This is a genomic window from Niallia yueguangensis (assembly GCF_052663115.1).
In genome coordinates this window covers 1-57,671 of record NZ_JBQTCX010000001.1, presented here as the reverse complement: position 1 = coordinate 57,671, position 57,671 = coordinate 1, and the positions used below count along the sequence as shown (strand labels likewise).

The following is a 57,671-nucleotide window of genomic DNA, read 5'->3' as shown; positions in this document are numbered from 1 at the left end:
CAAGAGATCGATGAAAAATTAGAACAAAACAAAAATGCTATTTATACAAAGTCAAGCCAGCAACTAAAAGAAGGCTTAGAATATCAGCTATTTGATTTAACAAACGCTTCGAGAACAAATCACAAGCTGCCCATTTTAACGTGGGATGATCATGTGAGAGAAACAGCTCGAGAGCATAGCTTAGATATGGCGGAAAATCACTATTTCGACCATACAAATTTACAAGGTCAATCTCCGTTTGATCGTATGAAGGAAGACAATATTCATTTTATCACAGCTGGTGAAAACCTGGCATACGGTCAGTTCAGCAGCATCTTTGCCCACGAAGGGCTGATGAATTCCTTAGGTCATAGAGAAAACATCCTTCAAGAAAGTTATAAATATTTAGGAATCGGAGTTGCATTTAATAACGATTCACAGCCTTATTATACTGAAAATTTTTATAGTGATTCCCTTTCTCAATGAATACTCCCGCCACTTAATTTTCTAACGAAAATTTGAAGTGGGGGTTTCTAACGCATCGAACATGTCTGAACGCTTAACGTTAGTGGAGTTGACACATTGGTGTACTAAAAACACCCAACCCCTCTATCCCATTGGTCTTATTTTGATGCCTTTGGGACTTCTTTTCAGCTTATTGGTTTTCACACGATTGTGTGCCTCGGCTGACGTTTGGCTTGAACATTTTACGTGGCAAAACAACGATTCCTGCCACAACCTGCTATGTTCAGTTTTCAAGGAACAATTACAGGAATATTGTACCATGTCGGACACTTAATCTACCAACAATCTGCCTTACGGTATCTATTGTTGGCAGACCGTGTCCGAAGGCGATTCACCTCCCACCTACTCATTGGACTACGTCCTGCACATTCCTTAAGGTGGGAGTCCTCTCGCCTAAAATGATAGAAATTCTATAGACATTAAAAAGAAAAAGCCGATTTCCTAGCAATTCTGGAAACGACTTTTTTTCAACACTATCATAGATTTTTGTAAAAAAATCTATATTGAAAGCTCCAATACCCATAATGCTCTCGTCAAAATATGAATAGGCTACACTTAACTAGACAATAAAATTAAGGTCAAAGTAGACTAACAGACAAATTTGGGTATACTGCATATTAATCATAAGTGATCCGTTCTAGAAACTTTACGTGGAGTGGCGGGTATGCTAGCCTTTTCGGGCGCGCCAGGTATATAAATTAGCTGGCTTCCTGGTTGGGAAAGCATACCCGCCGAGGCTCCATGTCAAGTTTCGGTATTTCCCCACTGTCTTTGGTTGTCTACAAACATCTTATTAGTTAAGGAGAGACTTTACGAATGAAAAGAGAAAGAAGAGCCTTCACCCCTGAATTTAAAGCCCAAATGGTTAAATTATATGAAAACGGCAAGCCTAGAAAAGATATTATTAGTGAATATAATTTAACTCCTTCTGCATTGGATAAATGGATCAAACAAAGTCAAACATCTGGTTCTTTTAAGGAGAAAGATAATCGAACACTAGAAGAAAATGAACTGATCAAACTTCGTAAAGAGAACCAACGTCTACTAATGGAAAACGATATTTTAAAGCAAGCTGCGCTGATAATAGGACGAAAGTAAATGTGATTAAAAATAACTGTCACAAATACTCGATATCAGCAATGTGCGACGTCCTAAAACTCTCAAGAAGTACCTATTATTATGAAGCAAAAGAACAATCTAATACGGATGAGGAACTTACAGCTACCATTATAGAAATTTTTCATAATAGCCGTCAAAACTATGGTACACGTAAAATTAAACATGAGTTAAAAAAGCTTGGTATGGTTGTATCTAGACGGCGTATTGGTAGAATCATGAAAGAGAATGGATTAGTATCTAAATATACAGTAGCTCAGTTTAAGCCTCATGTTGATAAATGTAATGAATCAGAGGTTAAAAATGAGTTGAATAGAGAATTTAAACAAGAAAATGAACTAACTGTGGTAGTAAGTGATTTAACATATGTAAGAGTTGAAAATCGATGGAATTACATATGTTTATTTATTAATCTTTATAATCGAGAAATTATCGGCCACAGTGCAGGTCCACATAAGGATGCAGACCTTGTATATCAAGCCCTATCGACTATTAATGCTGATTTAAGACAAATTCAATTGTTTCATACAGATCGAGGAAACGAATTTAAAAACAAGACAATTGATGAAGCCCTAGATACATTCAAAATTAAACGGTCATTGAGCATGAAAGGATGCCCATATGATAATGCAGTCGCTGAAGCCACATTTAAAAGTATCAAGACGGAATTCATAAAAGGAATGTATTTTGATAGTTTGGAACAGTTGAAATTAGAATTAGATGATTACGTTCATTGGTTTAATCACATCAGAATTCATGGAACGCTCGGGTATTTAAGCCCAATTGAATACAAAAAAGAACACCTTAAAAAAATTGTCTAGTTTAGTGTTGACATACCAATAAAGCATTTTTACTATTTTATACATATTAATATACTCATAATACGCTAAAGTACACAATAAAATTTAGCGATAATTGTCAATTAACCTAAAAGCCTTAGTGAGATAAGTTCTTATTGGAGCTTTTTTTTTCTTCCTCATTCTTCTTTTCTAATTTATCGTAATACTCTATCTTCGAATCAATTTTTCTAAAAGCTATATCCAAGTCTCTTTGTTTCTCCATCATTTTCTCTTTATGTTTTTCAAATATCTGTTTGCGTAGGGCGATTGTACATTCACCTTCTTGTGTTAACTCGACAACCTTACGTAATTCCGATAGAGCGATATCTGTTTTACGTAAACATAAAATAAACTCTAACCACGTTACATCTTCCTCATCAAAAATACGATTTCCATTCTCATCTCTTTTTACAAAGGGGAGAAGCCCCTCTTGTTCATAATATCGAATTGTATGTGTAGGTAAACCTACCTTTGCAGCAACCTCTTTTATTGAAAATTTCATTCCATAATATCCTCCATCGTTATTTTTATTATGTTGTTCTTCACTCGTCCAAACTGAACATTTTACAGTCACTATAGAGCTCTCTTCTAGTTTCTAACACACTGCCTCTACTCATGCAATTATAGTAGAACAGATAGTATAGGTGTTTGCTTAACGTCTTAAACCAACTATATCTAGCTAATTGCTCCGGCTATGCCTGTTAACAAATTACAAATTAATTCATTTCAATCCCAAAAGCATCGATTATTAATATGAAAATTGAAGTTGATTATTTCCTCCTCATATTTCTTCCTTTCTTTACCGTGATGTAAATATATATGTTTCGCTTCCAACATTATTATAAGCTTTAAAGTAAACTTTAACGCAACCCATAATCCTGGAAGGAATAAAAAAAATTCCAAAATTCCCTTGCCTTAATGTCGACTTTAACGATTAAGCTATTATTAACCTGTCTAGAGAGGAGGATTAAGGTACCAGCAAAATATATTTTGTATAATCTTCAATTGTCAACAAAATAGTAATAGCATCAGAATAAACATTGGAGGTATTTAAAATGAAAAAAAAATCTATTATCAGGCGTGTACTTACAGTGATAGCATTCGTCTTGCTTTTATCCACGATCACCGTTACATCCGGGGTAGACAGCCTAGCAAAGACTGCTAATAAAGGCTCATCCCCAACCGCGACAGTAGCATGGGACAAGACCTTTCCTAAAAACAAAAAGGTAACTGTCCAAAAAGTCTCATATACTAACAGACTTGGCATTAAAATAGTTGCAGATATGTATACTCCTAAAAACATGAATAGAGCAAAGAAATCTCCCGCAATCATTGTCGGACCCCCGTTCACTGGCGTGAAGGAACAGACGGCCGGCTTGTATGCCCAGGAGATGGCAGCACGTGGCTTTGTAGCCCTGGCCTTTGACCCTTCCTACACTGGAGAAAGCGGCGGGAAACCGCGTAATATTGCTTCTCCAGAAGCGTTAGTTGAAGATTTCAGCGCCGCAGTGGACTTTTTAGGCACACGCACATTTGTGGATCGTAACAATATTGGCGTCATCGGCGTTTGTGGCAGTGGCGGATTTACGGTCAGCGCTGCGCAGAATGACCCTCGACTGAAGGCCATCGCGACAGTTAGTATGTACGACATGGGCCGTGCCTACCGTGAGGGATTGGGGTTAGCGCCAGTACCGAGCGAAGTAATGACCGAGAAAGAACGGAAAAAAGCGCTTGAAGAAGCCGCTAAACAGCGCTGGACTGAATTTGAGGGCGGACAGATAAAATACGGCGGAGGAACTGCAGTGAAACTTAAACCCTCACAAGAAGCAGCAGTCCGAGAGTTCTCTGAATACTACGGTACGCCTAGGGGATATCACCCCCGCTCAAAACCGATGAGCCTTACCAGCACCGGGGCGCTCATGAACTTTTTCCCGTTCGAGCAGATTAAGACGATTTCTCCGCGTCCAATTCTGTTCATCGCAGGTGAGAATGCCCACTCCAGATACTACAGTGAAGACGCCTACAAGCTGGCGGGCAAACAGAAGGAACTCTATATAGTTAAAGGCGCAGGACATGTGGATCTGTACGACAAAATGGAGTACATCCCGTTCAACAAGCTCGAATCCTTCTTCAAAAAAAATCTGAAGAAAAAATAAGGTTTATGATGAGTAGTGTATAGAAGCTACGTGCCAATGGTAATTTGAGTAAAACCACTGTGTGAATCCCACCTATATTGTCGGGATTCACACTTTAATTATGAAAAAAGTTAATTAGAATGGTTGATAAATTAACATCCCATTCTAAGGTATTATGAATAATCACAGCACCACCTTCCCTCGGTTGTTGGCACAGGTACGAACTCTTTTCCTTTTATAACAAAAGTAATTACCTTGAAGCTTTTACCTTTCCTAATATACAGATACGTTTATAAAGAAGCCTGTTATGAAAAAGAACAAGCTTCTTTTTTATTCATAAAAATGTAGAAACATTAGATTTTGTTCATCTCACACATGAAATTTTAATTTTTTTCTGTTTCTGTCCTAATTTAGCTTATCTACATAAATTGTTAGCCTGCTTCTTTATATTGTATCAATATATTGTTTCTATTACTGAATAGATTGTTTCTATAATACGTCTTATCAAAGAAAAATTATAATAGGTGTAAATAAATTACTTTTCCGATAGTTCATTTTGAAAAGTTAATTTGAAATACTTGAAAAAGTGGTGAAGTAAAATGCAAAAGGTAGTAGGAATTATTGGTGGAATGGGTCCCTTAGCGACTGTAGATTTAATGAATAAAATTATTTCTCGTACACCTGCAAGAAAGGATCAAGATCATATCCATATTATGGCCGACAATTATGCTCAAATTCCAGATCGAACAAAGGCTATTATGGGGAAAGGAATAGATCCAGCTCCATATATGATACAATCAGCACAGCGACTACAAAATGCCGGTGCAGATTTTTTAGTTATTGCCTGCAATACTGCACATTATTTTTTTGAACCAGTAAAAAAATTTGTTGTTATCCCTATCATGCATATGCCTTTAGAAACAACTAATTATTTACATAAAAAGCGTTTAAAAAAAGTAGGTTTATTAGCAACAGATGGGACAACTAATACAGAAATATATCAAAATAGTTGTCAAGAGTATGAAATTGAAGTTATTAACCCTGATACTGAAATGCAGAAAAAAGTAATGGAAGCAATATATGCTATTAAGGGAGGCAATTTAGAAGTCGGACAGACATGTCTTTTAACAGCAGCTAATAATTTGATAAACCAAGGGGCAGAGGCTATTATAGCAGGTTGTACTGAAATTCCTCTTGTTCTTAAACCATCCCAAGACATTTGTGTAATTGATCCAACCGAAATTTTGGCCAAAGCAGTGATAAAAAAAGTTAATGGCAAAGAACAAGAAATGCGAATGGTATAATTATTGTCTCTTTCATCTTTTACATGTTTAGTGTATATTGCTTTGATAATGATAAAAATAAGGGGAACTGTATAAGGAGCATAAGACATGAATATCGAAAATATTGAAGCCTTTATCTATGTTTGTCAACTTGGTAGTTTCAATAAAGCAGCAGAAGCTCTTTATTTAACTCAGCCTTCTGTAACAGCACGTATTCAATCTCTTGAACGTGATATGAATATAAAACTTTTTCATCGAAATGGGAATAAGATTTCTATAACAGAAAAAGGGGAATATTTTTTCCCGCATGCACAAAAGATTCTCCAATCTTACCAGGAAGCAAAACATGGACTACAACAAGTAATTATTCCCTATGAACTTGCAATAGGAAGTGCTTTGTCTATTTCTAATAATGTTCTTCCTAATATTTTGCCTGCATTTAAAGCTGAATTTCAGGATGTTCGAATAAAAATTTTAACGGGGCATTCAAAAGACGTTTTACGCAAGGTCATTAACAAAGAAGTAGATTTTGGCATCGTGCGTACGGAAACACATCCTCAAGTAGAATCAATTCGACTTTATAATGATCCAATTAGTCTTTTTGTTCCCCGAAATCACCCTATTTTAGAGGAAGAAATAATTACAATCGAACATGTAGTTAAGTATCCTCTTATCTTTTTTGATTATGGGTCTATTGATTGGCTTATGATCCATCGACTTTTTTTAAGCAATGGGGTGAATCCAAATATTTATTTGGAAGTAGATAATATGGAAACAGCTAAAAATTTTGTATTGCAAGGTCTAGGTATTAGTTTTCTGCCGGAGCATTGTGTAAAAAAAGAACTTGAAAATGAAGAAATATTTCGAGTAGAAATGACACCACCTGTTAAAATAAATATTAGTATTGATATTATTTATTTAAAAGGTAAGCCTAAGTCTATTTTCATCGATTTCTTTAAAAATAAAATGTTGGATCGATAGGATTTAGAGATGAATCAAAGAAAATTAGAAAACCTTTATATGCTTTTAAAAGAATAATGGGATACTAAGTATTAATCTTAATTAAGAGCAAAAAGAGTAGTTTTCTAAAAATAAGAAAAATTAAAGTGAATATAAAAAAGTAACGAGCTTAAGAAGTGATCAAAAGCTCGTTCTTTTTTACGTTTTTTTAAAGTATTTTTAAATAGATTTATTCAAAATATTATAGTTTTATTCTATAACAACAAATTACTTTAAAAAACTATACATTTCACATCTGTTGTGATTCACCTGCAACACCACTCAAGTTTAGGCGCATCATTGTTTCAATCTTTTCCAAATCTTGACCGGACACACTTTCATAGCTACCGAAACCTGCATTATTAATCTATGTTTCGATTTGATACGGATTTAACTCTTGCTAGAGTTGATGAGCGTTTTGACTGATGGATCAGGAATTTCCTGCAAGATTTCTCTTTTCAGTTCGTTCAGATTGTTTTCACGGCGAGCAACAAGTATGATATTTTTCTTACGTTTTGCGAAAGCCTTAGCTGCCGCGTAACCTATACCAGAGCTTGCTCCGGTAATAACTGTATATTTCCTCTATGTATCCATTTTAATCTTCCCCCTTAACTTGGCATACTGACCCCTAATATAAATTTGGGTACAAAATAAGTTCAAACGTGATCGTTCTAACGTACAAACGTTCGCAACGTTTCATTCATGGGTATGCTTGGACGAAACTCAAAATTTTTTGCCTGTTCTATTTACGTATTCTGCGAGATACTTGAAGACAGTTCTTAGATTATAGTTCTACTTTAATATTGAATTTATAGTTATCGGACACCAAAAGCCCTTTCTAAAGCATCTGTATCCTCATAAATCTGATAACTAAGAATACGACCATCGTTAATTCGGCAAACAACAGACCACTCGCTTTCGAACAAACTTCCAGTTTTTCTGACAATATGTTGAAAGCTACCCCAAGCAGTAGCCCATTCTCCCTCTCCCATAATATGATTAATTTGAAAATGTTGAGTGTCGAAAGAAGTTGCCAAAGTTGCAAGAAACTTTTTAACTCCCTCTTTCCCTTTAAAAGTTCCATACAAAGGAACCTGATCAGACGATTCCTTTCTCATAGCAATAAAGATTGCATTTTCATCCACTAATTGAAGAGCTTTTTCCGTATCTTTACTCCATAATGCTTCAAAAAAACTTTTTACTGTTGTGGCTGCTTCTGTCATTTCAACTCCACCTCTCCTAAGTAGATATCAAATCATAAATCTACTTTAGTCGTTAGAGCGCACTCGAAGTCAAGATATTTTTGATGTTTAGGATAATCCTGATTCGAGCTCTTTGTACAATTCGATTTTCTTATTCAGTACTTCGGAGTTTTCCTGTAAAGCTGCAATTTTCGCTCTGACTTGATGCTCCTCAAGCATTTTCCGTCGCTCTTAGAGGCTTCTTGAATCGTAGAAAAAAGTTCAGTATTGTTCAATGTAATCAGCTCCTAAAAAATTTCATTTCTAGTATCATTAAATGCTCCTGGTATAAGAGTTAATTTTCATTTGTATTGTAACAGAATAATGATCAGGTCACTTGGAAAGGCTTGAACGCTGAATAATTGCCTTGCTGGGATCTTAAAGGTAAACGGTGTCAGGGGCAACTGTGTACGCCTGTTTTATTACGGATTATGGAGTAATTCGACTTTTACGAATCAAACAAACCTTTTAATCCAAATTGCTGATACTGACTGATTCAATATTGTAGTGTTCGTATCGAGATACCTTCTTCCTCTGCAATAGCTTTCAAACTTTTCTCGTGGTTTAGATATTGATCAATTAACCTGTACTTATCTATAGCCTTTTGCTGAATAAGCTGTTAATGGAGGATGTTCATTCTGTATAGATTTCACCCCTTCCGATTTACTATCTTTCTAAATAGCGATACATCGTCGTGCGTGAAAAGCCCCACTTTTTTGCAACATCTTTAATAGTCGGTCCAATCGCCAAACGACAATTGTATGCCTTCACGTGCATACTGAAGTGCTTCCTCTAAACTGGGACGTAGTTTTTTCCCCAATCATTTTATCGTGAAAAATTTTCATACAACCATGTTGCGTTAAACGCATCTGTTTGTAAATCTAAATTTTGTAATCCTGTCGACACAGGTACATATCCAATAAACACCAATTATCACTATTTCTCAATTTTATACGCTAGGGCGCTTTTCCGTAATAACGAAAAAAGGCCAATTTCTCAATTTTAATGCTGAGAAATTGGCCTTTTTTATATTTATTTATAGTGCAAATAACTCCTAAAGTGACAATTTACAGGAAGATGACATCATTTATGATACAGTAGTACACAAGATTTGTTTGAATTAATCAATTATATACGAGGTAAGAAGGCAAGCTTAAAATCTTACATAAATAGATTATTGTTTCTTCCTCAACCGATAACGTTTCCTTCTTATTACCGACAACCCAACGGCTAATAGGTTAAACGAGGCACTGACAAAACAGATAGAATCGAACGAACCGTATATTTTTTGCGGTATGTTTCTACAATTTAAAGTACTTTTCAACTCCTTTACTAGCTCCAAATACTTTTTTAAGATCTCATTCTCCTGTTCCAAATGACTGTATTTCCGCTCTTTTTTTCCTTCTCATTAAGTGTTTCTGGACCATAACCATATGAATCATGAGAAGGAAAATCGGCTTTTTTTCTTTAATTCGATTTTAAACAATAACAATTGCAAAATTCGGTTTCATTGAACCATACTTAAACACCAAATAATTTGCTAATACTGTATTGTTACCAATCGATTGGTTTTTCATCTCTAAAGATTCTCCTGAAGGTCCTTCAGGTCCAATCGTCGCTAACCAAAGAATTGATTCAGCAGCTTGACGGATGCTTTCTAGATTGTCTACATCCATCGCCACAAACGAAACGTCCAGATTTGACTTCTTAAGTTTCTACGTAGCTTCATAACCCATTTCTGGATCCCGACTTGCCAAAATGACCTTAAAACCTTTCAAAGCTAATTGTTTGAACAGTTCATATCCAATTCCTCTATTTCCGCCGGTGACAAGTGCAACTTTTATATCCTTTGACATTTTAAATCCTCCTTTTTTCGGCTACTAATCTTGGGCTAAAGCAGATTTTTTCACACCCTAGAAATTTAATAAAAGGAAGTAAGACAGGGAGCATAAATCAATATTAAACAAAAAGCTCTTAGAGAAGTTGAATTTATTCCTTATCTAGTAAGTTGTTGCGTAGGAGTAAACAAGTAATTTCTAAGTATAATAGTTACCAAACTTAGTAGCAATGATAGGATTCCCACCAATACGACGTATTGTGTACCCATTTCTAATATAAATAACCCGCCTGCAGCTGCACCCAATGTTGTTCCTACGTTACAGGCTGAAATAAATAATCCATTGGCAAAATCAGGTGCTTCGGGAGCTGAAGACGTAACCAAATATTGATTAATATTTGCCATTATTCCTCCAGCCAATATTCCCCAAATTAAAGTTAAAATTGCCATAGGTACGGTAAACTGTCCTGTGAAGAATAAAATGATGTAAACAGCACCCAATACCAAAGGAAAAGATACTACAGTCTTAATGGCACTATGAGTAAGTAACTTTCCTGTGACAATGTTTCCAATAATACTGGCTCCACCAAAGATGGATAACGTTAAACTTATGGTATTCGGAGACATATTCGTTACTGTTTTCAGATATTCAGTAAGATAACTATAAACCCCAAAAATAGCTGAATTTAATAAAATGACAGTCACGATGGAAAGCCATAAACTAGTTTTTTTTTAATACGGAAAGTTGTGTACCATAAGAAAGTCGGTCTTCAACAGGCATAGATGGTAAAAAAATCAATGTAGCAATGAATACAATAGAATTAACAATAGCAAAGAATGCCATCGCCATTTCATACGAAACGGCACTATCAATAAAACTTGCGATCGGTACGCCGGCTACCATACCAGCAGATACTCCTATAAATACTTTAGAAACAGCTTTTGGAGCTTCTTCTTTACTTACTGAGGAAGCAGCTGCTGTAAATGCCAAAGAACAATAAATTGGATGAAAAAAGGCTGGAATTATACGAGCAATTAATAGAATGGTAAAGTTAGATGTAAATATGGATACAATGTTTCCCAAAACGAAAACTCCTAATACAAGTAACATGACCTTCTTACGATTTATCCCGGAAAACAATAACGGCATCGTTGGTCCAGATACAGCAATAGTAAGAGCAAAAAGACTCACCAGCAACCCTGCTTGTGATATGCTGACATTAAAGTGATCAGCAATGGAAGGCAATAACCCAATAACCCCCATTTCGGTATTTATGATGCCAAAAACTCCTATGGTCAATATAAAAATCAACAAATGGTTTCGTTTAGTCAAAAAAACAACTCCTATCTTTATTTTTGTGTAATCAGGCACCAGCATTTCTACACACTCTTTTTCAGGTGCGATATCGTATCAAAGCATAAACTTAAGACCTGAATTTCTGTTTTCCTCTGTACGATAATTTAATATAACCCCTCTATTTTAGTTGATTTTTATAATTGCAATTGTAAAATGCTTTTAATACTTGTAAGCTTTTCTACTCCATATTCAATCTTTCACATAATTGCTTGGAGAAATAACATAATTAAACATGGATTATCAGGATACAAACATTAGTAAAAAAATGCCCCCAAACGAGCTAGGAGCAATTTTTTATTATGAAATTTATAGCAGTTAGCCTGTAGGACAAATATTTATTTCCTAATCGCAACCCATTAGATAACTTGTTTAGTTGGCCGAATCATGATTTCGCTTATGGCAACTGTTTCAGGTGTGCTAATTGCATATGCTACAGCATCGGGCATTTCCACACCTTCTATTTTTACATTATTAATTTAACATCGACTTCTTCGGGTTGATCAATCGCAAAAGCTACCACTCCCCTAAGGCAAAACAGATTTATATTTTTAAATCTGTCTACTTTAGAGGGAGCATATCATCTCCTCGACTGCCTAAGCTTTAGAAAATGAATAGCTCTTAGTTTTATCTTTTCTTGTAATTATTACCTAGGTTGACTTGTTGGTCCAATGGTAAACTCGTTAACGTTCGTATCTTCTGGCTGATCAATCGCGAATGCCACAACATTGGCAACTCGATCAGGTGAAATACCATATTGTTTATAAAGTTCTGTTGCACCTTCTAAAGTATCTTTATCCGTAATCGTATCCAACAATTCCGTGTTGATCGCTGCTGGATAAATAGTTGCTGTGCGGATGTTAGTACCTTCTTGGGCAGATTCCATACGCAAAACTTCCATTAAATCACGAACAGCCCACTTTGTTGCGCCATAAACCGCAACGCCTGGGTAAGCTTTAAGCCCAGCTACTGATGAAGTAGTGATGATATGTCCAGACTTTTGCGATGTAAATGTTGGCAATACTGCGGCGATACCATTCAATACACCTTTAATATTAACGTCAACCATACTGTTCCACTCGTCAGTTTTTAAATGGGAAAGTGGTGAATTAGGCATTATTCCAGCGTTCAAGAAGATTACATCGACACCACCAAAAGTGTCTTTAGCTAGTTGAACAAGCTGCTGACTATCATCTGGATTAACAACATCTGTGACGCGATAAGCAGCTTGTCCACCAGCTTTTTGAATTTCTTCAGTCAATGCTTTTAATTTGTCTTCGCGACGAGCGCCCAAAACAATCTTAGCACCTTTACTGGCCAATAATTTTGCAGTTGCTTCACCAATTCCAGATGAAGCTCCAGTGATTATAACCACTTTGTTTTCAATTGTCATTTCGTTTTTTCATCCTTTCATATTAAATAAAACTACAATTGATGCTTTCTCGACATCTGTAAATAATTTATAATATAAAAAGAAACAAAACAAGGCATAGAAATCGTTAATTTAACCGGTTTTGTTGTTTACGCAACAAATCGATAAAAATTGTCGACTTTCTTAGAAAAGGTATGGTGTTAATAACATGGCAAAAGTGGATAGAAGAATTGTTAGAACTCAAGAAGCAATTAAAAAATCATTTCTTGAATTGATGTCAGAAAAAAATTTCGATAGCATTACCATTCAGGATATTTCTGACAGGGCAAATATTAACCGTGCAACTGTTTATCTTCATTACTTGGATAAATTTGATCTGTTGGATAAGATCATAGAAGAACATATCAATAACATGGTTAATCTTTTTGAGTCGGAAGCTGCAACTGAAATGGATTGGATTGAATCGACTGTACATTGCATGAAATATCTTGAAAGTAACTATTTGTTTTTTTCGACGATGTTGGCGAGTGAAGGAGCACGATATTTTCGCAGCCGGTTTGTTCAACATAACATCGAAGAGTTCAAAAAGGACGTGGATATAACAAAAGGCAAAAATCTTGGTCAAAGCGAAGATATCGTTGCCGAATTTGTTGCAAATGCTTACGTAGGTGTAGTGGAATGGTGGCTAAAAAATGGCATGCCTTATTCACCGCAGGAAATGGCAGAAAAAGTAGGGGTTTTATTAGAGAGGATCATATAGATTTATCGCATAAAAAATCTGTTTTATTTATTGGCTATGTTAAAGCTCGTTGTGGATTTTGGCACTATGTTGATTTTTGTTCCAGGAGTGAGACCCCTGCGGGAAAAGAGAGTCAGAGGGAGACCCCACAGGCGCATATGCGAGGCGACTGAAAAACTGATAATTTTAAAAAAAACTTGAATTATCATCTATATACAGATAACAAATGAGTTTATCATTCTATATGTTGTAGTAGGTTATTCGTATCTTTTTCCTTTCCTATGGACTTTTTCAGTAGCCTCCGCATAAGCGTCGAGGAGGCTACCGAACCGCCCGCGGAAAGCGAACGCCTCTCACTGCAATCAACAGCCAAGTTTAACAGAGCATATTTATTAAGTAATGAGGAGGGTAATGTGTCCTCCCTCTTATTGGCTTTTGGTTATTCTTCTATACGCTTTTGATATTGTTTGGTCACCAGAATTCCCTAAAGATAATCAACAATTTTTCTTGATTTGTTGAGTAAACAACGAAGTGCGTTAAATTAACGATTGAAAACATCTTATTTCTTTTTATTATTATAAACAGATGTTAATTAATCAATCAATAATGATTTTTTATAGGGATTTAACATTAACATCTTCGGAACAATTGAAGTGAATTAAATTCAAGCAGGAGGTTTAATTATGGATCGTATTGAAAAGAGCAAGGAAAAATACAAACAGCCATTGGAAAGACCATATATTATCTGCCACATGCTAACTTCATTGGATGGGAAAATCATTGGAGATTATTTGAAAGAGGAACGAGCAGCTTATTTTACAGATGAATACGAAAAAATTCATGGACGTTATGGATGTAAAGCATGGATTTGTGGCCGGATTACCATGGAGGAACACTTTACTTTCGGACATAAATTAGATTTAAAACAAGATAACATCCCGACTATCCCCAGAACTGATTACGTTGCAAATAAGGATGCTAAAAGTTATGTCGTAGCAGTAGACCCTACTGGAAAACTAGGATGGACAAAAAACTACATTTCAGAATGGAACGATAATAGAACGAAGGACCATATAGTAGAGGTGCTTACAGAGCAAGTATCTGATGCATATTTAGCTCATCTGAAAAAAATAGGTATTTCTTATATTTTCGGTGGAAAAGAACGATTAAAGTTTACTGTCGTAGTGGAGAAGCTAAAAAGTTTATTTTCAATCGATGAATTAATGCTAGAAGGTGGGGGGCTTTTTAAATGGATCCTTTTTGAATGAAGGATTAATTAATGAATTGAGCCTAGTCTTAGTTCCAATTGCAGATGGTGCATCTAACTCTGTGACACTATTTGAAACGAGCTCTTTTATAACAAATCAGCATCCAGTAAATTTCTTCTTAAAAGAAGTTGAAAAACTGAAAGATGGTGGGTTATGGATGAGGTATGTAACAAAACGTGATTAACCTTCATTTAACAAAAGAACGAATAAATTCTTGGATGTACATTGGAGTAGATGGAAGAAAATGAACAACACCTGGAAAATTTACATGCTCACCTTTATCACGTTCTTGCTTGGAACAGCACAATGATTGTTTTTTTATAAGGAGGTCTCGCCACTTGCCTATCAAGTTAAAAATCAGAATTACCCCAAAACAAAGATTTTGCACAAATGGCTCAATTTTATTGTTTTAGGGTAATTTATGTTTGTTAGTCATAATAAACGAAACGGCCCCAGTTCGCTTTAAAAAAGTTGTCTAGTTTTGTCTTGACATACCATTATAGATAATTACTCCGGTTGTACTATAAGTATGTACTTTCGCTTAAACATTATTAAAGACTTTAAAGTTAACTTTAATACAACTTAAATATTAAAAGAAAACCCGCATCCTCCTTAATCTGTCTGAAAAAGAAATAATTATAGAAATCATATCTTCTACCATTTCTTCATTTAAGGATCGTTTTTCTTGGTTTTCTATTAATTGAACAGTTGTTTTATGACTATAATATACTATTTATTATGTTTTTTTGGTAACTGTTGTATCACCACAGTTCTATATACTTTTTGACTAGTCATAATTGTTATGAAGGGAATGTTGGTACTTTTTATGATACACTATCTTTATGGGCAAATAATCACAATAGGAGGTGTAAAAAAATTATTCGACATTTATCGTAGAGAATCTAGGGGTAGCACTATGTTAGTTTGATTTATCAACGTTTTCAAATACTCGAAATATTTCTTGCTATTATCACTCCAAAATATTTATTCGTCCTCTTTTCTACAATAATATCAACTATATAAAAATAATTGACTATTTCGTATGTCCATTATGTCAACTAAAAAGAATATTTTTTTGTTATGGTGGAATGATAATTTAATCAATGAAGTAATACTTGATTAATGAATATTCCTTAAATTTAGTAAGGAAAGGTGTAAAAAATGGTAAAAGTACATAAAAAAGAATCAAAGACTCATTTAATAATGCGCTATATTTTGCTGATGATTGGTGCAAGCCTTGCTGCTGTTGCAATCGAGCTATTTTTAATTCCAAACAAAATCATTGATGGTGGAATTATTGGGATTTCGCTGATTATTAATTATATGACTGATTTTAGTTTTGGAATTTTAGTATTGCTTATTAATCTACCTTTTTTATTTGCAGGTTATAAATATATAGGAAAAAACTTTTGCATTTCTTCTCTTTTTGCTATTATCATGCTTGGAATTGTGGAATCCAATCTTCATCATATCCCAGCATTAACAACAGAGCCGCTGCTTGCCACTGTATTTGGAGGGTTGCTTTTAGGTGCTGGTGTCGGATTAGTTATCCGTAACTCAGGAGCGTTGGATGGGACAGAGATATTAGGAATTTTATTATCGAAAAAAATTCCTTTTTCAGTCGGTGAATTTGTTATGTTTGTCAATGTGTTTGTATTTGCATGGGCTGGTTTTGTTTTACAATGGGAACAAGCGATGTACTCGATTTTAACGTATTACATTGCTAGTAAAGCACTGGATGCTGTTATCCAAGGATTTGATGATACAAAAGCAGCGATGGTTATCTCTAATGAATACGAAGAAATCTCAGAAGCACTGTCCGATCGACTTGGAAGAGGTGTAACAAAATTAAAAGGTAAAGGAGGCTATTTAGATCAAGAAAAAGAAGTTCTTTATGTTGTTTTTACTCGTTTAGAAGTTGCTAAATTTAAAAGCATCGTACAAGAAATTGATCCAAATGCCTTTATTACGATAATGGATACACAAGAAGCACATGGTGGAAAATTTAAATCCGCGATTCATTAATAAGAAAAGCGCAGGCGCCTTGCTCAGCCCCGAAGAAAAATGTTCTCTTGACTCAAAAAGTGTTTTTTACTTTTAGAGGCAAGAGGTTATCTTTCACAGGGGCTAGGCGCCGGAGCTAGACACTTAACTAGTTTCGAAATTTTATACTTTCTTATCTTTGAACAAAAGCCAAGCGCCTTGAACAGCTCTGAAGAAAAATGTTCTCTTGACTCAAAAAGTGCTTTTTACTTTTAGAGGCATGGGGTTTTTTTCACAATTGCTAGCTGCTTGCGCTAGACAGTTATCTAACTTCAGAAAAAAATCTTATTTCCTAAAGAAAGTGCCGTCCGCCAGTACTGATTATTGTACGATGTTGGACGGCACTTTCTATTTATACAAGGGATAAAACGATTGGTAATGTTATTAAACTAGCTAATGTCGTAACTAATGTTGCAGATGATACAAAGTCGGGATCTGTTCCATATTGCAAGGCATACAACGTTGTATTCGCTGCAGACGGCGTTGCTGCAAGGACAATCATTAATTGTTTCACTAAATCATCGACTGGAAGAATAAGTGTCAAGGACCAAGCAATAAGCGGTGAAATAATTAAGCGCAGGCATAAAGCAAACGAAAGACGCTGAATCTGGATATTTTTTAACGATATTTTCGCAAGCTGCATGCCAAGAACGAGCATAACCGTTGGAATAGCTGCATTTCCAACTAGTTTAATGGCTTCTAACATAGTCTCGCTGATTGGTATATGTAAAAAATGAAAAAGAACGCCAAGTATAGCTCCATACATAATTGGAACTCTTATTACTTTTTTAAGCGTATCTTTACTTGACCCTCCTTCTGAAGAACCTTTTGCCGCAACATAAATGCCAACAGTTGCCATAATCATTTGTTGAATGACCATCAAAATTACAGCGTAGTGAAGAGCAGGCACACCAAATGCAAATAATACGAGAGGCGTCCCATAATTCCCATTATTCATAAAAGCCGCTGATAAAATCATTCCGCAAGTTTTTTTACTGCTATACCCTCTTATTCTCCCTACAATATATACAATCGCGATAATTCCAAATACTAATACAAGCGCGTATATCGTCATCATCAAATAATCGCTGTTAAATTCTGTTTCATAAAACACACTGAAAGCTAAAACAGGGCTCATTAAATATACACTCATCGTGGATATTGGCTTTGTATCAATTTTTAAGGTCTTTTCTCCAACATAACCTACTCCAAAAATAAAGAAAATAGGCAATAATACAGCAAAAAATTCCATCTTCATACTCCAATCTTTGGTGTAAGTAAGAAAGTACAACTATTATTCCACTATTAAGAAAGCACAAGCGCCTTGAACAGCCCCGAAGAAAAATGTTCTTTTGTCTCAAAAAGTGTCTTTTACTTTGGCTGTTTTCGTATAGATTGTTGCTTTTAAACACGCAGCCTGAATACACTTCGTCCGTTTAGCGAGCGTCGAGCGTCGAGCCTCCTCGTCGCATACGCTCCTGTTGGGTCTCGTCTTTCTCGCATTCCCACAGGAGTCTACGTGTATTCAGTCTGCTGAGTACTTCTTCTCCCATTTTTTTACGTAAAAAAACAACAAACTTTGAGAAAAAAGCCTTTACTTTTAGTTACAAGAGGTTATCTTTCACAGGGGCTAGGCGCTGGAGCTAAACAGCTACCTAACTCGAAGCATATAAATTCTAATATATGAACAGAGTGAAAGAACCCTCACTGATGGAAGGTTCGCTTATAGAAATGGCAGGGGATGTTATTGTCTCACTTGCCCATTTCCGAAAATAATATATTTACTTGATGTTAAGGCCTTTAATCCCATTGGTCCTCTTGCGTGCAATTTTTGTGTACTGATGCCTATTTCTGCACCATATCCAAATTCAAAACCATCTGTAAATCTTGTGCTAGCATTATGATACACCGCAGCAGCATCCACTTGCTTTAAAAACAGGGCAGCATGATCATCATTGCTTGTAATAATCGCTTCTGAGTGCTTCGTTCCGTACTTGTTTATGTGATCAATAGCTTCATCCACATCTTTGACTACTTTTACACTAACCTTTAATGCGGAATACTCTGTATACCAATCTTCTTCAGTAGCTTGTTTAGCATTTTCCCATATGGAACAAACATCATGATCCCCATATATTTCTACTTCTTTTTCTGCAAGTGCTTGCAGCAACTTGCTTCCATTTTGCTCAAACCATTTTTCATGAATAAGAATCGTTTCAATGCTATTGCAAACAGATGGTCGTTGCACTTTTCCATTTAGAGAAATAGAAATACTCATATCCACTGTTGCTGTTTCATCAATAAAAATATGACAGTTGCCAGCACCTGTCTCGATAACAGGTACAGATGCTTCCTTTACAACTGTATCAATTAAATTTTTGCCGCCACGTGGAATTAATACATCTAAATATTCATTTAAATGGAATAGTTCCTTCGCTGTTTCTCTGCTTGTATCTTCAATCAATTGGACAGCATCTAGTGGAAGTGCTGATTTTTCTAATGCTTTATGAATGGATCTCACAATCGCTTGATTGGAGTAAGCAGCTGTTGAACTGCCGCGTAATATAACCGCATTTCCTGTTTTGATCGATAAGGTCGCTGCATCAACAGTTACATTTGGTCTTGCTTCATATATCATACCCATTACTCCGATAGGAACTGTTTTTTTCACAATTTTTAAGCCATTATCTTTATTTATTTCTTCCAAAACATGCCCAACTGGATCTTCGAGTGTCATTAATTGCTGAATCGCTTGAGACATATCTTCAATTCTTTTTTTATTCAGCATAATGCGGTCTAGCACAGACTCCGATAATCCGATTTTCTTGCCATTTTCTAAATCTTGTTTGTTCTCTGTTATGATATAATCTTGATCAATAACTAATTGTTCACTAATATATTTTAGCGCTTCATTTTTTTCTTCTGTAGAAAATTTCGTCATTTGTAAACTTGCAAGTTTGGCAGCTTTCCCTTTTGTTTGTATTTCGCTCATTATTAATCACCTTCTATTATATTTTCACCCATTTATTTCGATGGATAACCTCTGTTGATGAAAAAGACGCTATTTCTTTATATTCCGTACTTTTTTTGCCAATAATATTTTCTAGTTCGTTGGAGGAGTACAAAACTTCCCCTTTTCCGATTGCTCCTGAGTCGCCTATTACTTCGACAACATTCCCTTTTTCAAAAATCCCTTCAACTTTGTAAATGCCTGCTGGCAATAGACTAGAGCCCTTCTCCATCAATGCCTTCTCTGCTCCTTTATCTATATAAAGCCTGCCTTGAACGGTGGAGTGTAAAGCAATCCATTGTCTATTATTGTTTAATGCTGTTAATGCATCTGTACCAATATAGGTTCCATCACCTTTGCCTTCCGTAATGGAAATCAATTTCTCTTCTCCACTTCCGGTGCCGATAAATACCTTCACTCCTAAGGAAAGGGCTGTTTCTGCTGCCACTAATTTTGACTTCATGCCGCCAGTTCCTACCTTTGAACCGGATCCTTCTGCACCTTTCATAAATTCTTCCGTAATTTCTGTAATCATATCATATCTTATCGCATTTGGATTATCTTTAGGATTACTATCATACAGTCCGTTTATATCTGTTAAGATAATTAACTGATCTGCATGGACAAGACCACTTACAAGTGCTGACAACATATCATTATCACCAAATGTCAACTCTTCTACAGAGACGGTATCATTTTCATTAATAATCGGCAGGATGCCTCTTTCTAATAGCTCCATCAGCGTGGAGTAGGCATTACGATAACGATTTCTTTTAGAAAAATCATTTCTTGTTAATAAAATTTGTGCAGGTGTAATTTGATACTTAGTAAGTTCATGCATATAGCTTTGAACCAAAAGACTTTGACCAACAGCTGCAGCAGCTTGCTTTCCTTTTAAAGTAACAGGTCTTGCCGGATAGCCTAGCTTCGTAAAACCAGCAGCTACAGCACCAGATGAGACTAAAATAACTTCATGTCCACATGCCTTCAATGCTGCAATACTTGCAATATGATCAGACAATTTCTGCTCATCAATTTCCCCTTTTGAATTTGTTAATGAACTGCTACCAATTTTTACAACAATTCTTTTTCTTTCCATTAATAACTCCTCCTACATCAACAAAACATAAAGTTATACTTCAGGATTCGTGACTATATAAAAAAGCCCTTCTCATCCTTAAAATAAGGACGAAAAGGGCTTTTTCCGTGGTACCACCTTTATTGAATAATTAACGAAGTAATTATCCCACTTTGTCTGTTAACGCCAGATAACGCCTATGCTTTATATAGGACTCAAAAGGCAGGTTCTGCGTCTTTTCCGTTATGAAGTCTTTCAGCTTATAAACTTCACTCTCTTTTACGTAAGTATCTCGCATACTATTCCTTTTTCTACGTTCCATTTTTTTTATTATTTTTCATTATAACAGTTTTTTTGTTTGTTTCAATTAGTTTTTTAAAGAAATTAAACGATCATTGTTAAATAATACAACCTTAATCGCTGCTGGCTACTGGTTTATCTTGTTTCGTTGTTTAACGCCCAAGTTCTAATCGCATTTGCTACACCATTTTCTTCATTTGTAGCAGTCACTTTATCCGCCGTTTCTTTTACAATTTCTTGAGCATTACCCATCGCAATACCTAAGCCAGCTTCCTTAATCATACTAATATCATTTAAGCTATCACCAACCGCCATTACTTGATCCATGGAAATATGTAATTTTTCGCAAACTGTTTTTAAGCCTTTTGCTTTATTGATGCCTAATGCATTCACTTCAATATTAACGGGGGAAGAATTGCTTATTTCAAATACGCCTTTATCTTGTAATTCTTTCATCACACTTGCACGAATTTGATCATCCTCAATATGGAAGCCAAATTTTAACCAATCTAATGCGGAAATATCCTTTGGCATTTCATCACGCCATAGTTCTCCGCAGCTAATCGCCCAAATAGTTGCTTTATTCTTTTTTGAAAGCTCCCACATCCATTCAACATGTTCTGCTTCCACTAAATTTCTTTCGATTAAATTGCCTTGCCAATCCCATATTTCACTGCCATTTACTGTAACTAAATACGTTTTCAGCAGTAGACTTTCCGCATGTTCTTTACATGTCGCAATCGACCTTCCAGTACTTAAAACGACATGGATTCCTTTGTCTTGAGCTTCTTTAATAGCTTGTCTGTTTTCTTCTGTTATTTCCCCTTTATTATTTAACAACGTTCCATCCATATCAAGTGCAATTAATTTTATGTTTCGATGGTTTTTTTCATGGCTCATATGGTTGGTCCTCCTACTTTTTATTATCAAAAAAACACGATCATTTCTTCTCAACTAAATAATATACCGTTTGACTTTTAATAAGTATACTATTTTATCATTTTTACAAATTCTTTAGACTATATCTCATATTATTATTTGCCACAAAATGAATAGAGCGGCCTACACCTTTTATTGTTGCTGGTATTGCACACGACAATAACCTAAAAGAAAATTAGCTCCACATTACTGCATGCAGCAGTTTCTTGCATTCAGTAATAATTATAGACTTCCCTTACAGTACCTTCAAGATAAGATCCTTCAATAGTCGAAATTAATTCCCATTTTCTCTGCTTCCTAAAAGCACTAAAAATCCTAAAAAGTCAAGAATATCTCCTAAAATAAAAATGAATTTTTTCTATAAAATTGGAAGGTTTTTTTAATTCGGATATTGAAATTATTTATAGCGTAGAAATATTGGTTATACATTAAACAAACTTTTAAGTCGGTTAATAAGAGAAGTATATGGCATGTACTATTTAGTTTAACTTGTCGTTTATGAAAAAAAGGAGCTGTTTCTATTGGATTATCATTTATTAACATTTGTTACTGTTGTTGAAAAGCAAAACTTTACAAGAGCTGCAGAAGCCCTCCACATTACCCAATCCGCCGTTACTTTATCCATAAAATCATTAGAAAAAAAATACAATGCGAAATTTCTAGATAGGACAAACAAATACGTTCGATTAACAAATGCAGGAGAAATTTTATATAAACATGCAAAAAAAATATTAACACAATACGAACAAGTCGAAAGATTAATTGAAAATACAACAGATGTTGTCAGCGGACCATTGATTATCGGCTCCAGTTATACATTTGGGGAATATTTATTACCAAGATATATTGCAGATTTTATAAATGAAAACAAGCTGGTTAATCCAAAAATAACGATACGAAATTCTAATACAATCGTTTCACAACTATTACGTGGAGAACTTAATATCGGTATTGTGGACGGAATGATCGAAAGTCATCCAAACTTATCTAGTACTCCATTCGCTAAGGATGAAATGGTCGTTATTGTTGATAAAGATCATCCTTTGGCCCGTTATGAAGAAGTCGACCTGGAAGATTTGTATGAAGAAACATGGATAATACGAGAGGAAGGCTCTGGATCCCGACAAACCATTGATCAACTTTTTAATAAATTTGCTTTTTCTCCGCCTTTAGTCCGTTCATTTGGCAGTACACAAATAATTAAAGAGTCTGTTGAAGCTGGATTAGGGATTTCCATTGTTTCCAAGTTTGCTATTCAAAAAGAAACGTGCATGCAAACAATTATCCCTTTAAAGATAAAAAACACTTCCATTATCCGTACCTTTTCCTATGTTGTCCCAAAAACAAAATTTAGAGCGCGATCCGTTGATTTATTTCTGAGAAAACTAAAAGACAACAAAATAATAAAAAAAGAAATTGTTTATAATTAAATGGCTCTGTTAAATTCCATTGTTGATTTTCAATAGGTTAGGGAATCCATTCCCTTTCCGCGGACGATCTGGCATGCATCCTCGCTCGTACCTCGAGGTCACTGAAAAAGTGAATGCTATAAAATATAGGTAGTGACAATCCAAGCAACGCAGAGGTTTTCGTTCGGTTTTCCGAGGCTTACCACACGCTTTCCGCGGGGCGAGCGCCGAGCCGCTTCGTCGCTACGCTCCTGCAGGGTCTCGCCTGTCTCGCTAATCCCGCAGGAGTCGTGCGGACGCCTCTCCTAACCAAAATGATGGTCGTTTTCAAACTCTCTATACCATTTTCACCCTAATAATTTTAAGTGTTTCACCTATAATTTATCTAATAAAACACTTTTTCAGTGCCGTCCGTACCTCACTGTGGGGTCTTGTCAGCCCGTTTTTCCGCAGGATTCTCGCAGATCCCCTTCCTATAAAAAACATGAATTTTTAACAGAGCCAATTAAATAAGAAACTAAAAATGTCAATAAATAATTAGTTGACAGCCTTTAACTTTTTTATACGATTACTTACACTAACATTTACTTAAATAATGCTTCTTTTTATGGTACCATTTTTTTCCTCAATGCAACAGATAAAAATAAATCTTGTTCATTAATCTTTTTCATTCTAGTCATAAGAAATAATTATACCTATACGTTTAAATTACTATATCAAATCGTATTCCATTCTGTTGGCTGTTTGTATTTTTTGTTCTTCCCCTACTAATTTTTCGACTAAATGAAAAGCCATAGTAATGCCTGCAGATATACCTCCAGATGTGATGGTTTTTCCTTCATCTACAAATTTCACATTTTTAATTACGTCCACTTCTGGAAACTCATTTTTCAACCGTTCATACGAGGCCCAGTGTGTTGTCGCTTTTTTTCCATTTAAAAGACCTGCTTTTCCTAATAATAAGGCACCTGTGCAAACAGATGTAGTGTACTCTGTTGTACGATCTTGCTGTTTGATCCAAGCAATGACGTTTTCATTATGTATTTCCGTTTGTCTTGCACCGAGACCACCTGGCACGATTAATATATCAAAACATGGGGCATTGTTAAAAGAGTAGCTTGGTTGAACTTGTAATCCATTTCTTGCTGTAATCATCTCTCCCGTTTCAGAAACAGTTACTACTTTAAACGGCTTTATTTCCTCCTCTTCTTTAAAGCTTGCGATTGACAATACTTCAAATGGACCTGCAAAATCCAAGACTTCTACTTCATTAAACAGTAATATTCCAACTAAACGTTGTTTCATCAACGTACACCTCTATCCATTACGAATTAAAAAATAATACCATATGTAGTTCATCAAAATATTGATTATTTACTTTTAACGCTCTTTTTTCTAAACACATAGCAGTAAAACCTAGCGACTCGTATAATTGAATTGCATTATCATTTGTAGCTACAACGCTTAATAAAAGCTGTTCAATATGATACAGTTTTGCAATGGAAATAACCTTTTCTAACAACCCCCGTCCTATCCCTCTTCCCCTATAATCCTTTTCCACAAAAAAAGACAGAACACTCCCTTTATGTTTAATCTTTGTATATACTTCTCTTTGCAATGTAATTGCGCCGATTAATTGATTCTGATAAAAAGCACCTAATGTTAACCGAGAAGGATCTTTTAATTGAATTGTTGCTTTTTTTATCGGCTGTGCTTTGTTTTCTTCTTCCTCTACTGTAACTAAAAAAGCATTTGGATTTTGTTTTAATGTTTTCAGTCTTAATTGCCAATATGATTTAGCATCTTTTGCTGTTAACGCTCGTATGTCCATCCTTCCACCACACTTCATCTAGATGTTTTACACAGGAACTATTAGCTGTTCTTCTTTTAACCACTTATAATAAAACACCGTAGCTGATAAATTCCCATCAGAACTTAACGCATATTTCGGAATTTTCCCTGCTTCTATAAAACCAAACGATTGATACAGTTTATTGGAAGGATCGCCTTCCCTTGTATCGAGTACAAGCAATTGTCTATCGTTTTTTTCAGCTGCCTCTTCAACTACTTGCAGCAGCATTTTGCCAATTCCTTTTTTCTGATACGAAGGAACTACCATTAGTTTTGCTATTTCTGCTCGATGTTTCCCATTTTGTTTATTATTTAAGTGTAATTGTACGGTTGCTATTACAGATTGTTGTTCTTTTACAATCCACAGCAAGATATCGGGATTTTTTTGTACAGTTTCCCAATAATAAAGTGCTTCTTTCTCATCAAGCGGCGCTAAAAATCCGATTGAAGCACCTTGATCTACCACATTTATTAAAAGTTTTGTTAATTCCTTTAGGTATGGTTCCACCTTTGTTATTTGTATGACATTTAGGTTCATCACTTTTCCCCCCTTCATCTTTATTGTAATTCTAGAAATTTTCCATTCCCCCTGCTTCTTTTTTTACTAATTTCATATTTTTCTAAAAACTTTTTAATTATAAACAAATTGGCCATTCTCTTAGATTTTTTACGAAGCCACCATAAAAAAAGAATGAGATTTGCCTGTAAAGCTGCGTTCTCTTCCTTTCCATTTCTATTAGAATGGTAAGGAAGATGGCTATCATGCTTTTTAGGTCATCTCATTCTTTTACATCTAAAATTTATAAACTTCTTTGTTCTATGCCTACTTTTTTGCTTGCAGCAATTAAGTTTTTAATTCCTTCCAGATCATTTTTATCAAAAAGTTCTACTATTTTGCTGCCAACAATTACTCCGTCACAATATTGTGTCATACTTTTCACATGTTCTGGTGTAGATATTCCAAATCCAGCTAAAACAGGAATGGCACTTACTTCTTTTACGTTTAATAAATGTTGGCCTAAATGCTCTTGAAAAGATGTTCTTGCACCAGTTATTCCTGTAACAGTCACGGCATAAAGAAAACCATTTCCTTTTTTCGCGATTGTTTCAATTCGATCAATTGGACTTGTTAAAGTTACAAGACGAACAATTTCCACTTGATATTTTTCAGCAAACGGCAGCAGTATTTCTTCTTCTTCAATCGGCAAATCAGGAACAATAATTCCATTAATATTTGCTTTGTTACAACTTTGAAAAAATGCTTCTATTCCATAAGATAAAATAGGATTAATATATGTCATAAATACAAGTGGAATAGAGGTAGACGCTCTAAATGACGAAATTGTTTCAAACACTTTTTTTAATGTTGTTCCTGCTTTAAGTGCTCGAATACCGGCTGCCTGTATAATTGGACCATCTGCAACTGGATCAGAGAAAGGGATTCCAACTTCAATTGCTGTTGCACCTGCGTTCTCTAAAAACTTGATTTTTTCTTCTAAACTTTCAAGTCCGCCATCACCTGCCATTATATATGGCACAAATGCTTTATCGCCGTTTTTTTTCACTTGTGCAAAAGCTTCTGCAATTGTTATCATTATTCGTTCACTCCCATTTTTTCCATTACCGTGTTCACATCTTTATCTCCTCTTCCAGATAAACACACAACAATACCTTCGTCTTCACGCATCGTTGGAGCTAATTTAAGCACATGGGCAATCGCATGAGCACTTTCCAACGCCGGGATAATTCCTTCTAGCTTACATAATAATTGCAATGCCTCAAATGCTTCATCATCTGTGACAGATTCATATTGCACTCTCCCAATATCATGTAAATAACTATGCTCCGGCCCAATGCCTGGGTAATCCAATCCTGCTGAAATAGAATGAGCCTCTTGGACTTGCCCATCCTCATCCTGCAATAAATACATATAACAGCCATGAAGAACACCTGGTTTTCCTTTTGTTAAAGAAGCAGCATGTTTTTCTGTATGAAGACCGTGCCCTGAAGCTTCTACACCATACATTTTTACATCCTTGTCTTCAATAAAAGGATAAAACATGCCCATTGCATTGCTTCCCCCGCCGATGCAAGCAACAACTGCATCTGGAAGCTTGTTTTCTTTTAACAAATATTGCTGTTTTGATTCTTTTCCGATAACACTTTGGAAATCTCTGACCATCATTGGAAAAGGATGCGGACCTAATACAGAGCCTAAAATATAATGAGTATCTAAAACATTCGTCACCCAATAACGCAATGCTTCATTACAAGCATCCTTTAATGTAGCACTTCCAGAAGTAACGCCAACCACTTTTGCACCAAGCATTTCCATTCTGAACACATTTAATTTTTGCCTGCGAATATCTTCTTCTCCCATAAAAATCGTACATTCTAAATTTAATAGTGCACAAGCCGTTGCAGTAGCAACTCCATGCTGTCCCGCGCCAGTTTCTGCGACAACTTTCTTTTTGCCCATTCTTTTAGCCAGCAGCGCTTGCCCAATAGAGTTGTTGATTTTATGTGCACCTGTATGGTTTAAATCTTCTCTTTTTAAATAAATTTTCGCACCATTTGCATGTTTCGTTAAGTTTTCTGCAAAATATAATGGTGTTTCTCTGCCAACATAATCTTTTAATAAATAATCCAACTCTGCTTGAAAGTCAGGATCGTTAGTTGCTTCTACATAGGCTTTTTCCAGTTCTGTTACGGCATGCATTAATGTCTCTGGTACATATCTTCCACCATAAATGCCATAATGACCTTTTTTATCTGGAAACGAATAGTTTGTTGTCATTATTTGTAAATCCTCCTAATTACTGATTACGTACAGTTACTTTATTTAAAAACTCTTCGATTTTCAGCAAATCTTTTTTTCCTTCTGTTTCTACACCGCTGCTTACATCGACCATATAAGGCTTTACCGTTTTTAGTGCTGTTTCTACGTTGTCCTTATGAAGTCCACCAGCCAGGATTACTTTTTTTCCATTAAAATCATAATCTTTTATTATGTTCCAATCAAATGTTTTGCCATTACCGCCATGGTAATGTTCTCTCGGACTGTCCAATAGCACATAATCACATGTAAAATCTACAACTGTTTGTAAATCTGCTTCAGATTGAATGCTAAAAGCTTTTATTACAGGCAGTGAAAACTGTGCTGCAAATTCACTCGTTTCATCGCCATGCAGCTGAATGACATTGATGCCGGAAACTTTGACAATCTCGTCGATGTTTTCTTTTGACTCATTCACAAAAACACCGACTTTCCATATGTCTCCCGGCAATTCTGCAATAATTTCTTTTGCATCTTCCGGACTAATTTTTCGTTTGCTTTTTGCAAAAACAAAACCAACCGCTTTTGCACCATGCTTAACGGAACATAATGCGGCGTCTTTATTCGTAATCCCACAAATTTTTGCTGTCATTTTTCCACAACCTTATAATTTCACTTTCATTTCTTTTAATGTAGACTCCAAATTAGCGCTTTTCATAAATGTTTCGCCTACTAAAATCACATTTGCTCCTGCAGCTACAACCCTTTGTATATCATCCATCGTGGCAATTCCACTTTCACTGACTAAATAGCTGCCGCTTTTTTTAATCATTGGCGCAAGTCGCTCTGTTGTTTCCAAAGACACTTCAAATGTTTTTAAATTACGATTATTCACGCCGATCAGCGGAGCGCCGATTGCAATTGCCCGCTCTGCTTCTTCCTCATTATGCACTTCTACCAACACTTCTAAGTCTTTTTCTATTGCATAATCGTATAGGCTTTTTAACTTTTGATCATCTAATGCTGCAACAATTAATAAAATTAAGTTTGCACCATAATGCTTGGCAAAGTCTATTTGAATAGGATCGATAATAAAGTCTTTGCAAAGCAGCGGGACTTCCACCGTTGATCTGACTGTTTGCAGATCTTCAAAGCTACCTTTAAAAAACGGTGTATCCGTCAAGACAGAAATAGCATCTGCACCATACTGTTCATAGTTTTTTGTCTGCACTGCCGGGTCCAAATTGATATTAATATCCCCTTTAGACGGAGATGCTCTTTTAAACTCTGAAATAATCGAGAGTGTATCAGCAGCAGCTAGCTTATTTAAAAAAGATACTTGCTTATGTTTTGAAGCTGTCTCTAATTCTTGTTTTCTATTATTTAATTGTTCAACGACCGCATATTTTTCTGCGATAATCTTATCTAAAATCGTACCCATTATACCCCTGCTTTCTCTAATTCCTTACTTTTCTCTACAAGTTTTTGCAATTTACCGTAAGCAGCTCCTGTATCAATACTTTCTTTCGCAAGCTGTACACCTTGTTTAATCGAGTCTGCTTTTCCGGCTGCAAAGATGCCGATCCCAGCATTTAATAAAACTGTATCTCGATATGCCCCAGCTTCTCCTTTTAATACTTGCAATAAAATGTCCGCATTTTCTTTCGCATCGCCGCCACGTATTTTATCGTTCGTATAAACTGGAAGATTCACATCATTTGGATGTAAAATTTTCTTTTCTATCTTGCCGTTATTTAAAATAACCAATTCGTTGTCGCCTTGCAGGGATGCTTCATCCATGCTGCCTGCTCCATTAAGCACTACTGCCCGTTTTCTTCCTAATTTTTTCAATACTTCTGCAAACAACTCTGTAAAGTCATTTCGGTAAATACCTAACACTTGTGACTCTAGATTAATCGGATTGGTTAACGGGCCGATTAAATTAAAAATGGTTGGAATGCCTAATTCTCTGCGAACTTTCATAATTCTTCCCATTTTAGGCTGTACATGCTGGGCAAACAAAAAAGTAATGCCGATGTCTTCTAGCTGTTTTTCATTCTGCTCAGGTGAAATGTCTAGTTTAATGCCAAGATGCTCCAGTACATCAGCACTGCCTGTTTTACTAGAAATACTGCGATTTCCATGCTTTGCAACAGGAATTCCAGCCCCAGCCAATACAAAAGCAGATGTACTGCTAATATTAAAGCTTTGCGAACCATCTCCGCCAGTTCCACAATTATCGATGCATCCTGTAACCGTATTTTTGAAAGGAAGTGTTTGTTCTCTTACTGCTTTTACAATACCTACTATTTCGTCAACTTTTTCGCCTTTCATTTTTAAGCCTATAATAAAAGCAGCAATTTCACTATCGGAAATATTTTCTGAAAATAATTGTCTTGCTGCAACAATCATTTCTTCTTCGGTTAACGATTCATTTCGCATTAACTTCTGCAAATATTCCTTCATTTGATAACTTCCTTTCTTGTTTCTTGAATAAAATTCGTTAAAAGTTGTTTTCCAGTTTCCGTTCCAACGGATTCTGGATGAAACTGAAAGCCGTACAGCGGGTATTCCTTATGCTTGATCGCCATGATTTCTTCATCGTCCGCAGAATAAGCTAAAACATCAAACTCTTTTGCTAACGTGCCTTTTTTTATCACGAGTGAATGATATCTCATTACTTCTACTTGCTCTTCTAATCCTTTAAATACCGATGTATTAGTTGTCGTTAAATACGATGTTTTTCCGTGCATAATATTTTCCGCTTTTGTAACTTCTCCGCCAAATGCATATCCTATCCCCTGATGCCCTAGACAGATTCCTAAAATCGGAAATTCTTGATGCAATTCCTGAATAACCTTAATGAGAATCCCTGCATTTTCAGGTCTGCCAGGTCCTGGCGACAAGACAATTCGATCTGGATTCATTTTTCTGATTTCTTCAATGGAAATTTTGTCGTTTCGTACTACTTTTACTTCTTCTCCTAATTCTCCTAAATACTGAAATAAATTATACGTAAAAGAATCATAATTATCGATTAATAAAATCATGTTGACCCTCCAAGAATACTTTTAATTTATGAATTGTTTCATCATACTCTTTTTCTGGAACAGAATCATAGACGATACCTGCACCTGCTTGAATATACGCTGTCTTATCCTTTATAACCATTGTGCGGATCGCTAATGCAAAGTCCATGTTTCCGTTATTGGAAAAATAACCGACAGCTCCAGAGTAAATTCCTCTTTTTACTCCTTCTAGTTCATTAATAATTTGCATCGCCCTTATTTTTGGGGCACCTGAAACGGTTCCAGCCGGCAAACAAGAAATGAGTGCATCTACACTTGAAAAATTATCTTTTAAATTGCCGCTTACTTCGGATACTAAATGCATCACATGCTTGTATTTTTCGACTTTTATATATTTTTCGACTTTTACGCTTCCGAAATGACTTACTTTCCCTACATCATTTCTTGCTAAATCAACAAGCATTTTATGTTCAGCCAACTCTTTTTCATCTTGTAATAAGTCTAATTCTAATTCTTTATCTCCCTCTTGTGTTGTTCCTCTTGGTCTCGTTCCTGCGATTGGATTCGTAATGATTTTGCCATTGCTTGTTTTTATCAAACTTTCCGGCGAGCTTCCTACAACAGCATAATCTTCAAAGTCTAAAAAATACATATAAGGCGACTGATTTTTTATGCGAAGCTTCCTATAATAAGAAAACGCTGAGCCATTTATGCTGGCTGACATTCGCTGAGACGGAACCACTTGAAAAATGTCCCCTTCTCGAATATACTCTTTTGCTTTTTCTACTTTTTCAATAAACTCCTCTTTTGTAATACTAGGTTGAAATGATGATAACGTGACCTCTTCTTTTTCTTCTACAAAAGGTGCTGTTAATTCCGTCTTTCTTCTATCTATTTTCGCTTTTAAATCTTCTTCCGTCGTTGTGTCGGTTAATGGAGTAGCAACTAAATAAATCGTTTGTTCTAAATGATCAAAAATCACTAAATCTTCAAAAAACATCAAATGAACATCTGGTATTCCTATTTCATCTTTTGCTTCCTCGCCGATATCCTCGTATTGCCTAATATTATCATACCCAACATAGCCAATCGCCCCACCACTTATCGGAAGTTGAAAAGGCAAATCAACCTGTTGATTTGGCAATAGTTTTTTTACCAGAGATAATGCCTTTTCCTTTATTTCCTCCTTTTCACTACCACGGACAATAACCGAACTTGATCCTTTTCCAATTAATTCAAAAGCAGGATTACTGCCGATAATCGAATATCTTCCCGAATTCTCATGTTTAAGAGAGCTTTCTAATAAAAATCTCTTGTTCCCCTTTAATCTTTGGTAAATACTGATTGGTGTTAATGTATCTCCATCTATCTTCTCTATTATTAACAATTGATTTTTTGTTTGCTGCATGTTTATTTCCTCCTTATTTCATCCAAGAGCTAGGCGCTGGAGCTGGATGCGGACTCAACCGATAAGTTATCCACAACTCCGTTTCGTTTATAATTTCCTATAATATAAAAAAGTCCCCTATCTGGAATCTAAAATTTGATTCAGATAGAGGACGATTATATAACCGCGGTACCACCTCACGTTAGAGTGTCATTAACACTCTCTCTTTTCGAGTACAATAGAAAAGCGTAAGCGCCTTGTACAGTCCTGAAGAAAAATGTTCATTTGACTCAAAAAGTGCTTTTTACTTTCAGAGGCAAATGGTTATTTTTCACAAGGGTTAGGCGCTGAAGCTAGACACTCGTCTAACTTCAAAATTTCATACCCTCTTATACTCTATCCATTTAACGGCGGAAACCGACGAACTCTACTACGGTTTTCAAGTTCGCACTCATAAGTCCATTCTGTTAACTGGTTGTATCGGTTTACACCAACCACCGACTCTCTGTAACAACACATAGCAACATACTACTCTTAATCATCGTTTTAATTATTTTGTTTTTAATAAACGTTCTTTTCGTATAGATTGTTTTTATTTACCCCGCAGCCGGAATACACTTCGCTTTCCGCGGACGAGTGCCGAGCCTCCTCGTCGCTATGCTCCTGTGGGGTCTCGACTTTCTCGCTTTTTCCGCAGGAGTCTATGTGTATTCCGGCTGCTCAGTGCTTTAGCTATGTTTATTTTTTATTCAAAAACTACAAACTTTTAGAAAACAGCCTTAATAAATACAAAAAGGGCTCTCTCCTATAAAAAGGACGAGAAACCCGTGGTGCCACCTTCATTAGCTTAAAATAAGCTCACTTTAAGGAAATCTATACACATCTATGGTGTAAAATTTCCGTCTCTTGTAACGATGAGACTTTCGCTAAAGCCTACTTCTAAAAAAGTTTCGGTTTAGAGGCTCGGAAGTCCATTCACTTTTATTTCGACACTGATTTGCACCAACCATCAGCTCTCTATAGTTTCCATAAAAGTTACTACTCTTCGTCATAGCCGATCACTATGTTGATACCATATTAATGAATTTTCCGAAAAAAGTCAAGTGGTTTTATTTAAAGGCTGTTTTCGTATAGATTGTTGCTTTTAAATTCGCAGCCTGAATACACTTCGTCCGTTTAGCGAGCGTCGAGCGTCGAGCGTCGAGCCTCCTCGTCACATACGCTCTGCTTAAGTCTCGTCTTTCTCGCATTCCCACAGGAGTCTACGTGTATTCAGTCTGCTGAGTACTTCTTCTCCCATTTTTTTACGTAAATAACAACAAACTTTGAGAAAACAGCCTATTTTAATAACAGAAGTTTCTCAAACCTGTTTTTCCAATCAACAGCAAGTGCCTCTAATTGTAAGACTTTTTCTATTTCATGTTTATTATTCCGATCTATTAATATTAAATGAGTAGCGTCCCAAACAGATATAATTTGTTGTTGTCTTTCTATTAACGTAAAGGTTGAATCCGTTTTAACCGTTCCCTCTTCTAGCACTTTTAAAAAATAACCGGTAAAACACGTTTCCACGATTCTAGGTAAAAACGTATCAATATGATTAAATTTCGAAATAGTGGAGCATGGAATTCTTCCTTGTGTCACTTGAACAATGGCATTGCCTAAAGAAAAAATGTCTCCAATATATGTATCCTTTTCTACAAATCCTTTTGTACAAATATTTTCGCCAAATGCCGGCGGAGACAAATGAACCTTATATTCTTTTTCCCATTTTTCATAATGCTCATATGGATAATAGCAAACCGCACGCTCAGGACCACCATGAAATGCTGGATTTGCAACCCCATCCCCTTCGAACCCATTAACTGTCAATCTTACTTCTTCTATTTTAGTTTTTCCAATGGCAGTAGAATATGTCTTATCTTTCCAAGAGAGAACTTCTGGTTTTCCAACACTTAATGCAATAATTTGATTCAAAAATCCTTCCTCCATTTCCTTATGATAATTCATTTTATCATATGTACTATGGTGCAATATTCGTTTATAAAAGTTTTACATTTAATATGATCCATTTTTTCCCACTTTAATTTCTTAGTAATTTACCTTCCATTCGTACATATTAAGTGAAGATAACATACCGAAATCAAGGAGATAAACAAAAATGGAACATGTTAATGATGAAAAAAATATAATGAATCTTTCTAGTGTAAAAAAAACAAAACAAAAAACAAATCATGATCAGGTGAAGGTTTCTAAAATGTCGATATTGTCCATCGCGTCTATCCCACTTGTGATGACGCTTGGAAACAGCATGCTTATCCCTGTTCTTCCTTCTATTGAAAAAAAATTATCCATTTCTTCTTTCCAAGTTAGTATGATTATCACCGTCTACTCAATCGTTGCCATTTTGTTGATTCCTGTAGCAGGTTATTTATCTGATCATATCGGTCGAAAAAAGGTGATTATTCCAAGTCTCATTATTACTGCAATAGGAGGAGCTATTGCAGGTTTAGCGTCTTGGATGATGGACAATAGCTATTGGGTCATCCTTCTCGGAAGAGCACTTCAAGGAGTCGGTGCAGCTGGGGCTTTTCCTATTGTATTGCCATTGGTTGGGGATATGTTTAAAAAAGAAGAAGATGTCAGCAGTACATTAGGTGTTATTGAAACAGCAAATACATTTGGTAAAGTATTAAGTCCAATATTTGGGGCATTTCTTGCTGGAATCATTTGGTTTATCCCGTTTATGTCCATACCAGTGTTCTGTTTATTTTCTATTTTATTAATCCTTTTTTTTGTTAAAGCACCTGCCAATCAAAAAAAGCCTTTACCATTTAAAAAATTCATTTTACATGTAAGAGAAGTAATTAAAAAGGATAAATATTGGCTATATGCTATTTTTTTTATTGGAGCCATTGTTATGTTTATCCTATTTGCGGAAATGTTTTACTTTTCAGATGTATTGGAAAAAACATATCACATTAAAAATATTAAAAAAGGATTTTTCCTTGCCATTCCATTAAGTGCATTATGTCTTACTTCATTCATCATAGGAAAAAAAATAAAGCAAGATCAAAATGTAATGAGATGGATTACTTTCATTGCAATTATTGCTATTATTATAGGAACAATCGCCCTCAGTTTCACCAATAAATTACCGTATATCATTACATTTCTTACTATTTCAGGAATCGGTATTGGTGCAAGCCTTCCCCCATTAGATGCTTTAATAACGGAAGGCATTGAAAAAGAAGAAAAAGGAACCATTACAAGCCTTTATAGTTCCATGCGGTTTATTGGTGTTGCCAGCGGACCACCATGTATGGCTTTATTAATTAAACACGCTTATCATGTTCAGTTTTATTTATTAAGTGGCATCACCATACTTGCCGCACTTGCCGCCTTTTTTCGTTTAAAACAACAAAAAAACACATAATGAACGACATCGTCTATTAAAAAAACCCCCAAAGGCAGAAGCCTTTGGGGGTTTGCTTATTTATTTTTTTGTTGTGTTGGTTTTTTTAATACACCAAGTAAAACAGCACTTACAACAGAACCGATTACAATTGACAACAAGTACAATAACCAATTTCCATCAACTAATCCGATGACGAATACTCCACCGTGAGGAGCTCTTAGTCCAATATTAAAGAACATCGATAATCCTCCAGTGATTGCTGCACCAATTGCTACAGAAGGGATAACACGAAGTGGATCTGCTGCTGCAAATGGAATCGCACCTTCTGTGATAAAAGATAATCCCATTATATAATTTGTTGTACCTGCATCTCTTTCTTGTTTTGTAAATTTGTTTCTAAAGAAAGTTGTTGCTAATGCAATGGCAAGTGGCGGAACCATTCCTCCAGCCATGATAGCTGCCATTGGTTCATATACGCCGTTTGCGATTAATCCTGTACCAAATACATATGCTGATTTATTAATTGGACCACCCATATCAATCGCCATCATTCCGCCGACAACGATTCCTAATAACACCGCATTTGCTGTTCCTAAACCGGCAAGCCAGTTTGTTAAACCTTCATTTATATTACTAACAGGATCATTAATGACGTATAACATTAACATGCCGACAATAAATATTCCTAAAACTGGATATAAAAGAATCGTTTTAATACCTTCTAAAGCTTGAGGCAATGTTGATAATACTTTTTTCAATCCTACTACTACATACCCTGCTAAGAAACCTGCAATTAATCCGCCAAGGAAACCAGCCCCGCTTGAAGCTGCTATCATACCGCCAACCATACCAGGAGCAAATCCAGGACGATCTGCGATGCTCATTGCGATAAATGCAGCAAGCACAGGCACTAATAAAGCAAATGCATTCGTTCCTCCGATTGTCATTAACGCTTCAGCAAATTGATTATACGTAGGATCCTCTGGTTTAAAAGAATTGTAGCCAAACATAAAACATATAGCAATTAATATACCGCCGCCGACTACAAATGGAAGCATATTGGAAACACCATTCATTAAGTGTTTGTAGATGCCTGTTTTTCCTTTTTCGCTGCTTTCTCTGGAGCTTGAGCCACTGCCACCTTGATAAACAGGCGCTTCCTGTTTGAGTGCTTTTTCAATTAATTCCTGCGGTTTTCTAATTCCGTCTGCAACTGGCGTTTCTAGGACATGTTTCCCTTTAAAACGCTCCATTTGCACTTTTGTATCTGCAGCAACAATGACAGCGGTAGCGTTTTCAATTTCTTCTGAAGTCAGAACATTTTTTGCACCACCTGAGCCATTTGTTTCTACTTTAATGTCAACACCAAGCTCTGCTGCTTTTGCTTTTAATGAATCCGCAGCCATATATGTGTGAGCGATACCTGTTGGACAAGCTGTTACAGCAACAATAAAATTCTTTTTGTCTGCAATATTTTGCTCTACTTCTTCCTCTTCTACATCATAACTATCAATGATTTCAACAACTTCAAGTTTCGTTTTTGCAGCAAGTAATTTAGCACGAGCATCTTCTTTTAATAAGATAGTAGATAATCTTGATAGTGCTTCCAAATGGGTGTTGTTTGCACCGTCTGGAGCGGCAATCATAAAGAAAAGATTTGCCGGCTGACCATCTAAAGATTCATAATCAATACCTGATGTGGAACGGCCAAATGCAATTGCCGGCGTTTTTACAGCTTTTGTTTTTGCATGTGGAATGGCAATTCCTTCGCCGATTCCAGTCGTACTTTGTTCTTCCCTTTTTAAAATGGCTACTTTATATTCTTCTTTATTCGTTAACCTCCCTGCAGAATTTAGGAGATCAACCAATTGATTAATTGCATCTAATTTCTGTTTTCCTTCTATATTTAAAAGGATGGTTTCTTGCGTTAACAATTCTGTTATTCTCATCATACAACGCTCCTTTAATTAGTAGAGCAGTCTTTGGAAGCATAGTTCATGCGCTTAAGACGCTCTGCAATTTATTTAATCACAACTTGCGGCAATAAACTTTCTACTTTCTCTTTTGTGCATAAACCAATCGAAAAGGCTGTAGCACTGCCAGAAGCTACACTATAACGAAAGGCTTCGCGAATATCTTGTGTTTCCTGATATTTCGCAAGGAACCCAGCAACCATACTATCGCCAGCACCTACAGAGCTTTTGACTTCTCCTTTTGGGACTGTACTGATGATTGTTTCATGCTCATTAATTAGCACCGCACCATCACCAGCTAGTGAAACAATGACATTTTGAGCTCCCCGTTCTAACAGCTTTTTACCGTATGGAATAACATCTTCTACACTTGTTATCATTGTATCGAATAGTTCACCTAATTCATGATGATTTGGTTTAATAAGAAATGGTTGATATGGCAATACTTTATTTAATAGTTCACCTTCCGCATCCACAACAAATGAAATTTTGTGTTCATGACAAATCTTCACTAACTCTTCATACGTTGTTTTTGGTAGCGTAGATGGAATGCTGCCGGCAAGAACTAATAAATCATCCGTTGTTAATTCACGAATCTTCTGCTTCAATTCCACAAATTTTTCTGCTGATATGAAAGGTCCGTTTGCATTTAATTCGGTTTCAGCATCTGCTTTTACTTTTACATTAATCCTCGTATCTTCTTCGACTTCTACAAAATTTGTTTCGATATTTTCTTTTTGCAGCTGATCTACGATATATTTACCCGTAAATCCACCTACAAACCCTAAAGCTTTGCTTTTTACACCCATTCGATTCAGTACTCTTGAAACATTAATTCCTTTTCCACCAGGAAATTTACTAGTAATTCCTACACGATTTAAATCTCCCAAGTTAACTGTTTCTAATTCCAAGATATAATCAACAGAAGGATTTAAAGTTAATGTATAAATCATACTCTCACAACCTTTATTCTAGTTTTACGTAAATACTTGTCGCTTGCTGTTTCATCAAGATGATTGGTAATAATGACTGCCTCACTTAAATCGGCAATTTTTGAAAAATAAACTTCTGAAAATTTGCTGTTATCTGCAACTACAAATGCTTCTCTCGAAAGTTTCATCGCTAAATTTTTTACCATTGCTTCTTCTTGATCAGGTGTAGTATACCCCGATTCTGGATGAATACCATTTACCCCCATAAAACATTTATCAAACCGATAGTTTGCTAAACTAACTAAGGCTCCTCTACCTACCATCGCTTTGGTATTCTCTTTCACATAACCACCTAAGAAATACGTGCGTATTCCCTTTTCTAGCAATGGCTGCAGATGCATTAATCCATTGGTGACGACGACGATATCTTTATTTTCAAGAAATGGAATCATTTCTGTCACTGTTGAACCAGCGTCTAAATAAATGCTGTCTCCAGCTTCAATACAATTTGCCGCATAGGATGCAATTTGTTTCTTTTCATGAAGGTTTTTGAAAGTTTTTTCACTCATGCTAGGTTCCGTCAGTTTCCCTTGTAATCTAGACGCACCTCCATGAACTCTTTTCAAAAAACCTTCTTGCTCTAAAAATGTTAGATCTCGTCTTATCGTCGACTCAGAAGCGGATGTTTTCTCTACGAGTTCCTGTGTTTTAACTGTATTTCTTTCCTTAATTAATTGTAAAATAAAACGATGTCTTTCTGGTGTTAACATATTTTCACATCCTCTTTGAGTATGTGTTATGCCTCTATAAAAATAATACTGCAAACGGTTTCAAATTACAATATTTTTCTTTCAAAATCATTCAAAAAAATTCATATTTTGATTGTTTGTGAATAATTTATGAATTTTGTTTTTTTCAACTATTTAAATTACATATTGTAAAACTCATTTTCTTCACTATTTACGTTTCTTTTCTTGAATTTACCCACTCTTTTCTCCTATAATAGATATCAGCTTGTCTTAAATTTGAAGTAAAGGATTTAATAAAAAATGAAAAAAATATCCTATTATTATTTAGAACTTATAAAAATGATCGTAACGTCGATTTTATTTTTTGCTGTTTTTGGCTTTATCAATGATCATTTGATTCAATTAATTACCGGTTATAGCTTCCCTGATGTAAGTTTTTTTCAAGGTAATTCTATTTTGATGATATTGTTTATTGTGCAATATATCGGTGTTAGTCTATTTGTATTTGTATGTTATAAAAATACGATTCAATTTATTGGCTTCCAAAAACAGAAACAAGGCAAAAAGCTTACACCTCAATGGACAAAAAAAATAAGCTTTTTCGCTTTGTTTCTTATTGTCATCTTTTATATGATTCTATTGTTTTAATAATACGTTTGATCAACTTAAAATTTAAACAGAAAATAATTGCGATAATATACATAGTATGATACTATCAAATCAACATATAGATGATTTTTATCTTTTCATCACTATATATAGTAATTGCAATTTCTATTTATCCAAAGTCTCTTTTGCGCTTCCAATGAAGCGACTTTTTTTTGCACAAGCTAGGAGACCTTCCCATTCCTTACGTTTTTATACTCTAAAGGGCCCCTGAGATGATGAAACGATGGCATAAAACGACAGCGGTGTTGTTTTATGCCATCGTTTCATCCACTCAAATGTTTGCGTGGTTTTTATTATCTTTTTTAAGGAGGAAACAAATTGAATACTATTACAGATACAAAAATTAGTATTTTAGAGAAGTTACAATCCGAATTTCCTCATTTGGATTTTCACCAACTAATAAACAGAGCGAAGCAATATTCCGACATAAAAGGAACTGTAAATACACATGAATATATGCATCAATTAATTTTAGAATCATTAAGTTATATGGATGAAGTCGAACCTGATTGGACATATGTTGCCGCAAGACTTTTATTAGTTGATTTATATGACCAAGCAAAACAAAATCGACTAACAGAAGATGTATACAGCAATTTTTACGGATTAATTACTCATTTAACCAAAAACGGCATTTACAACCCAATCTTATTGGATACATACACGAAAGAAGAAATAGATGAATTAGAAAAATGTTTATCGATTTCAAAAGATCATTTATTTACGTATATCGGCTTACGTATGCTTGCAGACCGTTATATCGCCCGTGATCATCAAAAAAGAGTGTTTGAATTGCCACAAGAGCGTTTTATGATCATTAGTATGCTTTTAATGAGCAAAGAGCCATCTACTACTCGTATCGAACATGTAAAAGAAGCTTACTGGGCGCTTAGTAATTTGTATATGACAGTTGCAACACCTACCCTTTCCAATGCCGGTAAGAATTGGGGGCAGCTATCAAGCTGTTTTATTGATACTATCGATGACTCTTTACAATCTATCTATGATAGCAATACTGATATTGCAAACCTTTCAAAAAATGGTGGCGGAATTGGCGTTTATTTAGGAAAAATCCGCAGCAGAGGCAGTGCGATTAAAGGATTTAAAGGTGCATCTTCCGGTGTGATTCCGTGGATGAAACAATTAAATAATACGGCTGTAAGCGTTGATCAGCTTGGTCAAAGAAAAGGTGCAATCAGTGTTTATTTAGACATTTGGCACAAAGATATTTTCTCCTTTTTAGATAGTAAACTAAATAACGGTGATGAGCGATATCGTACGCACGATTTGTTTACAGGCATATGTATACCTGACCTATTTATGGAAAAGGTCGAAAATAGAGAAGACTGGTATTTATTTGATCCGCACGAAGTAAAAAACATTATGGGATTCTCTTTAGAAGACTTTTATGATGAAAAGCAAGGTGAAGGATCTTTCCGTACAAAATATGAACAATGTGTGCAGCATCCTGATTTATCGAAAGAAGTTGTTCCTGCCATCTCTATTATGAAAGGAATTTTAAGAAGCCAATTAGAAACAGGCACTCCTTTTATGTTTTATCGAGATGAAGTAAATCGCAAAAACCCAAATAATCACAAAGGAATGGTCTATTGCACAAATCTTTGTACAGAGATTGTTCAAAATCAAAGTCCAACTATTATGACAGAACAACGCTATGAAGACGGCAAAATTATCATTGAAAAAACTCCAGGCGACTTTGTTGTATGTAATCTTTCATCCATCAACCTTGCAAAAGCAGTAGAGGAAGATGCTTTAGAGAGACTAATTGAAATACAAGTACGCATGTTGGATAATGTAATTGATCTAAATACAATTCCTGTTATACAAGGAGAATTAACAAACAAAAAATACCGCGCAATTGGCTTAGGAACATTTGGATGGCATCATTTATTAGCACTGAAGAAAATTCGCTGGGAAAGTGAAGAAGCAGTCGAATATGCAGATAAGCTTTACGAAAAAATCAGCTATTTAACGATAAAAGCGAGTAATCAGCTTGCAAGTGAAAAAGGAGCCTACCCAGCATTTCCAGGGTCTGATTGGCAAACAGGGGATTATTTTACGAAAAGAGAGTACGATAACGAAACATCTTCTTTAGATTGGAACAAGCTAAAAGAAAATGTAGCAGCAACAGGACTTCGTAATGGCTACTTGCTTGCTGTTGCACCAAACGCATCTACTGCTTTAATAGCTGGTAGTACTCCAAGTATTGATCCAGTATTTAAAAAAGTGTATTCAGAAGAGAAAAAAGATTACAAGATTCCTGTGACAGCACCAGATTTATCCAGTGAAACAACTTGGTATTATAAATCTGCTTATTTAATCGATCAACATTGGAGCATATTACAAAATGCAAAAAGACAAAAACATATTGACCAAGCCATTTCTTTCAATTTATATGTACAAAATACTGTAAAAGCAAAAGAACTTTTAGATTTACATCTAGCTGCATGGAAAAACGGCTTAAAAACAACGTACTATTTACGTTCTACCTCTTCAGAAATAGAAGAATGTGATTCTTGTTCAAGTTGATATCTTACAAAATGAAAGCACAGCAAAAATAGGATTTTTTGCTGTGCTGATTTACTGAAACTTATAAGTTTTGATTATATAAAAAATAGGCTCAGTTAAACGATAATGTTGTTTATGGGAAGGGAATCTGCAAGACTCCTGCGGGATTAGCGAGAAAGACGAGACCCCACAGGAGCAAAGCGACGAGGAGGCTCGGCGCTCGCCCCGCGGAAAGCGTGTGGTAAGCCTCGGAAAACCGAACGAAAACCTCTAAATGCTTGATTTTCCCTATCTATATTTCATAGCATCCACTTTTTCAGTGACCTCGAGGTACAAGCGAGGAGGCTTGCCGGTTCGTCCGCGGAAAGGGAGTAGATTCCCTGACCTTTTGAAAATCAACAATGGAATTTAACTGAGCAAAAAAATAAAAAAGGAGTGCTTCCAAATGTCCGAAACAGTACACAAAAGACCGATAATGAATAGAAACGCACCTAACCGCTCAACTGCCATTATTAATGGAGAATGCTCGAATATTTTAAATTGGGATGATATTCGTTTTAAATGGGCTTTTCCTAAATATAAAAAAATGCTTGCCAATTTCTGGACTCCTTTTGAAATTAATATGAGTCAAGATATGAAGCAGTTTCCCGAATTATCTAAAGACGAACAAGATGCCTTTTTAAAAATAATCGGACTGCTTGCATTATTGGACAGTATTCAAACAGATTACGCAGGAAAAGTGGCAGATTATTTAACAGACTCTAGTTTATCTGCTTTAATGATTATCTTGGCACAGCAAGAAGTTATTCATAACCATTCTTATTCCTATGTATTATCAAGTTTAGTTCCAATGGAAAAACAAGAAGAAGTATTTGAGTTTTGGCGAACAGAACCAATACTAGAAAAACGAAATGAGTTTGTAACAAATGGATATAAAGATTTTGCAGAAAATCCAACGCCAATCAACTTATTAAAATCGATCGTATATGATGTCGTACTAGAAGGGCTGTTCTTCTACTCAGGTTTTGCTTTCTTCTATCATTTAGCGAGAAATCAAAAAATGGTTGGAACAAGTACAATGATTAACTATATCAATCGAGATGAACAAATTCATGTTGATTTGTTTGTACAGATTTATAAAGAAGTATTAGAGCAATATCCTGAATATAACACCCAAGAATTAGCAGATTTTGTACAAGAAACGATGAAAGAAGCAGCACACTTGGAAATTGAGTGGGCCCGCTATATTATCGGCAACAAAATGGACGGCATTCTTTTACAAGATGTAGAGGATTATATTAAATTTTATGCAAATGTGCGTTCCAACCAATTAGGATATGATCGTCCATTTGAAGGCTACCGTACAAACCCTTTAAGATGGATAAAAGCATATGAAGAAGTGGATCTTGGCAAATCGGACTTTTTCGAACAAAAATCACGACAATATGTAAAAGTCAACCATCTCGACAACGGATTTGACGAACTATAAGAATAAATATCAAGTGCTATCCTCATGTGAAGCTCTAAATCTTGCAAGTTTATAGATTGTAGACATTTATGAGGATAGCACTTTATCCTTTAATCCTATATTATGAGGAATGTTCACTTTATTTTAATACTGCTCTTTTTTTATAATCAGTTTTAAACATACAATAATAATAACTAGTTACTAGTTTATTATTGAACAATGGCAAGATTCCTTTTTTTTGAAATCGATAAGTAAAGCCACATTTTTCATTTACTCTTTTGGAGTTATGATTAAAATCAAAATGCCCACACCATATAACATCTAATTCTAAAGTTGTAAAACCATAATCAATTAACCGGTTAACTGCTTCCGGCACAATACCTTTCCCCCAATATTTAGGGTTTAATGCATAGCCAATTTCTCTCTGTTTCAAATGAGCAAGTGTACTATCTGGTTTTCTTTCATGAATTCCAATACTGCCAATCACTTTATTTTCTTCTTTCCAAACAATTGCATATGTATACTCTTTCATTAGAAACGACTTGATAATTTCTTTGCTTTCTTCTTCACTTTTATGCTGTGCCCAGCCTGCGTAAGGACCAACTAAGTCACTACATGCATATTCATATAAATCCTGACTATCTGTTTCTTGCCAGCTTCTTAACATTAATCGCTCTGTATTTAAAGATTCCACTCTCTCCACACCCTTCTAATTTTCAGCAATTCATCAATCTATTTGAAAAGGTTAGATATATGGAAAAAAGATGAATCAGAAAATAGATTCATCTTTCAGGCTGTCGACAAACGCTCGCTTTCTTCGTTGTTCGACTTACTCGGATGCTCATTACCCAACCACGGTAACTCCGCTCCTCCTAAGGCTTCACGCCTCGAAAGTCAACCGTTTTCGATCCGCCTGAGGTTTCTGCAAAAATGAGTTTGTCTACACTCTGAAAAATTAATCAGAAAATAGATTCATCTTTTTTCGCAGGCAAGTTCATCTTCTCGCTACTCTTTCGTAAATATCTTGGAGCGTTTTACATCCCAGCTCCTGTGCTTTCGCTAAATATTTGGTCCAAAGAATAGCGGTAAGCTTTGCGTCTCCAAGTGCATGATGGCGATTGCAAATAGGAATTTCGCTCAATATACACCAATCTTCCAATGTTACAATAGACTGTTTCGGTTCTACTGTTTGAAACAAAAAAGATGTATCAACAATTCGATGCTTAAACGGGGTTTTAAATTGCTTCCAACAAGCAGATTGCATGAAATTTTTTTCATGGGATGAATGGTGGGCAACTAATGTATCATCTTTAGCGAAATCAAAAAAATTCACAAGCACTTCCGACAAATACGGCGCATCTATTAAATCATCATTTTTAATTCCGGTTAATGTAACTATTTCTTCTGGTATTTGTTCATTTATACGAACTAATGAATAAAACTGATCATCTAATATTTCACAACCTCTTACTTTCACTGCACCAATTGAAATAATTTGATCGCCTTTGTCAGGAAAAAAACCAGTGGTTTCTATATCAAATATTACCGTTTTTAAATCTTTTAAAGGCAAGCGGGAAGCCACTTCTACTTTTAAATCTTTTTGCAGTCGTCTCATAAATGCAAGCTGTTGTGAATTAAAGCCATCTGAATTTGTATTAAGTACACTTGGATTAACTTTTCCATATAACTCTCTCATATAATGGAGAAAAGATTCTACACCCATTTTAACACCCTTTTTCAATTATCCTTTGAACTTGATGGTATAACTTAATTCCGCTTCGCAACAATAATTTAATTTCTTGTCTTTCTTGCTTACTTAAGTTCTTTATATTTAAAAAATGAACATCTTTGTATGTTTTAGCGTTTTTAAAAAGTGTAATACGATACTGAAGAATTTTTATAAAATATTTTTCATATGGCTGAAGCAATGATTCATACTTTTCTATTTTTCTCAATTCCTCTATACGACTAATCGTTGAAGTAGATTGAATCCCCTCTTTTATTGCAAGAAGTCTGATAGAGTTTACATATGGTAAATATAAAGTATTTTTCAAGTGAATAGAACCCCTGTGTGGGCCTGTTCTTTCCACAAAAAATTGTCCGAAAATACCTACCCCTTTTTTAATACGCATCACATTATTCATAAAACGTTTTAAAAGAGAAGGGTGCAAAGAACGATATTCATGTATATACGAACGAAGCTCTTCTACGAAAAGTTCATTACCGAATAATTTCCTGCAATCATAAAATATTTGCAAATAACGAATGGATTCCCAACTTTCAGTTTCCATCCAATTCAGCAGCTGATATTGCCATTCTTCTATCGATTTGCACCATAATGGATTGCTGCTCATAACATTTCCTTCACAATAAGGATATCCAACTTCATTTAAGGCATCACTTAATTCTTTGCTAAATTGAATAAAATATGCTTGAAATGCTGGATCCTTCACTTGATATATTATACCATGGTCCTGATCACTAAATAATCCTTGTTCAAATCTACCAGCACTCCCAGTAACAAACCAAACAAAATCACAAGGTGGATAGCCATGTGTTTTTGTAAATTCTTCCAAAGATATATTGAAAACTTGTTTCATAAATCCATCATGACATTTATTTAATTGAATATTAGACTTTGCACAATTGATTATTTGGGTCTCTTTCTCTTGTTTAATTTGATTGATTCTTATAATTCGAGAGCACATCCATGCACTTCCTTAAAAATAGATATAGGATTTAGATTAATACGTTTAAGCAAGCCTTCACCTAATTTAGTTTATTGTATCATATTGATCCTAATTATTTAAAAACTTTATATGTAGATATTAGGATATTAACTGTTTAATAAATCCTTTAGAAAAATTACTTTAAAAGATTTGAAGCCCCACTATAAAAGTGAGGCTTTCATCTATTAATCAAATCATAAAAAAGCTTTTAGTTTATATTATTTTTGTTTTCTTCTTTTGAAAGAAAAACTTCTGGATATCCGTAAGTACCATGTTCACTAATATCTAAGCCCATGATTTCTTCTTCTTCCGTTACACGAAGTCCGCTGATTTTTTTGATAACGAATAAGATAACAAAGCTTACTACAAAAGCGAATAATGCAGAAACTACAATACCTGTTGCCTGAACACCTAACTGATGGAATCCACCACCATAGAATAATCCTGGCTTACCTACTGTCGCAAGTTCTTTTGTAGCAAAAAACCCATTTGACAATGTTCCCCAAACCCCTGCAGTACCATGTACCGATAATGCAAAAATCGGATCATCAATTTTTCTATTTTCAAAGAATCGAACACTGTAGAATACTAGAATACCAGCAATAAAGCCGATAACTACCGCTGCCCAAGTATCAACGAACGCACAAGATGCAGTGATTGCAACTAAACCAGCTAATGCACCGTTTAACATAGTAGATATATCAGATTTCCCTAATACAATCCAAGAGATTAATAAAGCAGAAACAGATCCAGCTGCTGCAGCTAAGTTCGTATTTAATGCAACAAATCCAAAGAATCCGTCTGCTACAGAAACCGTACTACCTGCGTTAAATCCAAACCAGCCAACCCAAAGAATAATAACACTTAATGCTGTATACACTTGGTTATGACCAAAAATAGGGTTTGCAGAACCATCTGCATTGTATTTACCAATACGAGGCTTTAATAAAATAGTAGCAGCTAATGCAGCCATTGCACCAGTTAAATGCACTACTGTTGAACCAGCAAAGTCTTGTTTACCGTGTTCGAACAACCAGCCGCCGCCCCAAATCCAGTGTGCAACAACAGGATAAACTAAAGCTGAGAATAGTACTGAGAAAATAAGATAAACAGATAATTTCGCACGTTCAGCAAAACCACCAAGCGCAATCGTTAAAGAAATTCCTGCGAATGCCAATTGGAAAACAAAAAATACTGTTGTTTGAAGCCCTGCACCATCTGCTTGTGCTCCAGAATAGAAGAAATCAGTCAACCCAACAAAAAAGTTTCCGTTTCCTCCAAAGATAAAACCATATCCTACCGCCCAAAATACTAAAGAAGCAATACCAAAAGTGAAAATTGTTTTACCAGCAATATGACCAGCATTTTTCATTCTTGTGGAACCAGCTTCAAGTAAAATAAATCCACCTAACATAAAAATAACTAAAATTGCAGCAACCATCGTCCACAAGCTGTTCATTAAAAATTCTAACTGTTCCATTAGGATTTCTTCCCCCTTTATGTATAAATACTAACATTAAGTGTCATATAATCTAACACGTTAATAACTTTATTTTACCGATATTATATTATCTGTCAATATCCTTTTTAGATTTAATTTTCAAAAAAAAGAAATATTTCTAATATTTATGTATAAAACATTCCTTTTTTTCATTTTTTACTATAAAAATACAAAAAAACTATAATAAAAAAATTAAAATATTTTAGTTGAATACACAAAGTGATATTCCAACAATTTTAATAATATATCTCGTAAAATAGTAATCGCTCGTACCCGTTAAGAACGATAAAAATGAGGCCCTTTTCGTATAGATTGTTGCTATCTAACCCGCAGCCTGAATACACTTCGCTTTCCGCGGGCGAGCGTCGAGCCGCTTCGCCGCTTTGCTCCTGCAGGGTCTCGTCTATCTCGCTTTTCCCGCAGGAGTCTACGTGTATTCAGGCTGCTCAGTACATTTAAAGGTTTTTCATCTTAATCAAATAGCAACAAACTTTTAGAAAACAGCCAAAAAATAATATTTTTAAAAATTCAGTTTTTTCAAAATATTACAGAAAAAGCAGACACTAGAATTGTCTGCCTTTCCCTCATTTCAATTTAGTGAATAAACGTTGCACCAACGATAATCAATAAGATGAATAATACAACGATTAATGCGAAGCCTGAACCGCATCCACCAGCACCATATCCGTATCCGCCATATCCGTAACCGTACATAAGAACATCTCCCTTTGTTTTTTGTATACTCATTAACCTTACTTCATAAAGTTAACGGGGAAGCAGATATATTGTAATCAAAACTAATCACAATAACACTTCCTTTCAAAACATCTTATGCACAAATTGATCATTCGGTTGGGTGAATGTCTATATTCAGCAAAAAACCTATTGGCTTTTTGCTGATTTAATCTTTTCTGCTGCTACCGTCTCTACTAAGTTTTTTGCACTTTCAAAGGGATAAGCTGCCATACTTACCTCTGAAATAACAGCAACACCATCCGCTCCTGCACAAATTACTTCACCTGCGTTATCATTTGTAATTCCGCCAATCCCTACTATTGGAACTTGAATTTTATTTTTTTGCAATTCTTTTAGTAACCTTGTTCCTTGGACTGGCTCTGCATCCTTTTTTGTTTTTGTTGGAAAAATAGGACCTATTCCAACATAATCTGCCCCTGCTTTTATAGCAGATTTCACTTCTTCTACTGTATGCGCAGAAACACCTACTATTTTATTTCCTATTTTCTTTTTTACTGCTTCTGCCTTTTCGTCTTCTTGGCCAATATGAACACCATCTGCTCCAATCTGAAGCGCTAAGTCTACATCATCGTTCACAATAAAAGGAACATTATATTCCTTACATTTGTTTTGTAGTTTTCTCGCCAACGCTGTTTTTTCTGAGCCAGTTAGTGAGCCTGCTCCTTTTTCTCTGAATTGGAATATCGTGATTCCTGCTTTTAACGCTTCTGTTAATACATATTCAGGATCTAATTCACTATTATTGCTGCCCATAATAAAATAAACTTTTAATAAATTCTTTATATAATCCTGCTTATACTTGGTCATCTATTGTCTCCCCAATTATTACTTCATTGAATGATTTTGCTGTTTTTGATACGCCCAATGGTTTGTTGGTCCATGGCCATTCCCTATATGCAAATCCTCTTTAATGGCATAATAAACAAAATCCTTTGCAATTCGAAAAGATTCTTCCATTGATTTACCATTAGCTAAGCATGCCGCTGTTGCTGCTGCAAAAGTACAGCCAGTACCATGCGTATTTTTTGTTGAAAATCTTTTTGATTGCAGTTCCGTATAGTTTTTGCCATCGAATAATAAATCTATTAATAGGTCACCACTTCCATGTCCACCTTTAATAATGACATTTTTAGCCCCTAACTCATATAATTTTTCTGCTGCTAATTTGCGATCATCCCAAGTATTGATACTAATTCCAGTCAGTTCTTCTGCTTCTGGTATATTAGGAGTAATGACAGTCGCAATCGGCAATAAATACTGACACATTGCATCAATTGCTTCTTGCTTTAACAAAGCAGCCCCCCCTTTTGCTATCATAACGGGATCAACTACAATTTGTGACCAATTGTATTTTTTTATTTTTGACACAACCAGCTCAATGATTTCTCTACTAAATAACATACCTGTTTTTACTGCATCTGTTCCAATATCAGTAGCTACTGCATCTATTTGTTTTTCAATTGCTTCAAGGCTCATCGGATAAACAGCATCTACACCAAGAGTATTTTGTGCTGTAACAGCAGTGATTGCTGTCATTCCAAATACATTTAACTCTTGAAATGTTTTAAGATCTGCTTGTATGCCAGCACCGCCGCCACTATCTGATCCAGCAATCGTTAATGCTTTTCGAATACTCATTGTTTATTCTCCTCCTAGCTTTTCGATCTTGTTTAAATGGGCAATGTGCTCTTCATTTATTAAATATAATTGATTTAATAATTCTATCTGCAAACTTCCCGGTCCATACTCCTTAATCTGTTTGGCAGCAAGTTCTGCTGCCACCCCATAAGTAACCAATCCAGCAACACTTGCAGCTACAATATCTTTTTCCACTGCAATAAAGGAAGCGATAACTGACGTTAACAAACAGCCTGCACCGGTGACTTTCGTTAATAGCGGATGGCTATTGCCTATTAAATAAGTATTTTCCCCATCTGTAACTACATCTTTTTCGCCTGTAATAACAACCGGTGCTTGAATCGCTGCAGATGCGGCATTGGCTATCTTAATTGGATCTTCCATCACTCCCATTGCATCTACTCCTTTAATGGCCGTTTTAATGCCGGCAACATTTGCTACTTCGGCAATATTGCCACGCAATAAAGAAATCTTTATTTCTTTCATTATCTTCTGTACACTTTCCGTACGAAAGGAAGTAGCACCTGCTCCAACAGGATCCAGGATAACCGGTGTATTTGCCTTATTAGCTGCTTTTCCAGCTATAATCATATTTTCAATCGTTTCTGCCGTTAATGTTCCGATATTCAACACGAGTGCATCTGCAATCGTAGCCATCTCTGCCACTTCTTCTTTTGCATATGCCATAACTGGAGATGCTCCTAGAGCTAATAAACCGTTTGCTGTAAAATTCGTAACGACCACATTCGTCATATTATGAATAAGCGGAGCTCTTTCTCTTAATCTAGTCAGCATGTTTGCTACATTAACTGGTTTCATTATTTCTTCCATATGTATTCCTCACTTTTTATCATTTTCTTGTGTAATAGGTACTTAATTTCTAACATTGTATTTTTTCCAAATAAAAAAGCCATGGTTGATTCTTTCCTTCCCTCTCGCTCCAACGATAAGGTTTTGAAAAGTTCGAACATGGCTTATTATATACACCTGTATTTATCATATTGTTCCACAATTACATATACACCTCCCTGCGCTGGCATTATCCAACAGGTTCATTCGGTCAATGACAGATTAGTCATCCTCTCAGCCTGATTCCTCAAGCTCCCGACACTATTCAGTTTCCTTAAATTTTAAAGTATTTTTATGTTTGTTGCAAGATTCTATCCATCTTTCAACTTAATCTTTGCTGTTTCTTTATGATAATTCCAATAAATATTTTTTGATTTTTTGTTTTCTTTGTTAAAAATTAGTTCTTCACAAATAGCATAATCTGTTTATACCATAATCAGTTGCAATATCTTGTACTGATGTAGAAAGGCAACCTTGCTCCTTAACAATTTTATAGCAATATCCTGTGTAATAATCATCCTTAAGAACACTTAACTTGACACCATTTGACTTATAGTACAAAAATATAAACATATAGTCAAACCTATTGTTTGTATTTTAAAACAATAAGGTCCTTAATTAATGTATGGGAGTGTTTGAAAATGGAAAATCTTATTGATCTAAAAAAAACTGCATTAGTTGTAATTGACTTACAAAAATGGCTAGGAAACCAATATGCTCCATATTCTGCAGAACAAGTTATTCATAATGCTTCTGCACTAGCAGATTCTTTTCGCAAAACAGGTGCTTTTGTCTCCTTGGTTCGTGTTTCAAGCAAGGATATGAAAGATATACCCCACCCTAAACTAGATATTGCTCCGCCACCATTAAATATGCCTAATGGTTGGGATGAATTTGTTCAAGAACTAAACGTTTCTAAATCAGATCACATAGTAACTAAAAAACAATGGGGAGCATTTTATGGAACTGACTTAGATTTGCAATTGCGTCGCCGAGGAATAGATACTATAGTATTATGCGGGATAGCAACAGGACTTGGTGTAGATACAACAGCTCGAGAAGCATTTATGCATGGTTATAATCTTATATTTAGTATTGATGCTATGACAGGATTTTCACAAGAGGAGCACGATCATGTAAAAAACTTTATCTTCCCTAGAATAGGGAAAATACGAACAACTAGCGAAATAATAAAATCTATGAATTAACAATGTTTTACTCTTGAAGGGTAGTATCTGTTATCAATTAGTAGGGGATTAGTTCATTTCTAATGAACTAATCTACTTATAAATCATATAAATACTGCTCTATCGGCTTTTCGATTTGTTTTACACCTTTTATTTGCAATACAGGCATCGTACCCCCATCTTTTTCTTCTTTTTTTATGATGGCAGATACTTTATACCAGCTGCCTGTTTTTAATGACTGCACATCTCCTGATAACAAATATCCATAAATAGAAGTATCGGCAACACAATGGGTCATCAATTGTCTTGCAATAACAGCTTCATTTGCGGAGAAATTTTCTTCTCTATAAATAAAACCGTTTATTTCTATTTCTGTTCCAACTAATGAATCCAGTTTATTATTTAGTAAATCCATAACCATAAAAAAATTTTCATCATTCACAACCAGTTTTTTATTTACGATAATATTTTCTAAATCCTGTTCTGTACCTTGCTTCGTATCTGAAATATACCCTGCAGTGGATAACAATTCTTTATTAATAGAAAAATCTTGAATAGTAAAAAAGAAAAATAATGGACTAACAAACAAAAGGTAGGGAGCAAGTAGTTTAATTATAGAGGTGTTTTGATCACAAACATCACAATCACAATCTGCCCCTTGTAGATTGCTGTTTAACAATCGAAAGAAACCTAATAAAAATAAAGCTGCCATTGAAAATAGCAGAAACGGAATCATTTTTGGAGCAATAAGCAAAGTAAGTGTGTTTTTAACGTATAATTTAAAAATAAGTAAACTAAAACTAATTAAAATGATTCCTTGAAGTTCATTCGAAAATTGCCAATTTGGACTCCATCTTATTTTCAACATTCTCTTCTCCCCTCCTTTTTTCTGATTCAAAGATTATAATGAAAGGAAACTACCTGCTAAAATCGATAAAAGAAATACAACGATTGTCACAAAAAACATAAACAACATCACAAACTTTATCTTAAAGGAAGACAACATCACAAACGTGTTTTTCAAATCAAGAATGGGGCCAAATACTAAAAATCCTAATAATGCTTGTGCGGAGAAAATTTTCGCAAAGGAAGCGGCAACAAATGCATCTGCCTCTGAACATAAAGATAAGACATAAGCTAGTCCCATCATAACAGCTGTTCCTTGAAAAGAAGTTTCCGCAGCTTGTACAACTGCAGAACCTTGCACATACAATTGAGCAAAACTCGCAAACAATGCACCAATCATAAAATATTTGCCTACCGTAAAAAATTCATGACATGTATGATGAAGTATTCCTTTCCACTTCGATTCCCCTCTATTTCGATTTACTTGGACAGTATTTATCAAATCATCCTTTTGTATTTTCAAAACATTTCCTTTTCCAAAAATAAAATATATAAGGGAACTTACGACCACAGCAGCTACAATACAAACAAGGAACCTCCCATATACTAATTGCAGGTTATTTTGAAAAGCAAAATAAGTGCTGCCAAATACAATAATATTTAAAATAGGGGCTCCCATTAATAATACGACACCAACATGAATAGGAACTCCTTTTTGAATAAGCCTGCGGACAACAGGAATAATGGCGCATTCACAAACAGGTGTAATGACCGCAGCTAAAAGCGCCATTCCTATTGCCGCTACTGGATTCTTCGGAATAAACTTTGCAATCATATTTTCTGAAATAAATAGATTAATAACCGACGAAGCGATAGCACCTAATAAAAGAAAAGGCAAAGCTTCTAAAAAAATGCCTAAAAAAAGAATAAAAATTGTTTTGCCATCTTCAGATAACGCTATTCCGATTGATTGAATAAATGCCTCATTCCCAAAAAAGAATAAAGACATCATTAAGAAGAATAATGTAAAAATAACGATATCTTTTAACGATGTTGGAATAGACATATATAAACTCCTTCTATTATTATTTAACCCTTCTATATTCGTGATAAACCACAAAAAGCTTGTCTTTTCTTCTATTAAACAATATGCCATCTAGTTTCTCATTATAACTAGACGCATGATTTAACTAAAAGCCAAAAAATACGCTTTATTCTCGTTTACTATATTCTCCATCTTTCTATAAATGAACATCCTGTTCTTTTAATCCTTCACCAATTAAAATAATTTGTCCTCTAGCATAAGATGGATGATCTTTTAGTTGTTCCCAAATGAGTTGACCAGATGCAAATTGAAAATGATACCACTCCATATCATCACAGTTTTGAACCGTACCTTTTGCTCTTATCAATTTATCTTTATGCTTTAAAAGCAATTCTTTTATGTCTCTTTTTGATAATTCTTTACGTTGTTCAATTTTAATTGCTTTTAAATGAAGATGGTTTGAATGGATATCGCCGGTGTTTTCAGGAAGAACAAATGTATGGTTTTCTAAATAATTAGTCACTCCTTCTCCATATGTGGAATAGACGATAGGTGCTGTTTGATTGTATTTGCGTACAAGTTTATTTATTTTTTCTATTTTCTCTTTTTTTGGAAGCTGGTCCATTTTATTTAATACAAGCAGACTCCCCCTCTCCATTTGTTCCTTCTGCAATTGTCTTACTTCTTTTGAACTAGAAAAAACGCTTATATAGTCTGTTACATGGACACTGTCAATCACACATATACTTTGTTCTATCGTAAAATGCTCTGCAAATTGTTTTTCTGCAAATGTTTCGATTATTTCCCCAGGATTTGCCACGCCAGTTCCCTCTAAAAGGATTACATCTATTTTTTCTTGCTTAACAATCGTCATTAATTCAGTTAAGGTGGTTTTTAAATCCTCTTTAATCGAACAGCAAACACAGCCATTCAACAGTTCGAATAACGATTCATCTGCAAATAAATGCTTCTCTACATTGGCATTCCCCAACTCATTTAAGATAATCGCTATTTTTTTGTTGTTTTTTTTAAAATACTCCTTACACTTTAATAATGTACTTGTCTTCCCACTCCCTAAAAAGCCGTTAATTAAATATACAGCCGTTTTTGACATAAAAAAACCTCCTTCACTTATGTATATATATGAAGGAGATGGTTCATTTAGTACAGCATATAATCACAACAATTCTTATTTTCATTGTCCTATGATTCTAAGCTGAAAGTTGTTAGGAATATATTTATTTCTCTTTTTACTCGACTTCTTGTAAGCTTGCTATATCTACTTCAGTTGGTTCTTTCATTCCTCCGATTAAATGTACAATAGCTGTTTCATTTGCTTCTTTAATTTCATCAATCCAGATAGAAACACCATTGTATTGCACTTCAATTTCTGCTGGAGACGAAAGAATTTGCTTTGCTCTGTTTATATCCAATTTTCCCACCTACTTCCCTTTTAGAAATTCAGCTCCAACTGTTAAGTAAAGATCTTTAAGTTGGTTCCCATTCTCGACAATGGTTACTTTTTCATTATGCCAATTATTTCTTTTCCTATTCTTTATTTTCTCAGCGCATCATAACCAATTTTTGTTTCATTAGAGATTGACCTATGTTTGAACCTTCTCTATACTTAATAGCTGATGTTAGAAAGCAGGGTGAGTTATGGATTTTGAAATTATCCATCTTTCCTTTTATATAGTGACAGTGGAAGGAAAAGATGAAAAAGCAATCAAACAATATAAACATTTTCAAACATTAAATGATGCTGATTACGAAGACAGTACATTAAAAGAATTTTTAGATGGTGAGCTTGAAAAGATTGCAAAACGGAAAGTAGACCGCCATCCAAAATCAGAAAACGCTCCAACAAAAATAGGCAGGTTCATTGTGGAACCAGGCCATGATGCAACATCAAATCCTAATTACAATCTATTTCAGGCGGTCAGAGCAGCAAGTACACGAGAAACATTTCAAGAAAATGCTGAAAAAATTGTCTCTACCTATATTGATACGAGTGCCATTAGAGGCGGTGTTTTTCTTGTAGCTACCGCTAAATTACGCAAATATTTTGATGAACCGTTTCTGTTTATTTTGAAATGTGATTTCGAACCAAAAGTTGCCAGCATTACCGACGAAAAAACAATGATTAAACAAGTAGAAATGGCCATCACCACCAAAAATATGAAAAGCATACAATACCCCTACATGCCAGAAGAAGGCATGATAGAGGAAAATGAACTGAAAATCCATCAATCTTCCCATGCACGCTATTTCGAGGATTTCCTGAAATTTGTAGAATATGGAGAATCGATGCCAGAAATCATCAAATCGCAAGTAATGACAATGGTACAGACCCATATTGAAGAAACGTATGATACAGAAAGTGAAGAAAAAGAGCAGTTCGAAACAGCGATGGAAGTGTGGGCTACGAGTCCAAAGCGTGAATTGCAAGAACGTTTCACCACAGAACAAGTTGTTGAAGCAACCGCTCAAATTATTGAGCATTCACCAGATGCGGAGTTAAAGATGAAGCTTGACCATATTGCCGTGAAAGGATTGCTGAGTGATTATGGTGATAGTATTCATTTGGCTAAGGTAAATAATAAATATGTATTGCTCGTTGAGGCAGATTCGATACAGTTTGAGCAAGGAGGATATTCTCCGATCGAGCTATTGCGCCCTGATGAGTTGGATGTGGTGTTGGAAAAAATCCGCAATAAATCTTAAGAGTCATACGGAAAAAAGCCGAAATGTGAGCAATATAATTATAAAAAATCATTGATATTACAGTGTTTTATAATCATCCTTGTTATTAATTTTTATCTTATAACATATTCTACAGTACGAAAACAGTTATAGAGATAACTCTATAACTG

The 57,671-nt window shown here is 35.2% G+C and carries 54 protein-coding genes, 2 pseudogenes and 3 other annotated features (1 of these 59 running past the window's edge); of the genes and pseudogenes, 16 read left to right on the top strand and 40 right to left on the bottom strand.

The features are described from left to right. Both ACTYA4_RS00280 and ACTYA4_RS00275 read left to right on the top strand, forming a co-directional pair. Positions 1–465, top strand: the 3' portion of a protein-coding gene (locus ACTYA4_RS00280) for a CAP domain-containing protein (RefSeq protein WP_443479537.1). 669 nt of this gene lie to the left of the window's left edge; 465 of the gene's 1,134 nt are visible here — the last part of the coding sequence; its start codon lies beyond the left edge, outside the window; it ends in the stop codon at positions 463–465. A gap of 855 nt (positions 466–1,320) precedes the next feature. Beyond that, a protein-coding gene (locus ACTYA4_RS00275; protein ID WP_443479536.1) for an IS3 family transposase occupies positions 1,321–2,441 on the top strand; the annotation gives its coding sequence in 2 pieces (ribosomal slippage) (positions 1,321–1,567 and positions 1,567–2,441; 1,122 coding nt in all). Between the two features lie 115 nt (positions 2,442–2,556). Here ACTYA4_RS00275 and ACTYA4_RS00270 read toward each other — a convergent pair. Further along, on the bottom strand, positions 2,557–2,961 hold the full coding sequence (locus ACTYA4_RS00270; RefSeq protein ID WP_443479535.1) for a MerR family transcriptional regulator: 405 nt from the start codon (positions 2,959–2,961) through the stop codon (positions 2,557–2,559). 553 nt (positions 2,962–3,514) lie between these two features. On the opposite strand from ACTYA4_RS00270, the gene ACTYA4_RS00265 reads away from it, so the two are divergent. The 3 genes from ACTYA4_RS00265 (at position 3,515) to ACTYA4_RS00255 (ending at position 6,858) form a co-directional block, all read left to right on the top strand. Next, the gene (locus ACTYA4_RS00265) at positions 3,515–4,615 is read left to right on the top strand and encodes an alpha/beta hydrolase (protein ID WP_443479534.1); all 1,101 of its coding nucleotides are present in this window, start codon (positions 3,515–3,517) and stop codon (positions 4,613–4,615) included. Positions 4,616–5,193: 578 nt separating this feature from the next. Next, the gene (cuyB, locus tag ACTYA4_RS00260) at positions 5,194–5,898 is read left to right on the top strand and encodes a cysteate racemase (protein ID WP_443479533.1); all 705 of its coding nucleotides are present in this window, start codon (positions 5,194–5,196) and stop codon (positions 5,896–5,898) included. An 87-nt stretch (positions 5,899–5,985) separates the two neighbouring features. After that, on the top strand, positions 5,986–6,858 hold the full coding sequence (locus tag ACTYA4_RS00255; protein ID WP_443479532.1) for a LysR family transcriptional regulator: 873 nt from the start codon (positions 5,986–5,988) through the stop codon (positions 6,856–6,858). Positions 6,859–7,266: 408 nt separating this feature from the next. Here the strand turns inward: ACTYA4_RS00255 and ACTYA4_RS00250 are convergent, their stop codons facing one another. The 8 genes and pseudogenes from ACTYA4_RS00250 to ACTYA4_RS00215 form a co-directional block, all read right to left on the bottom strand. After that, complete coding sequence (locus ACTYA4_RS00250) at positions 7,267–7,422, bottom strand: hypothetical protein (RefSeq protein ID WP_445505416.1); 156 nt, start codon at positions 7,420–7,422, stop codon at positions 7,267–7,269. A 269-nt stretch (positions 7,423–7,691) separates the two neighbouring features. Then, positions 7,692–8,099 (bottom strand): nuclear transport factor 2 family protein, encoded by a 408-nt coding sequence (locus ACTYA4_RS00245; protein ID WP_443479531.1) that lies wholly within the window; start codon positions 8,097–8,099, stop codon positions 7,692–7,694. Positions 8,100–8,783: 684 nt separating this feature from the next. Beyond that, a complete protein-coding gene (locus ACTYA4_RS00240; protein WP_443479795.1) occupies positions 8,784–8,867 on the bottom strand; it encodes a helix-turn-helix domain-containing protein in 84 nt (27 codons plus the stop codon). Beyond that, positions 8,834–9,044 (bottom strand): annotated as a pseudogene (locus tag ACTYA4_RS00235) (recombinase family protein); the annotation flags it as partial. The gene ACTYA4_RS00240 and the pseudogene ACTYA4_RS00235, both read right to left, overlap by 34 nt. Positions 9,045–9,595: 551 nt before the next feature. After that, positions 9,596–9,799 (bottom strand): hypothetical protein, encoded by a 204-nt coding sequence (locus ACTYA4_RS00230; RefSeq protein ID WP_443479530.1) that lies wholly within the window; start codon positions 9,797–9,799, stop codon positions 9,596–9,598. 33 nt (positions 9,800–9,832) lie between these two features. Further along, positions 9,833–9,973 carry an SDR family NAD(P)-dependent oxidoreductase gene (locus tag ACTYA4_RS00225; RefSeq protein WP_443479529.1) on the bottom strand — a complete coding sequence of 47 codons (141 nt, stop codon included), beginning with the start codon at positions 9,971–9,973 and terminating at the stop codon, positions 9,833–9,835. Between the two features lie 140 nt (positions 9,974–10,113). After that, positions 10,114–11,287, bottom strand: a pseudogene (locus tag ACTYA4_RS00220) (MFS transporter). Positions 11,288–11,954: 667 nt separating this feature from the next. After that, complete coding sequence (locus ACTYA4_RS00215; RefSeq protein ID WP_443479528.1) at positions 11,955–12,701, bottom strand: SDR family oxidoreductase; 747 nt, start codon at positions 12,699–12,701, stop codon at positions 11,955–11,957. A 187-nt stretch (positions 12,702–12,888) separates the two neighbouring features. Here ACTYA4_RS00215 and ACTYA4_RS00210 point away from each other — a divergent pair, with 187 nt between their 5' ends. The 4 genes from ACTYA4_RS00210 (at position 12,889) to ACTYA4_RS00195 (ending at position 16,712) form a co-directional block, all read left to right on the top strand. Next, positions 12,889–13,440 (top strand): TetR/AcrR family transcriptional regulator, encoded by a 552-nt coding sequence (locus ACTYA4_RS00210; protein WP_443479527.1) that lies wholly within the window; start codon positions 12,889–12,891, stop codon positions 13,438–13,440. 662 nt (positions 13,441–14,102) lie between these two features. Next, the gene (locus tag ACTYA4_RS00205) at positions 14,103–14,687 is read left to right on the top strand and encodes a dihydrofolate reductase family protein (protein WP_443479526.1); all 585 of its coding nucleotides are present in this window, start codon (positions 14,103–14,105) and stop codon (positions 14,685–14,687) included. Between the two features lie 16 nt (positions 14,688–14,703). Beyond that, the gene (locus tag ACTYA4_RS00200) at positions 14,704–14,871 is read left to right on the top strand and encodes a hypothetical protein (protein WP_443479525.1); all 168 of its coding nucleotides are present in this window, start codon (positions 14,704–14,706) and stop codon (positions 14,869–14,871) included. Positions 14,872–15,848: 977 nt separating this feature from the next. After that, complete coding sequence (locus ACTYA4_RS00195; protein WP_443479524.1) at positions 15,849–16,712, top strand: YitT family protein; 864 nt, start codon at positions 15,849–15,851, stop codon at positions 16,710–16,712. Positions 16,713–17,082: 370 nt separating this feature from the next. Here the strand turns inward: ACTYA4_RS00195 and ACTYA4_RS00190 are convergent, their stop codons facing one another. The 4 genes from ACTYA4_RS00190 to ACTYA4_RS00175 all read right to left on the bottom strand — a co-directional run bounded on the left by ACTYA4_RS00190 (position 17,083) and on the right by ACTYA4_RS00175 (position 22,018). Continuing rightward, positions 17,083–17,982, bottom strand: a complete 900-nt coding sequence (locus ACTYA4_RS00190) for an AEC family transporter (protein ID WP_443479523.1) — start codon at positions 17,980–17,982, stop codon at positions 17,083–17,085. 492 nt (positions 17,983–18,474) lie between these two features. Then, the gene (locus ACTYA4_RS00185) at positions 18,475–19,722 is read right to left on the bottom strand and encodes a glutamate-5-semialdehyde dehydrogenase (protein ID WP_443479522.1); all 1,248 of its coding nucleotides are present in this window, start codon (positions 19,720–19,722) and stop codon (positions 18,475–18,477) included. Between the two features lie 16 nt (positions 19,723–19,738). Continuing rightward, the gene (proB, locus tag ACTYA4_RS00180) at positions 19,739–20,839 is read right to left on the bottom strand and encodes a glutamate 5-kinase (protein WP_443479521.1); all 1,101 of its coding nucleotides are present in this window, start codon (positions 20,837–20,839) and stop codon (positions 19,739–19,741) included. 82 nt (positions 20,840–20,921) lie between these two features. Then, positions 20,922–21,141: a binding site (T-box leader), on the bottom strand. A gap of 112 nt (positions 21,142–21,253) precedes the next feature. Then, positions 21,254–22,018: a Cof-type HAD-IIB family hydrolase gene (locus ACTYA4_RS00175; RefSeq protein ID WP_443479520.1), complete on the bottom strand. Its 765-nt coding sequence runs from the start codon at positions 22,016–22,018 to the stop codon at positions 21,254–21,256. A gap of 560 nt (positions 22,019–22,578) precedes the next feature. On the opposite strand from ACTYA4_RS00175, the gene ACTYA4_RS00170 reads away from it, so the two are divergent. Beyond that, positions 22,579–23,487 (top strand): LysR family transcriptional regulator, encoded by a 909-nt coding sequence (locus ACTYA4_RS00170; RefSeq protein WP_443479519.1) that lies wholly within the window; start codon positions 22,579–22,581, stop codon positions 23,485–23,487. Positions 23,488–24,177: 690 nt separating this feature from the next. On the opposite strand, the gene ACTYA4_RS00165 is transcribed toward ACTYA4_RS00170, so the two are convergent. The 11 genes from ACTYA4_RS00165 to ACTYA4_RS00115 all read right to left on the bottom strand — a co-directional run bounded on the left by ACTYA4_RS00165 (position 24,178) and on the right by ACTYA4_RS00115 (position 34,486). Beyond that, on the bottom strand, positions 24,178–24,771 hold the full coding sequence (locus ACTYA4_RS00165; RefSeq protein ID WP_443479794.1) for a DJ-1/PfpI family protein: 594 nt from the start codon (positions 24,769–24,771) through the stop codon (positions 24,178–24,180). A 19-nt stretch (positions 24,772–24,790) separates the two neighbouring features. Further along, positions 24,791–25,297, bottom strand: a complete 507-nt coding sequence (locus ACTYA4_RS00160) for a GNAT family N-acetyltransferase (protein ID WP_443479518.1) — start codon at positions 25,295–25,297, stop codon at positions 24,791–24,793. Positions 25,298–25,324: 27 nt separating this feature from the next. Continuing rightward, positions 25,325–25,858: a GNAT family N-acetyltransferase gene (locus tag ACTYA4_RS00155; protein WP_443479517.1), complete on the bottom strand. Its 534-nt coding sequence runs from the start codon at positions 25,856–25,858 to the stop codon at positions 25,325–25,327. Positions 25,859–26,117: 259 nt separating this feature from the next. Then, entirely contained in the window at positions 26,118–26,912 is a 795-nt protein-coding gene (gene trpA / locus ACTYA4_RS00150; protein ID WP_443479516.1) for a tryptophan synthase subunit alpha, read from the bottom strand. Continuing rightward, positions 26,912–28,114, bottom strand: coding sequence for a tryptophan synthase subunit beta (gene trpB, locus ACTYA4_RS00145; RefSeq protein ID WP_443479515.1), 1,203 nt, complete (start codon positions 28,112–28,114; stop codon positions 26,912–26,914). Before trpB ends, trpA begins: the two co-directional genes overlap by 1 nt. 19 nt (positions 28,115–28,133) lie before the next feature. Continuing rightward, positions 28,134–28,745 (bottom strand): phosphoribosylanthranilate isomerase, encoded by a 612-nt coding sequence (locus ACTYA4_RS00140; RefSeq protein WP_443479514.1) that lies wholly within the window; start codon positions 28,743–28,745, stop codon positions 28,134–28,136. Positions 28,746–28,757: 12 nt separating this feature from the next. Continuing rightward, entirely contained in the window at positions 28,758–29,534 is a 777-nt protein-coding gene (trpC, locus tag ACTYA4_RS00135; RefSeq protein ID WP_443479513.1) for an indole-3-glycerol phosphate synthase TrpC, read from the bottom strand. Then, the gene (gene trpD, locus ACTYA4_RS00130; RefSeq protein WP_443479512.1) at positions 29,534–30,559 is read right to left on the bottom strand and encodes an anthranilate phosphoribosyltransferase; all 1,026 of its coding nucleotides are present in this window, start codon (positions 30,557–30,559) and stop codon (positions 29,534–29,536) included. Before trpD ends, trpC begins: the two co-directional genes overlap by 1 nt. Next, the gene (locus tag ACTYA4_RS00125; RefSeq protein WP_443479511.1) at positions 30,556–31,143 is read right to left on the bottom strand and encodes an anthranilate synthase component II; all 588 of its coding nucleotides are present in this window, start codon (positions 31,141–31,143) and stop codon (positions 30,556–30,558) included. Before ACTYA4_RS00125 ends, trpD begins: the two co-directional genes overlap by 4 nt. Next, the gene (gene trpE, locus ACTYA4_RS00120) at positions 31,124–32,530 is read right to left on the bottom strand and encodes an anthranilate synthase component I (RefSeq protein WP_443479510.1); all 1,407 of its coding nucleotides are present in this window, start codon (positions 32,528–32,530) and stop codon (positions 31,124–31,126) included. The genes ACTYA4_RS00125 and trpE overlap by 20 nt, the downstream gene beginning before the upstream one ends. Before the next feature lie 144 nt (positions 32,531–32,674). Continuing rightward, positions 32,675–33,060 (bottom strand) — a binding site (T-box leader). 258 nt (positions 33,061–33,318) lie between these two features. Further along, positions 33,319–33,570: a binding site (T-box leader), on the bottom strand. 277 nt (positions 33,571–33,847) lie between these two features. Continuing rightward, complete coding sequence (locus ACTYA4_RS00115; protein WP_443479509.1) at positions 33,848–34,486, bottom strand: MOSC domain-containing protein; 639 nt, start codon at positions 34,484–34,486, stop codon at positions 33,848–33,850. 184 nt (positions 34,487–34,670) lie between these two features. On the opposite strand from ACTYA4_RS00115, the gene ACTYA4_RS00110 reads away from it, so the two are divergent. Continuing rightward, positions 34,671–35,945, top strand: coding sequence for an MFS transporter (locus tag ACTYA4_RS00110; protein WP_443479508.1), 1,275 nt, complete (start codon positions 34,671–34,673; stop codon positions 35,943–35,945). A gap of 56 nt (positions 35,946–36,001) precedes the next feature. On the opposite strand, the gene ACTYA4_RS00105 is transcribed toward ACTYA4_RS00110, so the two are convergent. The 3 genes from ACTYA4_RS00105 to ACTYA4_RS00095 form a co-directional block, all read right to left on the bottom strand. Then, positions 36,002–37,876: a PTS fructose transporter subunit IIABC gene (locus ACTYA4_RS00105; RefSeq protein ID WP_443479793.1), complete on the bottom strand. Its 1,875-nt coding sequence runs from the start codon at positions 37,874–37,876 to the stop codon at positions 36,002–36,004. 71 nt (positions 37,877–37,947) lie between these two features. Next, positions 37,948–38,853 carry a 1-phosphofructokinase gene (pfkB, locus tag ACTYA4_RS00100; protein ID WP_443479507.1) on the bottom strand — a complete coding sequence of 302 codons (906 nt, stop codon included), beginning with the start codon at positions 38,851–38,853 and terminating at the stop codon, positions 37,948–37,950. Continuing rightward, positions 38,850–39,602, bottom strand: coding sequence for a DeoR/GlpR family DNA-binding transcription regulator (locus ACTYA4_RS00095; RefSeq protein ID WP_443479506.1), 753 nt, complete (start codon positions 39,600–39,602; stop codon positions 38,850–38,852). Before ACTYA4_RS00095 ends, pfkB begins: the two co-directional genes overlap by 4 nt. 279 nt (positions 39,603–39,881) lie before the next feature. On the opposite strand from ACTYA4_RS00095, the gene ACTYA4_RS00090 reads away from it, so the two are divergent. The 3 genes from ACTYA4_RS00090 to ACTYA4_RS00080 all read left to right on the top strand — a co-directional run bounded on the left by ACTYA4_RS00090 (position 39,882) and on the right by ACTYA4_RS00080 (position 44,268). After that, complete coding sequence (locus tag ACTYA4_RS00090) at positions 39,882–40,229, top strand: hypothetical protein (RefSeq protein WP_443479505.1); 348 nt, start codon at positions 39,882–39,884, stop codon at positions 40,227–40,229. Between the two features lie 339 nt (positions 40,230–40,568). After that, the gene (locus tag ACTYA4_RS00085) at positions 40,569–42,800 is read left to right on the top strand and encodes a ribonucleoside-diphosphate reductase subunit alpha (RefSeq protein WP_443479504.1); all 2,232 of its coding nucleotides are present in this window, start codon (positions 40,569–40,571) and stop codon (positions 42,798–42,800) included. A gap of 424 nt (positions 42,801–43,224) precedes the next feature. After that, positions 43,225–44,268 carry a ribonucleotide-diphosphate reductase subunit beta gene (locus ACTYA4_RS00080; RefSeq protein ID WP_443479503.1) on the top strand — a complete coding sequence of 348 codons (1,044 nt, stop codon included), beginning with the start codon at positions 43,225–43,227 and terminating at the stop codon, positions 44,266–44,268. Between the two features lie 118 nt (positions 44,269–44,386). Here the strand turns inward: ACTYA4_RS00080 and ACTYA4_RS00075 are convergent, their stop codons facing one another. From ACTYA4_RS00075 to ACTYA4_RS00035, 9 genes are all read right to left on the bottom strand, one after another. Further along, positions 44,387–44,941: a GNAT family N-acetyltransferase gene (locus ACTYA4_RS00075; RefSeq protein ID WP_443479502.1), complete on the bottom strand. Its 555-nt coding sequence runs from the start codon at positions 44,939–44,941 to the stop codon at positions 44,387–44,389. Between the two features lie 300 nt (positions 44,942–45,241). Further along, positions 45,242–45,970 carry an exonuclease domain-containing protein gene (locus ACTYA4_RS00070; protein WP_443479501.1) on the bottom strand — a complete coding sequence of 243 codons (729 nt, stop codon included), beginning with the start codon at positions 45,968–45,970 and terminating at the stop codon, positions 45,242–45,244. Position 45,971: 1 nt separating this feature from the next. Then, positions 45,972–46,955 (bottom strand): DUF294 nucleotidyltransferase-like domain-containing protein, encoded by a 984-nt coding sequence (locus ACTYA4_RS00065; protein WP_445505407.1) that lies wholly within the window; start codon positions 46,953–46,955, stop codon positions 45,972–45,974. Positions 46,956–47,184: 229 nt separating this feature from the next. Further along, positions 47,185–48,456, bottom strand: coding sequence for an ammonium transporter (locus ACTYA4_RS00060; RefSeq protein ID WP_443479499.1), 1,272 nt, complete (start codon positions 48,454–48,456; stop codon positions 47,185–47,187). A gap of 615 nt (positions 48,457–49,071) precedes the next feature. Beyond that, on the bottom strand, positions 49,072–49,191 hold the full coding sequence (locus ACTYA4_RS00055; RefSeq protein WP_443479792.1) for a YjcZ family sporulation protein: 120 nt from the start codon (positions 49,189–49,191) through the stop codon (positions 49,072–49,074). A gap of 168 nt (positions 49,192–49,359) precedes the next feature. Beyond that, positions 49,360–50,040, bottom strand: coding sequence for a thiamine phosphate synthase (gene thiE / locus ACTYA4_RS00050; RefSeq protein ID WP_445505406.1), 681 nt, complete (start codon positions 50,038–50,040; stop codon positions 49,360–49,362). Between the two features lie 18 nt (positions 50,041–50,058). After that, positions 50,059–50,871: a bifunctional hydroxymethylpyrimidine kinase/phosphomethylpyrimidine kinase gene (gene thiD, locus ACTYA4_RS00045; protein ID WP_443479497.1), complete on the bottom strand. Its 813-nt coding sequence runs from the start codon at positions 50,869–50,871 to the stop codon at positions 50,059–50,061. Positions 50,872–50,874: 3 nt separating this feature from the next. Next, positions 50,875–51,690 (bottom strand): hydroxyethylthiazole kinase, encoded by an 816-nt coding sequence (thiM, locus tag ACTYA4_RS00040; protein ID WP_443479791.1) that lies wholly within the window; start codon positions 51,688–51,690, stop codon positions 50,875–50,877. A gap of 341 nt (positions 51,691–52,031) precedes the next feature. Beyond that, positions 52,032–52,133 carry a DUF5412 family protein gene (locus tag ACTYA4_RS00035; protein WP_443479790.1) on the bottom strand — a complete coding sequence of 34 codons (102 nt, stop codon included), beginning with the start codon at positions 52,131–52,133 and terminating at the stop codon, positions 52,032–52,034. A gap of 228 nt (positions 52,134–52,361) precedes the next feature. Here ACTYA4_RS00035 and ACTYA4_RS00030 point away from each other — a divergent pair, with 228 nt between their 5' ends. Further along, positions 52,362–52,928: a hydrolase gene (locus ACTYA4_RS00030; protein WP_443479496.1), complete on the top strand. Its 567-nt coding sequence runs from the start codon at positions 52,362–52,364 to the stop codon at positions 52,926–52,928. A gap of 76 nt (positions 52,929–53,004) precedes the next feature. Here ACTYA4_RS00030 and ACTYA4_RS00025 read toward each other — a convergent pair whose 3' ends face one another. The 4 genes from ACTYA4_RS00025 to ACTYA4_RS00010 form a co-directional block, all read right to left on the bottom strand. Beyond that, entirely contained in the window at positions 53,005–53,775 is a 771-nt protein-coding gene (locus ACTYA4_RS00025) for a TIGR03943 family putative permease subunit (protein WP_443479495.1), read from the bottom strand. 33 nt (positions 53,776–53,808) lie between these two features. Further along, positions 53,809–54,819 carry a permease gene (locus ACTYA4_RS00020; RefSeq protein ID WP_443479494.1) on the bottom strand — a complete coding sequence of 337 codons (1,011 nt, stop codon included), beginning with the start codon at positions 54,817–54,819 and terminating at the stop codon, positions 53,809–53,811. A gap of 175 nt (positions 54,820–54,994) precedes the next feature. Beyond that, positions 54,995–55,912 (bottom strand): CobW family GTP-binding protein, encoded by a 918-nt coding sequence (locus tag ACTYA4_RS00015; protein ID WP_445505405.1) that lies wholly within the window; start codon positions 55,910–55,912, stop codon positions 54,995–54,997. A 136-nt stretch (positions 55,913–56,048) separates the two neighbouring features. Then, the gene (locus tag ACTYA4_RS00010) at positions 56,049–56,231 is read right to left on the bottom strand and encodes an H-type small acid-soluble spore protein (RefSeq protein WP_443479492.1); all 183 of its coding nucleotides are present in this window, start codon (positions 56,229–56,231) and stop codon (positions 56,049–56,051) included. Positions 56,232–56,457: 226 nt separating this feature from the next. On the opposite strand from ACTYA4_RS00010, the gene ACTYA4_RS00005 reads away from it, so the two are divergent. Beyond that, a complete protein-coding gene (locus tag ACTYA4_RS00005) occupies positions 56,458–57,522 on the top strand; it encodes a DUF3900 domain-containing protein (RefSeq protein WP_445505404.1) in 1,065 nt (354 codons plus the stop codon). The last annotated feature ends 149 nt before the right edge of the window (positions 57,523–57,671 follow it).

Excerpts from the sequence above, each read along its gene's own strand:
- ACTYA4_RS00270 (WP_443479535.1), bottom strand. The coding sequence starts at position 2,961 with ATGAAATTTTCAATAAAAGAGGTTGCTGCAAAGGTAGGTTTACCTACA.
- ACTYA4_RS00265 (WP_443479534.1), top strand. The coding sequence starts at position 3,515 with ATGAAAAAAAAATCTATTATCAGGCGTGTACTTACAGTGATAGCATTC.
- cuyB (WP_443479533.1), top strand. The coding sequence starts at position 5,194 with ATGCAAAAGGTAGTAGGAATTATTGGTGGAATGGGTCCCTTAGCGACT.
- ACTYA4_RS00255 (WP_443479532.1), top strand. The coding sequence starts at position 5,986 with ATGAATATCGAAAATATTGAAGCCTTTATCTATGTTTGTCAACTTGGT.
- ACTYA4_RS00245 (WP_443479531.1), bottom strand. The coding sequence starts at position 8,099 with ATGACAGAAGCAGCCACAACAGTAAAAAGTTTTTTTGAAGCATTATGG.
- ACTYA4_RS00225 (WP_443479529.1), bottom strand. The coding sequence starts at position 9,973 with ATGTCAAAGGATATAAAAGTTGCACTTGTCACCGGCGGAAATAGAGGA.
- ACTYA4_RS00215 (WP_443479528.1), bottom strand. The coding sequence starts at position 12,701 with ATGACAATTGAAAACAAAGTGGTTATAATCACTGGAGCTTCATCTGGA.
- ACTYA4_RS00210 (WP_443479527.1), top strand. The coding sequence starts at position 12,889 with ATGGCAAAAGTGGATAGAAGAATTGTTAGAACTCAAGAAGCAATTAAA.
- ACTYA4_RS00205 (WP_443479526.1), top strand. The coding sequence starts at position 14,103 with ATGGATCGTATTGAAAAGAGCAAGGAAAAATACAAACAGCCATTGGAA.
- ACTYA4_RS00195 (WP_443479524.1), top strand. The coding sequence starts at position 15,849 with ATGGTAAAAGTACATAAAAAAGAATCAAAGACTCATTTAATAATGCGC.
- ACTYA4_RS00190 (WP_443479523.1), bottom strand. The coding sequence starts at position 17,982 with ATGGAATTTTTTGCTGTATTATTGCCTATTTTCTTTATTTTTGGAGTA.
- ACTYA4_RS00185 (WP_443479522.1), bottom strand. The coding sequence starts at position 19,722 with ATGAGCGAAATACAAACAAAAGGGAAAGCTGCCAAACTTGCAAGTTTA.
- proB (WP_443479521.1), bottom strand. The coding sequence starts at position 20,839 with ATGGAAAGAAAAAGAATTGTTGTAAAAATTGGTAGCAGTTCATTAACA.
- ACTYA4_RS00175 (WP_443479520.1), bottom strand. The coding sequence starts at position 22,018 with ATGAGCCATGAAAAAAACCATCGAAACATAAAATTAATTGCACTTGAT.
- ACTYA4_RS00165 (WP_443479794.1), bottom strand. The coding sequence starts at position 24,771 with ATGAAACAACGTTTAGTTGGAATATTACTGTTTAATGAAGTAGAAGTC.
- ACTYA4_RS00160 (WP_443479518.1), bottom strand. The coding sequence starts at position 25,297 with ATGGACATACGAGCGTTAACAGCAAAAGATGCTAAATCATATTGGCAA.
- trpA (WP_443479516.1), bottom strand. The coding sequence starts at position 26,912 with ATGATAACAATTGCAGAAGCTTTTGCACAAGTGAAAAAAAACGGCGAT.
- trpB (WP_443479515.1), bottom strand. The coding sequence starts at position 28,114 with ATGACAACAAACTATTCGTTTCCAGATAAAAAAGGTCATTATGGCATT.
- ACTYA4_RS00140 (WP_443479514.1), bottom strand. The coding sequence starts at position 28,745 with ATGACAGCAAAAATTTGTGGGATTACGAATAAAGACGCCGCATTATGT.
- trpC (WP_443479513.1), bottom strand. The coding sequence starts at position 29,534 with ATGGGTACGATTTTAGATAAGATTATCGCAGAAAAATATGCGGTCGTT.
- trpD (WP_443479512.1), bottom strand. The coding sequence starts at position 30,559 with ATGAAGGAATATTTGCAGAAGTTAATGCGAAATGAATCGTTAACCGAA.
- ACTYA4_RS00125 (WP_443479511.1), bottom strand. The coding sequence starts at position 31,143 with ATGATTTTATTAATCGATAATTATGATTCTTTTACGTATAATTTATTT.
- trpE (WP_443479510.1), bottom strand. The coding sequence starts at position 32,530 with ATGCAGCAAACAAAAAATCAATTGTTAATAATAGAGAAGATAGATGGA.
- ACTYA4_RS00110 (WP_443479508.1), top strand. The coding sequence starts at position 34,671 with ATGGAACATGTTAATGATGAAAAAAATATAATGAATCTTTCTAGTGTA.
- ACTYA4_RS00105 (WP_443479793.1), bottom strand. The coding sequence starts at position 37,876 with ATGAGAATAACAGAATTGTTAACGCAAGAAACCATCCTTTTAAATATA.
- pfkB (WP_443479507.1), bottom strand. The coding sequence starts at position 38,853 with ATGATTTATACATTAACTTTAAATCCTTCTGTTGATTATATCTTGGAA.
- ACTYA4_RS00095 (WP_443479506.1), bottom strand. The coding sequence starts at position 39,602 with ATGTTAACACCAGAAAGACATCGTTTTATTTTACAATTAATTAAGGAA.
- ACTYA4_RS00090 (WP_443479505.1), top strand. The coding sequence starts at position 39,882 with ATGAAAAAAATATCCTATTATTATTTAGAACTTATAAAAATGATCGTA.
- ACTYA4_RS00080 (WP_443479503.1), top strand. The coding sequence starts at position 43,225 with ATGTCCGAAACAGTACACAAAAGACCGATAATGAATAGAAACGCACCT.
- ACTYA4_RS00070 (WP_443479501.1), bottom strand. The coding sequence starts at position 45,970 with ATGGGTGTAGAATCTTTTCTCCATTATATGAGAGAGTTATATGGAAAA.
- ACTYA4_RS00065 (WP_445505407.1), bottom strand. The coding sequence starts at position 46,955 with ATGTGCTCTCGAATTATAAGAATCAATCAAATTAAACAAGAGAAAGAG.
- ACTYA4_RS00060 (WP_443479499.1), bottom strand. The coding sequence starts at position 48,456 with ATGGAACAGTTAGAATTTTTAATGAACAGCTTGTGGACGATGGTTGCT.
- ACTYA4_RS00055 (WP_443479792.1), bottom strand. The coding sequence starts at position 49,191 with ATGTACGGTTACGGATATGGCGGATACGGATATGGTGCTGGTGGATGC.
- thiE (WP_445505406.1), bottom strand. The coding sequence starts at position 50,040 with ATGACCAAGTATAAGCAGGATTATATAAAGAATTTATTAAAAGTTTAT.
- thiD (WP_443479497.1), bottom strand. The coding sequence starts at position 50,871 with ATGAGTATTCGAAAAGCATTAACGATTGCTGGATCAGATAGTGGCGGC.
- thiM (WP_443479791.1), bottom strand. The coding sequence starts at position 51,690 with ATGAAACCAGTTAATGTAGCAAACATGCTGACTAGATTAAGAGAAAGA.
- ACTYA4_RS00030 (WP_443479496.1), top strand. The coding sequence starts at position 52,362 with ATGGAAAATCTTATTGATCTAAAAAAAACTGCATTAGTTGTAATTGAC.
- ACTYA4_RS00025 (WP_443479495.1), bottom strand. The coding sequence starts at position 53,775 with ATGTTGAAAATAAGATGGAGTCCAAATTGGCAATTTTCGAATGAACTT.
- ACTYA4_RS00020 (WP_443479494.1), bottom strand. The coding sequence starts at position 54,819 with ATGTCTATTCCAACATCGTTAAAAGATATCGTTATTTTTACATTATTC.
- ACTYA4_RS00015 (WP_445505405.1), bottom strand. The coding sequence starts at position 55,912 with ATGTCAAAAACGGCTGTATATTTAATTAACGGCTTTTTAGGGAGTGGG.
- ACTYA4_RS00005 (WP_445505404.1), top strand. The coding sequence starts at position 56,458 with ATGGATTTTGAAATTATCCATCTTTCCTTTTATATAGTGACAGTGGAA.